This window comes from Streptomyces sp. NPDC033270 (assembly GCF_055576575.1).
Window position 1 is genome coordinate 1 of sequence record NZ_JBVIRA010000039.1, and the last position, 53532, is coordinate 53532.

Genomic DNA, 53532 nt, shown 5'->3' on the forward strand with positions numbered 1-53532 from the left:
TCCCTCCCCCCCCCCTACTGCTTCCCTTCCCCCCCCCCCCCCCCCCCCCCCCCCCCCCCCCCCCCCCCCCCCCCCCCCCCCCCCCCCCCCCCCCCCCCCCGGGCCGCACGTCACCGACCGCCGGGCGCTTCGGTTACTGCCCGACGCCCGGTGTGACCGGCACGCCCATGACCTCGCGGGCATGGCGGTTCGGCACCATGCCCAGTCGCCAGGCCTGCCAGCCCGTCTCCGGCTCCACCCCGCGGTCCAACAGCAGCGTGAACGCCTCCGCGCAGTCCTCCAGCTTCGAATCGCGGAGCGCGTGCTTGTCCCGGATCAGCTGTGCCAGCTCCTCCTGGGCGACGGCCGTGCCCACCACGGAGCCGCCCGGAGAGGCGAACGGCAGCAGCGTGCAGCGCAGGAACCGCGCCCAGTCCTCGCCGCGCCGGTCGCCGTAGTCGGCGAATATGCGCGTCGCCTCGTCGGCCAGCTCCAGTGCCTGCGCGGCCCGGCCGTTGCCGGCGTCGATGATCACCAGCTCCAGGCAGGACCACGCCTCGCCGTGCGGCACCCCGATCCGCTGGAAGTCCTTACGGGCGTCCTGGAGCAGCTGACGGGCGAAGCCGCTGTTGCGCAGCGACCCGGTCTGCTCCGCCCGCAGATCCCGGGTGACCCGCCCCGAGTGGTGCCGGGCGCAGGCCAGGCCGTAGCCGTCCTGCATCCGGCTGAACATCGTCCGCGAGCGCTCCAGCTGCCGCAGCGCCGCGTCGTGCTCGCCGCGCTCCTCCAGCGCCTGGCCCAGGTAGTACATCGTCCAGGCCTCACCGCGGGCGTCCTCGTGCTGATGGTGCAGCGGCAGTGCCTGCCGCAACCGGTCCGCCGCGGGCCCGGGCTCGCCGTCCAGCAGCCGGGCGCGGGCCAGCTGTGTCATCGCCCAGGCCTCGCCCCGCTCGTCGTGCGTCCGGCCGTACAGCTCCAGCGCGGCATGCAGCGCGCTCTCCGCCCGCGACACCTCACCCATCCGCAGATACACCTGGCCGAACTGGAAGTGCGCCCACGCCTGGCCGTGCAGGCTCTCGCTCTCCTCATGCAGCTCCAGCGCCTCGCGGAGCATGGCGATGGCGTCGGCGATCTGCGCCCGGTCCCGCTCCACCGCCGCCAGGGCGTGCAGCGTCCAGGCCCGGTCGCCGTGCATGTCCGGGCCGGACTGCAGCTCCAGCGCCTCGCGGAGCTTGGCCGCGGCCTCGGTGAGATTGCCCTGCTGCTGGAGCGTGATGCCCAGATCGCGCAGCGCACGGGCGGCGCCCGCCGGATGCTGCGCCTCGAAGTAGAGATCGACCACCGACGACAGGGTCGTGCGGGCCTTGTCGAGCTCGCCGAGCTGCCGGGCCGCCACGCCCGTACGCCACTGCACCGAGCGGACCAGCAGCCCCTGGCCGACCGCCCGGGTCAGCTCGCTCAGCTCGCCCAGGCGGTAGAGGTCACCGCGCAGCAGGCAGTAGTCGGCCAGCGCGCCCAGCAGATGCGAGACCGCCGCCTGATCCACGCCCTGATCGGCGTGGCGCAGCGCGGCCGTGATGAAGCTGGTCTCGTCGTCCAGCCACTGCAGGGCGGCGTCCAGGGACGTGAAGCCGTGCGAGCCGAAGCGGTCGGCGCGAGTCGAGGTACGGCCGTCGACCAGCCGGATCACCGAGTCGGCCAGCTCCGCATAGCCGCGGATCAGCCGCTCCTGGGCCGCGCCGCGCTCGTCCGCGTCCTCCTCGTCGACCAGCCGGTCGTGGGCGAAGCTGTGCACCAGGGCGTGCATGCGGTAGCGCTCACCGCGGACGTGCTCGATCAGCCCGGCCCGGACCAGCGTCGTCAGCTGCCGCTCCGCCTCCGCGTTCTCGACGCCCAGCAGCGCCGCCGCGGCCGCCGCCCCCAGACTCGCCCGGCCCACCAGAGCAAGCCGGCGCAGCAGCCGCCGGGCCGTCTCGGGCTGGTCGGCGTAGCGCAGCGACAGCGCACGCTCCACCGGCGGCACCGAGTCGTGGGCCGCCAGGTCCGTGGCCAGTGTGGCGGCCGTGCGCGACCCCAGGGAGGAGCCCACCACCCGCAGCGCCAGCGGCAGCCCCGCGCACAGCGCGGAGATCTCCTCGATCGCCTGGGAGTCGTACGGCCCCGCCTCGTCCGAAGCCTCCTCGCCGACCGCGGCGGAGGCGCGCAGCAGCTCCTCGGTGCCCGCCGCGTCCAGCGGCCCGACGGGCAGTTGATGCACCCACGCCTCCAGGTCTCCGGGCAGCTCCAACGGCTCCCGGGACGTCACCAGCACCAGGCTGTCGGAGCGATCCGGCACCAGCGTCCGCACCTGCTCGGGGTCCGAGGCGTCATCCAGCAGCACCGTCACCGGAAGCCCCGTCAGATGCTGGTGGTACAGCTCGGTGAGCCGCTTGACGTGCTGTTCCTGGGAGGGGCGCTCACGGAACAGGAGCTGTTCGCGCGGTGCGCCCAGGCGGTTGAGCAGATGCAGCAGCGCGTCCCGGGTCGGCAGCGGCGCCTCACCGGGGGTGTCCCCGCGCAGATCCACCACACAGGCGCCACGGAACTGATCGCGCAGCTGGTGTGCGGCCCGCACTGCCAGGGCCGTACGCCCCGAGCCCGGCTCACCGTGCAGCACCACCACCGTCGGCTTGGTCTCCGTGCTCGCCCGGGCCGCGTGCACCCACTGCGCGATCCGGGTCAGCTCGGCCCGCCGCCCGGCGAACGGGCCGTCCGGGCGCGGTAGTTGGGAGAACGAATGCTCCAGTACGGACCGCTGCCGGGCCGCCGCACTGCGGTCCGCGCCGCGCAGCTGCGGTCCTCGGGCGGCCTTCGACGCGGCGGCCGGCTTGGCCGGTTGCCCGCCGCCGCGGGCGGCCGCCGTCAGCATCCGCTGTTGATCCAGGAACGGCCGGATGCCCCGCACCTCCAGCGCCGTCAACCACTGGAGCCGCAGCTGCTCCGGGCCGCCCGGCTGACCGCGCATCCCGGCCTCACGGTGCGCCGCCGGCCAGTGGCCCGCGGTCAGCTTCAGGACCGTGGCCGCCGCGCCCGCCACCACCACGGCAGCCCCCACGCCCAGCGCCGCGCCCGCGCCCGTGCCGTACGCGAGGTCCGTGCCGCACGCCGCCAGCGCCGCCACCGCCGTCACCACCGCGGGGGTGCCCAACTCCTTGCGGGACAGCCGCTGCGCCAGCGTCGGCTGCCCGGCGGCAGCCTCGTCCAGCGCCCGGACGAACGCGCCGTACTCCTCGGCGGCGCTGCCCGCCACCTCCTCCAGCGCCGCCCGCGCTCTGCCGAGCAGCGTGTCGGCGTCGAGCCGTCCGCCCGAGCGCCGCACCTCTTCCTCGACGGCCCGGGTCAACAGCGCTTCCGCTGCCGCCCGGTGGCCCTCGCGCAGCGCGACCGGTGTGCCTGACATGCCTCTCCCCCTTCAGCAGTACCAGCAGTCTCCGGCAGTTCCCGCGCTCCCGGGCGGTGATCTTCGCCGTACGCACAGTGTTCCGCGTCCGCATGAAATCCGGCAGGCCTGTGGATAACCCGACCGGACCGGTCGATCTCTCCCCCTCCGCTCCCGGCCCGCCACGTCACCGTGGGAGAGGACGGAGCCACGCCGAACCGTCTGGCTCAGGAGACTTCCCCGTATCTGCTCCAGCACGCCGACAACCCCGTCGGCTGGTCTCAGCGTCGGCTACAGCTCGTGCCACTGGTGCCACTGGTGCCTCTGGAAGGAAGCGGCGTTGTCGAGTGAGGCAGCAGGACGGGACGGACCTTGGAAGAGGCGGCCAGTTGGCAGCCAGTTTCCGCTGATGCGACCCCTCACAACTCCGGAACCTCCCTAGGCTTTACGGACCGTGGGTTGTCTGGACGCTTTTGTGGGAGGTGGCTCCCGCTGCGGTGAGAAGTTCGGCGGTTTCAGGGTGGGGGCCTTCGTTGGCCCAGTCCAGCGGGGAGCGGCCCGTTCCATGGTCTTCGCGCACGTTCGGATCGGCGCCGTGCGCCAACAGTTCGCGCACTGTTTCGGTGTGTCCCCAGCACGCGGCTCCGCACAGCGGAGTGCCCTCCGAGCCCATTCCGCCGCTGCTCTCGGTGTCGGGGGAGGCGCCGGCCTTGAGGAGAAGACGGGTGATGTCTGCTTCTCCGGTGACGGATGCCAGATACAGATAGGTGGTGCCATCGCTGTACGGCTTGTTGGCGTCGACCCCAGCCCGCAGTACTGCCTTCACGACGGCGGTGTCACCCATCAGAATTGCGCTGAAGAGGCGCCGGGAGAGCTTCTTTTGCTTCCGCTGGTTCATGGCACTGAGGTTAGCGGCCGGGCGTCACGGGGACACCCTGGGGCCTGTCACGTCAGTTGGGGGCGGCGGCCACCTGATGTGCGGAGCGAATCGCAAGTTCGGTGACGCTGCGGATGCCACCTGGCCGCAGTGCACGGGTGCATGACGAAGCGCATCCATTCTGCGGACCCAGGTGAGGACGGCCGCAGACAGCAACTTGGTTGAAGTTAAAAACAGTCACCTTGAAGAATGTCGAGCCGCCGGTCACCGCCAGCTGATTTAGTTGCCCTGGACCGGCAGTGATTGTGCTCACTTTGCCTGATGTTGATCAAAACCGTCTGGTCCCGTAAATTCTGGCGTGCTCATCCGACCGGCTGACCACCGAGGCGGGTGATTCTCAGGGGGGCAAGGATCGACGGCTCTTTCTTGCCTTGGCCTATATGACCAAGGGGGATTGGTGTGCCTTGCGGAAGTGGGTTGGCGAGTGTGGATCGCATCGCCCGGAGGCCTGCCCCCGCTGTATCGGAGCATCGATCCTCTGGAGGATTTTCTCATGCGCAAGTCGCGTACCGTCGGTTCACTCATCACCGGCGCGGCTGCAGTTGTTTTCTCGTTGGGCTTGACCGCTCCTGCGGAAGCGGCGTCAGGGTGGACTGCGCATGTGCAGTGCCCCAAGGAGAAGATCGGCGGTGGGAGTGGGATTCACGGATATGTGCAGGGGCACGGTTGGGCTTCGACGCAGGACGCCGCATGGAAGGCGGCCATCAAGAACGCCAACGACCAGATGCCGCAGGGCTACCGTGCGCATCACTGCGACAAGAAGAGCATCAGGAAGGGTAAGCCCTGACCTGGTGAGGTCGCGCGCTGTGATTTTCGGCCTGTGAGTCATAGGCCGGGGCTCACATCGTTCGGGGGAGTTGCGTTGAGGCAGTTGCGGGTTGCCGTGATCCCAGGCTGCCGGGGAGTTGTCGTGGAAGTGCTCACCAGCACGGGCAGATAGAGGTTGCTGTACGACGGTCCGGCTACTTGATAGGCCGATGGCGTCCCATCCGCAGTGGCCGCGCACGACGGACCGGTTGCGCAGGACGTGTACGTGGCGCGCTCTGCAAGCGCTGCGATGCCCCAGTCCGCCGCCCTCTGCGATCCTCCTCGCGATCCATGCGCTGCAGCTACCGGTTTCGGACTCTGGGCGAGTTCCCTTCACCGAACGGCGGCGGACGAGCGGGCTGGGCAGAGTCGAAGGCGTAGGGGTTCTTGAAACAGGTGCCCGACGTGCCCGATTGCCTCCGCTTGCGCCTTTCCGGTGCGATACCCCTCGATCCCTTCGGGCTGTTCCTCGGTGAAACGGGGCTGGTTGCTGTCGCACGCCAGGGAGCGTTCTTCGGGGGCCCAATCGCCATGCCCATTTGGGGCCATCTGAACTTCACGTGCGGCATTACTACTTCAGACCCTGGCCAGGAAAGCCTCCCTGCCTGCCCGCAGGGCCGGTTCAGAGGCTCACACAAGCCAGCTCGACACCACAGGCCAAGTCGTGTAACAGCGAAGTGATCCGGACTGTGCTGTGTCATCCGATCAACAATCGAGTCGATACTTCTAATGAAGGTGGTTCAATCATGATCAAGAATAGCCTCAAGGCTGTTGCCGCAGCCGGTGCCCTCATCGTGGCCGTTGCCGCTCCTGCAATGGCCGTCTCGGAGGACGCCGAGGGTGGCCGGTGGAGCCACGACGTAGGCGCCAACTACGTCTACTCGAACTACTTCCACAAGAAGGTTTTCCACTCGTCTTCCGTTGAAGGTGCGTACTGGGCCAAGAGTGGCTGCCAGAAGGAAGGCGTGTGGGCCAAGGCCTCCGCGAAGAAGGCGAAGACCATCAGCAAGGCGTACTACAGCGCTTCGTGCTGAGCAGCTTACCTTCGCGGCTCTGATTCTTTAATTGTCGCTCCTGGCTGCGGGGTTTCCATTTCCACCCCGCAGCCAGGTTCTCAATGTCGATTCTTGCGATATGCGCGCTCACGAGTGCCCGAACCTAGGTAACTGATGCTCCACCGAGGTATCAAGTTCGTCCATGCTGCCGTGTTGGCCTTCTCCGCGATGATGTCTTTTCTGTTCGTGCGAGGGCTGGACGAGCAGCTGGTCCTGGGAAGTTCTGCCCAGGTCTGGGTGACGGGATCCGACGATTCGGTGAGCGGCGCTCAGATTGCCCGTGCGATCGCCGCGTTCTCGGGTGATCACAAGGTTGCGGTGGCGCGCGAGCTGCCCGATGTGAAGCATCCCGACAGCCGCCGGCACCTGTATCTCGCCTCGGGTGACCCGAACTCCGACGCGGCATCTTGGCTGAACGACGGCTACCCGGCGTTCAGTTCGCATGTCACCACGGAAGTGCACCCCATCACGGAGATCGGCCAGCGTGATCCGCGGGGCTTCTACTACGTTTTCGGATCGCCTGAGGCCGCTGACGCCCTGGTGGCTGAACTCGCCGGTCTTGGCCTGGGCTCAAGCGTCCAGCACCCCCTCGCCTACAGCGAACTGGCCCAGTATTTCGCGGGTGACGAGCTGTTCTGGTCCTTCTGGGTGATCGCTCTCGCCGCGGTGACGATGACCGGCGCGAGCGTGTTGCTGAACGCGAAGGCCTATGGGGTACTGCGCTTGCAGGGCAAGTCCCTCATGGACCTCCTTGCTCGGGATCTCAAGCAAGTGGCGGCGTTTTGGTCGCTGGCTGCTGGCGCTGTGGCGGCCGCGGTGCTCGTCCTCCTCGGCCTCTACAACGGCCTCGCCTGGCTGGGCCTGTTCGCTGTGGTAGCCGCCTGCCTCGCCGGCCTGCTCATCCTGTTGGTGCTGGCCGCCCATACCGCCGCCCTGGCCCTCACCTTCAGGGTCGAGGTACTGCGAGCCCTCAAGGGTGAGTTGCCGGCCCGGGCAGCATTTGTGTCCACGTACCTGGTGCGGATCCCCGCGGTGCTGCTCGCCCTTGGCTTCGCCATGGATGTCACCCTGGCGAGCCAGCACGTGAGGGCGCGCCAGGGCAACCAGGACACCTATGCCAAGGCGGGAAACGCCGTCACCATCCGTCTCAACGGCAGCTGGGGAGGCGACTCGAAGCAGGTGGTCAAGCAGGTGGGCTCGTGGCTGCGTCAGGCCGACGCGGCAGGCGAGATCATCGTTGCCGGGCGCCACGATCTTCAGAACCTCTCTTCGAACGCGCGCCTGCCGCAGGGCGAGATACTCATCGTCAACGAAACATTCCTGGCCAACCAGCCGGTCAGCGACCCGAAGGGACAGCGGTACTCCCCGGTGCCGCACAACGCGAGGGCGGCGGAACCCCATTCGGTACGGCTGATCATCCCTGAATCCCTCGCCTCCCACGCATCGGACATCCGGGCAACCATCCCTGATGTCTTCGGCAGGCTGGATCCGGATATCCGGCAGCGCCTCAAGATCGAAACATTCCAAGCGAAGAGCGGTCAGCAAGTCTTCGGCTACAACTCCGGTGATCGAAGCCCCAACGCTGCCTACAGTCCGGACGATGACCGGTCCTTGGTGCGCGACCCGGTCATTGTTGTGGTCCCCAATGGTTCACATATCCTCACCAACGACGCCTACACCACGTTCGCGACTCAGGATGGAATCGTCTTTCCTGATCCCGGCGACGTCCTGACCCCTCTTGCCGACAACAAACACGGCCTGCAGGCCTATGTGGCGGCCGTGAATCCCGTGGGACAGAACGCCGCACTGATGCTCAAAGAGGCTGTCAGTAGCTTCCGGCTGCTGCTCTTCAATCTCATTGCATCTGTGGCTGTGCTCCTCATCACCGGAGTCGGCGTCTGTATCATCCACTCACGCAAACATGCCCAGGCTGTTTTCGTCCAGCACATCAGCGGCTGGAGATTCACTGCAACCCATCGCTTTATTCTTGCTGTAGAGGGGATTCTTGCGGCTTTCCTTGCCTGGTGGGTTCCTGCACAGGTGTGGCGACAGAATCAGGACCTTGAGGAGCTGACCTCTCAAGGCATCCCTGCCCCCTTCCCGCCTGTCCAGATCACCGCACTGGACCTCACCGCTATCGCTGTGCTGGTCACCGTTGAATTCGGCGCTGTGCTCCTCGCTCTTGGAGTATTTCACCGGCGCATCGTCAAAGAAGGGGCCGTCAAGGCATGAGCCCTGCGCAGACGACCTTCTTCCCCTCAGCAGGAGCACAGTTGTGATCGATATTGTCAAGCTGTCGAAGACCTTCGGTACCCGGACCCTGTGGTCCGATGTCACCGCCACCGTCAGCCGCGGCGAGATGCTCGCCCTTGTCGGCCCCAGCGGATCGGGCAAGTCCACCCTCCTCAACTGCATCGGCCTCCTCGAAAAGCCCAGCGCCGGGGAGATCCGATATGAGGGAAAGGATATAACTCGGTTCGGGCGACGCGATGTCCGAAATTTCCGCCGCGACGTTCTCGGCTATCTCTTCCAGAACTACGCCCTAATGGAAAACGCCACCGTCGCCGCCAATCTGGAGGTCGCCACCAAACCGCAGCGGAGCAATCGAGGCAAGGCCAGCGTGACGATCGCCGACGCCCTTGACCGCGTTGGTCTGGCAGGGCGGGAAAAAGAGAAGATCCACCACCTCAGCGGCGGAGAGCAGCAGCGCGTGGCGCTCGCCCGACTCATGGTCAAGCAACCGGCTCTGGTGCTCGCCGACGAGCCAACCGGCGCTCTCGACCATGCCAATGCCAAAACAGTCATCGATATTCTCCGTGAGATGAGCGACGCCGGATGTGCCGTTGTCATCGCCACCCACGATGACCGCGTCCGTGACCGATGCGACGCAGCCTTCGCGGTCGATGAGAATCCCCTCGTCGCCTGAATACTGCCCGGGCACGGATGCTCACGGACGAGCAGATAGGCTCCCCCTTCTGAAAAGTGCTTCTGTCCGCGCAGGAACAAGGATTCCAACGAACTTCTTTCCTGCTGGCCTGGGCACTTTCCTCACGATCGGCCAACCGTCGGGACGGCTCTTCGAAAGCCCCATACCCGACTTCGGCCCGCACCGCCATCAAGGATCTGAACGCCTACATGCCTCGTCACATATCCGTCTTCCGGTGCCGCCTTCCCGTATGGCTGATCCCCTTGTTGTGGACTCTTGCCCTCGGCCTATGGGGGCTGTCCCGGCAGCAAAGCGTGTGGCGGGACGAGGCCGCAACCTGGCAGGTGGCCCAACGGTCCGTCACCGACATCTGGCACATGCTGGGACAGGTCGATGTCGTGCACGGCCTTTATTACCTGCTCATGCACGGACTCTTCGAATGCTTCGGGCCCGGCACCACGACCCTGCGGCTGCCATCCGTGCTGGCTACAGCGCTGGCAGCGGCCTGTGTGACGGTCATAGGCCATCGGCTGGCCGGGACCTGGGCAGGCCTGGGAGGAGGGCTGGCGTTCGGACTGCTTCCGGCCGTGCAGTTCTATCTCCAAGAAGGCCGCCCGTACGCGCTCATCGCGGCAGGGGCTGGAATCTCGACTCTGCTGCTGGTGACCCTGCTCCAGGGACGTGGCCGGACAGTGCACTGGGCGGCGTACGGGAGCGCGGTTCTGACGTGCGCGCTCCTCAACTGGCTGTCGCTGCTGATTCTGCCCGCTCACTTCGCGACACTGGCATGGACGAAAGCCGGGCGCGAGACATGGACACGCTGGGCGGCGGCGGCCACGGCCGCCGTAGTAGCGACGCTGCCACTGATCCTGTTCAGTCGAAGCCAGTCCAGCCAAGTGTCTTGGATCCCGCCGCTGACGTGGCACATGATGATCGGCCCAGCAGTCCTTCTGGCAATGGGCGGCCTCGGAGCCGTGCTGGACCGGCCGAGGGCGGCCCGACTGTCGGTGGCGGCTGTCGGCCTGCCGCTGCTGGCGGTGCCGCAGATCAGCCTGATCGGTCTCTCCCTGATCCAGCCGCTGTTCCTGGACCGCTACGTCCTGTTCAGCATGCTGGGTTTGGCACTGCTGATCGGCGCGGCGTCGGGTGCGGCCGTACGGTCAATCCGGCCACGGTTCCCGCGGGCGGCGTCATGGTTCGTTCCGGTGATGGTCGTGGTGGCGGTAGCTGCACTGTTGCCGAAGTCGCTGGCCACGCGGTCTCCGACGAGTCGGGTGGACGACGTCCTGTCGGCGGCGGATGAGGTGCGGCAGCTGAAGCGGGACGGCGATGCGGTGCTTTTCATACCGGCAGCTCGACGCGATACTGCGCTGGTTTCCCCGGGCGACTTCGCTGGGTTGCAGGACATAGCGTTGGCGGACAGCCCTGTGGCGTCCGGGACGTTGAAGGGTGAGGAGAGCGGCCCGGCCCAGATACGGACCGCGATGTTGGCACAACAGCGGATACTGCTGGTCACTGACGTGCCCGAAGTGGCCCGGCCCGTGTCGGCGGAGCGGGACAAGGCGAAGACTGCGGTGCTGGAAGAACACTTCACAGTGGTGGCGGACGAGCAAGTCCGCGGGCGGCGGGTGACGGTGTACGAGCGACGCCGGTAAGGACCCGGCGCGATCGGCGGCGAGCCGGCCCCGTCCGGTTCTGGAGTGTAGGTGAGGAAGATCTTCTTCCCGCGCTTCCGGGCGGTGACCTTCGCCGTACGCACAGTGTTCCGCGTCCGCAGGAAATCCGGCAGGCCTGTGGATACCCCGACCCGACCGGTCAATCTCTCCCCCTCCGCTCCCGCCCCGCCACGTCACCGTGGGAGAGGATGGAGCCATGCCGAACCGCCTGGCTCATGAGACTTCCCCGTATCTGCTCCAGCACGCCGACAACCCCGTCGACTGGTGGCCGTGGTCCGCCGACGCGTTCGAGGAGGCCCGGCGGCGCGGCGTGCCGGTACTGCTCAGCGTCGGCTACAGCTCCTGCCACTGGTGCCACGTCATGGCCCACGAGAGCTTCGAGGACCAGGCCACCGCCGCGCTGCTCAACGAGCACTTCGTGTCGGTCAAGGTCGACCGCGAGGAGCGCCCGGACGTCGACGCCGTGTACATGGAGGCCGTGCAGGCCGCCACCGGCCAGGGTGGCTGGCCAATGACCGTCTTCCTCACCCCCGACGCCGAGCCCTTCTACTTCGGCACGTACTTCCCGCCCGAGCCCCGACACGGAATGCCGTCCTTCGGGCAGGTCCTGGAAGGGGTGCGCAGCGCCTGGGCCGACCGCCGCGACGAGGTCGGCGAGGTCGCCGGGCGGATCGTCGCCGACCTGGCCGGGCGCTCGCTGACCGATTCGCTGCCCGCCGACCGGCGGCCGCCGCGCCCCGAGGAGCTGCACACCGCCCTGATGGGCCTGACCCGTGACTTCGACGCGGTGCGCGGCGGGTTCGGCGGCGCCCCGAAGTTCCCGCCGGCCATGGCGCTGGAGTTCCTGCTGCGCCACCACGCCCGCACCGGCTCCGAGGGAGCCCTGGAGATGGTGCAGGCGACCTGCGAGGCGATGGCCCGCGGCGGCATCTACGACCAGCTCGGCGGCGGTTTCGCGCGCTATGCGGTGGACGCCACGTGGACCGTGCCGCACTTCGAGAAAGTAGCTGTCTAAGGTCCATCAATTCCGTACCATTTCCCCTGAGAACAGAGGGGGTTGTGGTGCGCGAGGATCACGCGACGCTCGTCGGGTTGGGGCTCAGCTCTGAGGAACTGGAAACCCTGGGATTGGACAAGCCTGCGACGGCGGAACCGTCCGGCCTCATGGATGCCTACCTGCGACGCAGTAACAAGAAGGAAGACCTGGCCACGCTGCGGGGGCATCTGCGAGACGTGGTGCGCTGGGCGCAGGCGAACGGGCTTCAGATCCGGCACGTCTGGTTTGAACAACTCTCGGCTTCCAAGACCTACGTACGGCGCAGGGAGTTCGAGAAGGCCACACAAGCGATCATGGACGGCAACTCCAAGACGCTCGGTGTGTGGAAGACGGACCGCTTCGACCGGCGCGGCATGGGGGCGGTGGGCCGGATGCTCGATGAGTTCGACCGCCGGCATTCGCGGCTCGTCTCTGTTTCCGAGGGGCTGGACTCATCACAGGGCGGCCGCATGGTCTTCGCGATCCTGAGCGAACGCGCCAGGGAGGAAGCGAAGGACATAGCGAAGCGCGTGAAGATCGGCCATGACTCGCACAAGGCGGAAGGCCGAAGGGGAACGGGCAGGCCCCCGTTCGGTCTCTACAGCGCCCCCGGAAGCGGCAAGGTCGAACCCCATCCCGACGAGTACGGCACCGCTCGCAGGCTGGCGGATCTCTTGCTCGACAAGAAGACGACGAAGGACACGGCCCACCAACTCAATGAGGAGGGGTACCGGACCCGGAGCGGTGCCACCTGGTCGCCCACGGCGGTGAGCAAGCTGGCTCAGTCCCCGCTCTTCGCGGGCATGGTCCCGGTCCGGCGGCGCAAGACGGACGAGCACGGCAACCCCTTGGACAGTTGGGAGGGATACGGCGAGCCCCTGCGCAACGAGAGGGGCGAAGTCGTCATGTGCGGCAAGGGGGTTGTGACGCCGGGCGAGTGGTTCAAGATCAAGGCCCTCATCGCCGAACGGACCGATGAACGGTGGGCGAAGGGGAAGCCGGAAGCGAAGTACCTGGGGACGGGGAGCTACCGATGCGGGCGGATGCGGGACAAGAAGGGCACGGGCGAGCTTGAACCGTGTGGTGGCTCGATGAGCCACCGTGGCGGACGCTACCGGTGCGAGGTCCGGCAGACGCGGGGCAAGTCGATCTGCGAGGGAGTGGTGACACTCGCCGACCGCATCGACCATGCGGTTGGACAGGCTTGGATCCACCACATCACCGCCCTTGAGCCGGGTGACCCGGTGATCATCGAGATAGCCCGCCGGTGGCTCGCCTTCGCGGACCCCGAAACTCAGGCGCAGAAGGAAGAGGCCCAGAAGGCCCTTGAGGCCGCCCAGCGGCGTGTGAAGAAGCTCGAAGACGACTTCTACGTGTACGGGAAGATGGACGAAGAGCGCTTCGAGGAGCTGAGCGAAGGGCAGCGCGCCGTTATCGAGAGCACCGCCGCGACCCTTGAGGCGTTGGATGCGGAGGCAGACCTATCGCCACTCACCCAGATCGACACCCTGCGTGAGGCATGGGAAGCGGCGGACATGGCGGACAAGCGGATGCTCCTGAAGTGCGCCCTTGGAAAGAAGGGCATCACTGTCAAGCCCGCAGCACGGCAGGGGGATCACACCCCGATCTTGGAACGGCTTGAGTTCGACTGGCTGTCGAAGAAGGAAACAACCACCGAGAAGTGAGTTTGAAGCAAGGCCGGGCCTTCGGGTCCGGCCTTGCTCTCTTTTCCGGTAGGCAATCTGCTCACCAGTCTCCGAGTGAGGGCGTCTACGCCCCGTGTGAGCGTACTCGGACAGCGCGGATGGGCCCGCTGCCTCTCCACAGGTGACGAAGTGACGGAATGAGGGTTTGGTTCTATTCCATGCATAGAACCAAAAAACCAATCTATAAGAGGTAACCCGGATTCAGGGTCACTTCATCACTTCGTCACCGCCCGTGCTTCCCGCTGCTCACTCCGCTGCCCCGGCTGTCTGCCCGGGGCTTCTTCGTGACCCACTGGGAGGCTGCCGTGTACTACCCCTCCATCGGTTCCTTGGAAGACGAGATAGCCGCACTCGTCGGAACCCCGGACGAACTCACAGAGCACATTCCCCGCGCTGTCGCTCAGGCTTTCGCGGACTGGGACGCCGGCCGCTACATGCAGGGGGAAAGCGGCCCTGTCGCTGTGCGGTCCGGTTTCGCCCGTGGCCCGTTCCGGCTCGTAGCTGACCCGTTCCGGCCCCTGTGGGAGTTCCCGCCAGTGCTGCGTAAGGACGTGCTCCGGTCCCGCCTCATCATCCGCCGCCGTGAGGCTCGCCCCATTTCTTGGAAGACGAAGGGCGGGACTATCCGCGTGGTGGACGGGGCGAAGGTGTTCACGGGCGGATGCGAAGTCTGCGGAAAGACGTATGAACAGAAGCGCCCGGAGGGGCAGAAGCGCCGTTGGCCGTTGATGTGCTCGGACGAATGCAAGGCGGAGCGGACCCGGCAGCGAAAGCGCGAGTGGGCGGCGAAGAAGCGTGCTGCAAGTGATGCCGCGTAGACATTTACTAATACAGGTGAGGGGACGTTTCCAAATTCCCCGCTAACCCGCAGCCGGCCGGACCCCACTATTCATGGTTCCGACCTTTTTGCTGCCAACACAAGGGGTGGGTTCTTTGAGTCATGCCGAGATTGCACGGGTCGCGATGGAGAAGCGGGAGGCCGTAGCCAACAAGCTTAAGCAGTTTACGGAGCGAACCGCGAAGCGCACACTTACCGCTCCTGAGCGCAAGGAGGAGGACAGCCTCCTGAGTCAGATCAAGGAGCATGACGACACGGCCAAGCGGCACATTTCCGCATCCGCCGCTGAGGAAATGGCCATGCGGGTGAACTCCCCGCTTCAGCAGATGGGGACCACACGCGGGTTCCCTCTTGGGCAGACTGCGGGAACTGGGGTGATTCCCGGTGAGCTTCTGAAGCGCTCCGTGGAAATCTCCCGTGGCATCACCACGACGGGCACGGGTAAGGCGTTCAGCCCGGAGGAGATGGCGAAGAAGTTCGTTGATCTCCTAGCTCCTCAGTCGGTCGTCATGGCGTCCGGCGTGAACAGGGTGCAGACGAATGCTGAGACCTACTCGTTTCCCGTGATCCGCTCGGACTTCGCGGCCGGTTTCGTGGGTGAGCTTGACGACCTGCCGACTGGTGGTTTCGGTGCTGAGCCGCTGAAGGTGACGCCGAAGAAGATTGCCGCTGCCGACATGCTCGCCAATGAGCTTGTGGAGGACGGGGGTTCGGCGTTCATGGACCCGGTTGCAAAATCATTGATGCGGTCGGTCTCTCTCGGTTTCGACCGCGAAGCACTGATTGGCACGGGAGCCAACAAGGGGTTCGTGGGCCTCATGAACACGCCGGGAATCCAGACTCACGCGGTCACGGGCGGGTTCAAGGACCTTGACGCGTTCGTTGCCGCATTCGGGAAGCTCGAAGCGGTGAACTCGAAGGCCACGGCCGTCGTGATGCACCCGACTACATGGGCGGGGCTTATGGCTCTGCGGGAAACCTCCGGTTCGCTGAAGCCGCTTCTGAGCGAGTCAGCTGGTTCTCCAACTGCGGGTATTCAGCGCGCGATCCTGGGTGTTCCGGTGTGGATCTCTTCGTTCATGCCGGGTACGGATGTTCTCGCCTATGAGGCGGATCAGATCTTTGCCGTGTGGCGCAAGGACGCGGGCTTTCAGGTCTCCGATCAGTTCGGATTCCTCAAGGACGGTACCGCTGTACGTGCTATTGCCCGTGCTGCTATCGCTGTTCCCAATGCTGCTGCCGTCTGCAAGATCACCGCTACCGCCTAAGAGGAGTTTCCCACCATGTCTTTCTTCAACACCGATGAGCCGACCGTGACCCTGCGCATGACCGGTTACATGAGCTACGGCCCGACCACCGATGGCACTCCGTCCCACGTGCTTCAGAACGGTGAGACGTACGACGTTCCGCAGAGCGAGGCTGAGTGGCTTCTCTCCGCTGAGCTTGCCGAACTGGCCTAACGCTCATGTTCGTTGAACTGCTTTCAGGGGTGCGCATTGACCGCGTCCCCCTGGGGGCGGGTATGTGTGTTCAGTGCCCCGACGACATAGGGGGGTACCTCACCGGAAAGGGGTGGGCGCGCAAGAGGGCGGCTGCCCACAAACTGAGTGACGGCCGGACGCTGATCGCGTTCAAGGTCCGTAAGATTCCCGGCACGGCTGAGGAATTGAGCGAGTGGCCTTCGTGGATGCGCCCGGCATGGATGCGCCCCGAAGGTCGGGCAGTGCTCAGCGGAGACGACAGGCCCCGTGTTCCCGTGCGCTGCCGCGCCTGCCACCGAATCGGCTACCGACTCAAAGAGCGATTGCCCGAAGACGCACGGCGAGATGAGCGCTCGGATTGCTGGGCCATCGAATGCAAGCGATGCCGTCCGACGAATCGCACATGAGCGCGCGTATGAGTCCGTCGGTTCTGCGCTGAGCGGTAGGGGATGCCGGTAGAAAGTTCAGGCCGATTGCCGCTCAGCGATCCCGGTCCCAGCTCGAAAGACGCACGCTAGGTGTGACCCCTTTTTTCGGGACCAGATGCGCCAAACCCCTTGGGAACACTGGGTCATGCCCGTTTGATGCCCCGGAGAAGGACACCTTTAAGGGGTGGTTAAGCCCCTTGAACGCACCGTGAAGCATGACCAGAGCCCCCGATGGCTGCCCTTGCTGGGTGGTCGTCGGGGGCTTTCGGCGTTCTGGGGTCCAGCCGGCGAGGAGTGGCCGTATACGTTGAGTTACGAACCTTGCTTTCCGCTCTCCAGTGCCTTGAGCCCTTGGTAAGCCTCGCGAAGGTCCGAGGCTTCCGGCAGTTTCCGGGCTTCCACGGCCTTGACCACTTCCAGCGCACGCCAATGGTTCGATGGGACGATACGGCCGGACAGTATTGCCCGCTGTGCCGCGCTGCACGCTTCGTCTAGCCGGTCGCCACCGAGTAAAGCCAAGGCCAGGTCAATATTCGCTGACGCGACCCGGCGAGGCCATTTATGGATGTCGTCGGCTGGAGCAAGTCGGGCAATGACTTCCCGCGCATAGGTCTCCGCTGCCGGATCTCCGACCCATGCGAGTGTGGTTGCCGTATAGGCCAGCGATTTACCTGGGTCGTACTGGTAGTGGTGCTCAGTGCCCTTTCGTGGCACGAGCGCCGCTGACATCTGCTGTACACGTTCTATGGCCGCATAGGTCTCGACCCTCTCCCCGAGGCGCGCTCTTGCCCTTCCCTCTTGCGCTGTTGCCTGGATAGCGACCGAACTTCCTGCCGGGGCTAGCTGCTGCGCGATTTGGGAGAGTTCCAGCGCACGGGCATATTCGCCGTCTGTGAGAACGCGCCAAGCGTCTGTCTCGTAACACCAAGCCTCAATTTCTCGGTTCTCGGCGTGCTGGGCAAGCGCGGCCGCTGATTGCAAACGAGCCGTAGCAGCGTGCTCCTGGTTAAGGTCGATATGGAGGGTGGCACCCAAGAGCTGAAACCAGCCGCCGACCACGTAAAGGCGTCGCTGTTCGGCAAGCGTCATGCGCGCGTCCATGAGGTGCGCGACATAGGCAGAATGCTTTCGCACCCGGTCCAACAAATCCTGAGGAGGAGACTTCGGGTATTTCATGGCCAACTCATCAAAGGAGTTTTCCAGTCGGCTCAACGTCTCCTTTCCCACGTCGCTTGCTGCGACCCGTCTAGCCAATTCGAGCGCGTCGAATTCGTCGTCACTATTCGGGGCAACGGCAAGCCATTCGCTAGGGGCCTGTCGGGACGGCGCGTAAGCGTCTGGAATCAACAGAGCGTCAAGTTCATTTGCCGTGACTTCCAGAGCCTTAGCAATCTTCGGCCTTTGCCATGGCTGGGGGCCAGTCTTGCCATTTTCCCAACGCTGAACGGTAGACCGGTCTACGCCGACCGCTTCCGCGAATTCCTCTTGGTTGTACCCGCACGCTTTCCGGCGCTCCGCAAACCTCCGCCGTCTGCTGGTCATCGTGGCCGGTCCTCCCTCGCTCGGGTGCGTCTGCCCTGGTCAGGGTATCCAGTGCGGCCAGGGCGCGGCAGGACTGCGGCCTTTCTGCCGTTGTCGGCCCCAACTCGCCCTGGTTGCCTGCCACATGTCGCAGGACAGCCGACGGCAAGGGGTTAGGGAGTGGTGACCATGAACGCCCCTGAGGCAACCCGTGAGCACCCGCAGGACTGGGAGCCGGGCGAGATGGCCAGGGACGACCGTACGGGACGCGTGGGGCGCGTCATGGGGCACGTAGGGCCCCGCTATCAGCTCCGCCCGCTGAACGGGGGCAAGGAGTGGGAAGTCGACCCCGACCACATGCACCCCGCCGCTCAGTCGGACGCGCTCAGCGCTGCCGCAGGTGAGGCGAACTCCCGTACGCGTTGGGGGGTCTGAGGTGAGCGCGAATCTGAACCCACACGGGCTGAAAGTCGGCAGTGTGGTGTACGACCGGCATTACGACATGCCCGCGACGGTCGCTGACTTCCAAGGGTCGTTGATCTGCCTCACTCGCCCAACGGGCATGTCATGGCAGTCACGCTGGATCTCTGTACGACCGGCTACCGAGTACGAGCGGCGACAGCTACGAGCCATAGCCAAACTTCACGCTCAGCGTCAACGGGGCAAAAACCCCACCTAAACTCCGTCCCTGCCGAACGTAACCGAATCTCGTTCCCCCATGCAATTCGGAATCCCGGCAGGGGCGGTGCACCGCAAACCATCAGTCGTAAGGAGTCTCAAGATGAGTGCTGCCCAAAACCGACTGTTATTCGCATGGCTGGAGGTCACGGGATTCTGTAACGAATTCTGCGATCACTGCTATGCGGACTCGTCCCCCAAGGGAACGCACGGCACGATGACCGCGCAGAACTGGAAGCACACCATCGATCAACTCGCCGAAATGGGCGCGCGTGACGTCCAGTTCATCGGCGGGGAACCGACCCTGTACCCGAACCTTCCGGAACTGATCCGGCACGCGCACGGGTCGGGACTCTCGATCGAAGTGTTCTCGAACATGACCCACATTCGAGATGAGTTGTGGGAGACGTTTACTGACTGTGGCGTCAAACTCGCCACGTCGTACTACTCCGACACGGCGCAGGAACACGACAAGGTGACCAACCTTCGGGGCTCCCACAAACGGACTCGGATCAACGTTCAGAAGGCACTCAGCCTGAACATTCCCGTGCGTGGCGGGGTCGTCGCAGTCCAGAAGGAACAGCGCGTTCATGAGGCGCTCCGGGACCTCCAAACCCTTGGCGTGGGGCAAGTCGGCGGAGACCGTACGCGGGCATTCGGGCGAGCGAGCAAGGGAGCCGCACCGACTATCGCTGATCTGTGCGGGCACTGCGGTCACGAGAAATGCGCCATCGGGCCGAACGGTGACGTATGGCCGTGCGTGCTGGGTCGGTTCCTGCACATCGGCAATGTGCTGGAATCCCCGCTCTCTGAAATCTGGGGCGGAGTACGGATGTCCGAAGTGTTAGCCGATATCACGGCGGTGCACGGGGATGGCGCGCAATCGTGCACACCCCCTCAGTTCCTGCCCATGTGCGGCCCGTGCGGGCCGTGTCCCCCGTCGGTGGGTCACTGTGACCCGAAGGAGGCAGGCAGCCCGACTGAGGCCACTACGATCGGTGCGCCCGCGTAACCCTCAGAGATCCGCAGGAGCGCACACATGGACGATCACGGGGACGACTTCGGCACGTGGTTTCAGGAAGGCCACACGGGCGTTCAGCGCACCGAAGAGCAGTGGCTCATGATCGCGCGCTATGTACGGCACGCGGCCCTCAAGCTTCTCGGCCCGGAACAGATTCCGCTATGTCTTCCTGGGGAACCCCAGGAGTGCGGGCGCACGGCACAACAACACGTGTTGGCGTGGTCCGCACTCCTCAAGGCAGCCGCACAGCATCTGATTGAGGAGGCGGCCCCGTCCCCTGCGCGAGCGTCGCACGTCGGCGGATTGATGTACCAAAGGCGGCTGGCTGAGCTGAGGTCACAAGCCGTCGCGCACGTCTCGCAGTGATCCAATAGGCCCCGCCCGTGTGCTGCCCCGTGGCGCATGGGCGGGGCGGAGGCGGGTGCGCAAGGATGGGGGTATGTCCAACCGACTTGCGCAGGCCACGTCCCCGTACCTCCTCCAGCACGCGGACAATCCTGTCGACTGGTGGCCATGGGCGGCCGAGGCGTTCGAGGAAGCCCGGCGGCGTGACGTCCCCGTGTTCCTGAGCGTCGGCTACAGCGCCTGCCACTGGTGCCACGTCATGGCGCACGAGTCCTTCGAGGACGACGACGCCGCTGCGTACATGAACGAGCACTTCGTGTCCGTCAAGGTGGACCGTGAGGAGCGGCCCGACGTGGACGCCGTCTACATGGAGGCCGTGCAAGCCGCCACCGGGCAGGGCGGCTGGCCCATGTCCGTGTTCATGACGCCGGACGGGGAGCCCTTCTACTTCGGCACCTACTTCCCGCCCGAGGCCCGCCATGGCATGCCGTCCTTCCGACAGGTGCTCGAAGGCGTGCACAACGCCTGGACGAGCCGGCGGGACGAGGTGGGAGAAGTCGCGGGGAAGATCACTCGGGACCTTGCCGAGCGGGAGCTGAGCACCGGGGACGCTGGGGCGCCCACCGAGGAGACCCAGGCCCTGGCACTCCTCCAATTGACCCGGGACGTCGATCCCGCCAGCGGCTGGTTCAAGGGAGACACCAAGTTCCCGCCGTCGATGGTGATCGAGTTCCTGTTGCGCCACCACGCGCGGGCCGGTTCCGTGGCGGCGCTGGAGATGGCGGAAGGGCTGTGCGGTGCGATGGCCCGTTCGAGCCTGTACGACCAGGTGGGAGGCGGGTTCCACCGGTACGTGCTTACGCCGCGAGCTGGTGGACCTTTGGTACCCCACTTCGAGAAGATGCTCTACGACAACGCGCTGCTGTGCCGGACCTACGCCCACCTGTGGCGCGCCACCGGCTCGGACCTGGCCCGCCGGATCGCCGTGGAGACCGCCGACTTCATGGTCCGCGAACTCCGCACCGACCAGGGGGGCTTCGCCTCCGCCCTCGACGCGGACAGCGACGACGGCACGGGGCGGCACGTCGAGGGCGCGTTCTACGTGTGGACGCCGGAGCGCTTGCGCACCGTACTGGGGGAGAAGGACGCGGAGTTCGCCGCCACCTATTTCGGCGTCACCGAGGAGGGCACCTTCGAGGAGGGCGCCTCGGTGCTGCAGCTCCCCGACACCGACGGCCTGGTGGACGCCGAACGGCTGGCCGCGGTCAAGGAGCGGCTGCTGGCGGCGCGCGCCGAGCGGCCCCGCCCCGGGCGGGACGACAAGGTCGTCGCCGCCTGGAACGGGCTGGCCATCGCCGCGCTCGCCGAGACCGGCGCCTACTTCGACCGCCCGGACCTGATCCAGGCCGCCACCGACGCCGCCGACCTGCTGGTCCGCGTCCACATGGACTGGCAGGCCCGGCTGCACCGCACCTCCCGCGACGGCGTCCCCGGCGCCAACTCCGGGGTGCTGGAGGACTACGCCGACGTCGCCGAGGGCTTCCTCACCCTGGCCTCGGTCACCGGGGAGGGCGTCTGGGTGGAGTTCGCGGGCTTCTTCCTGGACACCGTGCTGCTGCAGTTCACCACCGAGGACGGCGCGCTGTACGACACCGCGGCCGACGCCGAGGCGCTGATCCGCCGCCCCCAGGACCCGACCGACAACGCCACGCCCTCCGGGTGGACCGCGGCGGCCGGTGCCCTGCTGTCGTACGCGGCGCTGACCGGCAGCGACCTCCACCGGGGCGCCGCGGAGCGGGCTCTGGGCATCGTCACCGCGCTCGGCGGCCGGGCCCCGCGCTTCATCGGCTGGGGACTCGCCGTCGCCGAGGCCGCGCTGGACGGGCCGCGGGAGATCGCGGTCGTCGGCCCGCAGGGCGATCCGGCCACCGCCGCGCTGCACCGTGCCGCGCTGCTCGGCACCGCCCCGGGAGCGGTGGTCGCGCTGGGCGCCCCGGGCTCCGACGACACCGACGAGGTGCCGCTGCTCAAGGACCGCCCCCTGGTGGACGGCGGTCCGGCCGCGTACGTCTGCCGCCACTTCACCTGCGAGCGCCCCACGACGGACCCGGACGAACTGGGCGACCGGCTGCGGGGGTGAGGCCGCCGGCCGGGTGGTGCGGCCGCCAACCGGCCGTTGTCGGTGGGCAGTTGTAGTCTGCCGGAGTGATGACCTTGCTGGGGCGGCGTCCCCTAGTCCACGAGGCCGCGGCGTTGCGGGCCGGCACGGACGACCCGCTCGCCGCGGCGCACCGTACGTGTGACCGCATCGACGCCGTCGATCGGCAGGTGCGGGCGTTCGTGCCGGAGCCCGGCCGGCGCAAGCGGCTGTCGGCGGCCGCGCGGGTGCCGGCGGCGGACGGTGCGCAGGACCCCTCGGGGCGGCCGCCGCTCCACGGCGTCCCCGTGGGCGTCAAGGACATCGTGCGGGTCGACGGCCTGCCGACCCGGGCCGGCTCGGCGCTGCCGCCCGAGGTGCTCGGCGGTCCGCAGGCCGCCGTCGTCGACCGGCTGTGCGCGGCCGGCGCGCTGATCGCCGGCAAGACCGTGACGGCGGAGTTCGCGGTCACGGCGCCCGGACCGACCCGCAATCCGCACCACCCGGCCCACACACCCGGGGGTTCGAGCAGCGGCTCGGCGGCCGCGGTCGCCGCCGGCATGGTGCCGCTGGCCATCGGGACGCAGACCGTCGGCTCGATGATCCGGCCCGCCGCGTACTGCGGCGTGACCGGATTCAAGCCCACCTACGGGCGGATACCGGTCGACGGGGTGATCCCCAACGCCGTCAGCTTCGACACCCTCGGGTGCTACGCCACGGATGTGGCGGGTGTCGCCCTCGCGGCGTCGGTGCTGCTCGACAGGTGGCGCGGGGCGCGGCCGGAGGCGGGCGGGCGGCGTCCGGTGCTGGGCATACCGGCCGGCCCCTATCTGGAGCGGGCCGGCGAGGAGGCGCTGCGCGCCTTCAAGGACCAGCGGGAACTGCTGTGGGCAGCCGGGTACACGGTCCGCGAGGTCCCGGTGATGGACGACTTCGAGCAGGTCGTGGCGCAGCTGTTCACGATGAACCGCTACGAGGTCGCACGGGCCCACGCCGACTGGTTCGCGCGCTTCGGCGACCGCTATCGGGAGCAGACCGCGGTCGCCATCCGGCAGGGCCACACGATCAAGGACGCCGTCTACGAGGCGGCCCGCGCCCGGCGCGCGGAGTTCCGCGAGCGCCTCGCGGCGGAGGGCAGCGCCGCCGGCGTCGATCTGTGGATCGCCCCGGCCGCCACCGGTCCCGCGCCCGCCGACCTCACCACCACCGGCACCTCGATCATGTGTCTGCCCTGGAGCAACGCCGGTCTGCCGGCCCTCAGCCTGCCCGCCGGTCACGCCGCCAACGGGCTGCCGCTCGGCCTGCAGGTCGTCGGCGGCTTCGGAGCGGACGAGGACCTGCTGACGGCGGCGGCCGGGATCGAGGCCGTGCTCAACGGGGCGGCGCCCGAAGTCCCCGGCCGGCCCGGCCTCACGGCGTAAGGCCCCGGGCCAGTACGTCCATCGCCCGGTCGATCAGCGCGATCAGCGCGTCCGGGTCGGCGGTCGGGCTCTGTGCGGCCCAGCTGAGCATCGCCTCCTGGAGCGCGGCCAGGATCGCCGCGCTGACGACCCGCAGTTCCAGATCGTCGGCGGGGCGGCCGGCGCGTTCGGCCAGCACCGCGCTGATCAGCGCGGCGACCCGGGCGGTCTGCTCCGCCGATCGCCCCCGGATGGCGGGCACGTCGCGGATCAGCCGGATGCGCTGGAGGAGTTCGGCGCCTTCCTGCGCGGCGATCTTGCCCAGCGCCTCGACGGTGACCCGCCGTATCGACTCCACCATCGGCTCGTCCGCGGGGCGGGCCCGGATCCCGGCCGCCAGCAGGGTGTCGTACTCGTCCGTCAGCACGAGGTCTTCCTTGGTGGGGAAGTACCGGAAGACCGTGCTCAGCGAGACGTCCGCGGCCTCGGCGATCCGGTCGACGGGGGTCGCCTGGTAGCCCCGCTCGGCGAAGAGGCGGTAGGCGGCCCGCCGGATCGCCTGCCGGGTCTTGGCCTTCTTCCGCTCACGCAGCCCGGTCCGCGGTGTCCGGGGCGGGGCGGTGGCGTTCGTGCGTGCGCAGACCATGCCCGGCATTGTCCGGCATCAGGTGTGCGCCGGGCCATGCCGACGGCCCGACTGTCAGTGGCCCATGTCACGCTGGGGGATGAGGTGATGACTTTGGGTGAAGGGGGGTGTGGTGTCCGGTGCGGTGTGTGCGCCGCGGGCGCGCCTCGGGAGTGCGGCTCAGGCGTGGGTGTAGGCCACCAGGGAGATGCCGACGTAGTGGACGACGAAGGCGGCGAGCGTGAGGGAGTGGAAGACCTCGTGGAAGCCGAACCAGCGCGGTGAGGGGTTGGGGCGCTTGATGCCGTAGATGACGCCGCCGGCGCTGTAGAGCAGGCCGCCGACGACGACGAGGACGAGGACGGCGATACCGCCGGAGCGCAGGAAGTCGGGGAGGAAGAAGACGGCAGCCCAGCCCATGGCGATGTAGCAGGGGGTGTAGAGCCAGCGGGGCGCGCCGACCCAGAAGACCCGGAAGACGATGCCGGCCAGCGCGGCCACCCAGATCGCCCAGAGCAGCACCTGGCCCCGGGACCCGGGCACCAGCAGCACCGTCACTGGCGTGTAGGTGCCGGCGATGATCAGGAAGATGTTGGCGTGGTCGAGGCGGCGCAGCACCCCGTCCATCCGCGGACTCCAATTGCCGCGGTGGTACAGGGCGCTGACGCCGAAGAGCAGGCAGGCGGTCAGCGTGTAGATGGCGCAGGCCAGGCGGCCGCGGGGGCTGTCGGCGAGGGCGGTGAGGATGACGCCGGACAGCAGGGCGGCGGGGAACATTCCGGCGTGCAGCCAGCCCCGCAGCTTCGGCTTGAGGGGCGCGGCCGCGGCGGTGACCGCCGCGATCGCGGGCGGCGCGGAGGGGAGCTTGCTCTCGGCGGCGTCGGGCGCGGAAGTCATGGCGCAATGCTACCTACGCCACCGTAAGTTACCGATTCATACGGAAGTGGTGACGGTCACGAAGGCGCCCTCTGGACAGAACTCTCTTAGGGTCGGATGATCAAATGAGTGCGGTCGGCACCGGATGAGCGGTCGCGAAGCATCCGGGTCGCAGCCCCCAAGGGGCAGACAACCAAAAGAAGCGGATCATCCCGTCACAACGGGCAGGCATCCGTCCACACCCTCATCTAGGAGCGATCGTGGCGCGCGACAACGCGGCTCCCACCATTCCGACCCGTCACCAAGGCCTCATCTCCTGGGTCGACGAGATCGCAGCGCTCACCCAGCCCGACCGGGTCGTCTGGTGTGACGGCTCGGAGGCGGAGTACGAGCGTCTGTGCGAGGAGCTCGTCGACAAGGGCACGTTCAAGAAGCTCGACCCGATCAAGCGCCCCAACTCCTACTACGCGGCCTCCGACCCGACCGACGTCGCACGGGTGGAGGACCGCACGTTCATCTGCTCCGAGAAGGAGGAGGACGCCGGCCCGACCAACCACTGGAAGGCCCCCGCCGAGATGCGGGAGATCTTCACCGGTGAGCAGGGCCAGGGCGGCATCTTCCGCGGCTCGATGAAGGGCCGGACGATGTACGTCGTCCCGTTCTGCATGGGCCCGCTGGGCTCCGAGCTGTCCGCGATCGGCGTCGAGATCACCGACTCCGCGTACGTCGCCGTCTCCATGCGCACCATGACCCGCATGGGCCGGGCCGTCCTGGACGAGCTGGGCGACGACGGCTTCTTCGTCAAGGCCGTGCACACCCTGGGCGCGCCGCTGGCCGAGGGCGAGCAGGACGTTCCGTGGCCGTGCAACTCCACCAAGTACATCTCGCACTTCCCCGAGGCCCGCGAGATCTGGTCCTACGGCTCCGGCTACGGCGGCAACGCGCTGCTGGGCAAGAAGTGCTACGCCCTGCGCATCGCCTCCGTCATGGCCCGCGACGAGGGCTGGCTCGCCGAGCACATGCTGATCCTCAAGCTGACGCCGCCGCAGGGCGAGTCGAAGTACGTGGCCGCCGCCTTCCCGTCCGCCTGCGGCAAGACCAACCTCGCCATGCTGGAGCCCACGATCTCCGGCTGGACCGTCGAGACGATCGGCGACGACATCGCCTGGATGCGGTTCGGTGAGGACGGCCGGCTCTACGCGATCAACCCCGAGGCCGGCTTCTTCGGCGTCGCGCCCGGTACCGGCGAGCACACCAACGCCAACGCCATGAAGACGCTGTGGGGCAACTCCGTCTTCACCAACGTCGCCCTGACCGACGACAACGACATCTGGTGGGAGGGCATGACGGAGGAGACTCCGGCCCACCTCACCGACTGGAAGGGCAACGACTGGACGCCGCAGTCCGCGACCCCGGCCGCCCACCCCAACGCCCGCTTCACCGTGCCCGCCTCGCAGTGCCCGATCATCGCGCCGGAGTGGGAGGACCCCAAGGGCGTGCCGATCTCGGCGATCCTCTTCGGCGGCCGCCGCGCCTCGGCCGTGCCGCTGGTCACCGAGTCCTTCGACTGGAACCACGGCGTCTTCCTCGGCGCGAACGTGGCCTCCGAGAAGACCGCCGCCGCCGAGGGCAAGGTCGGCGAGCTGCGCCGCGACCCGTTCGCCATGCTGCCGTTCTGCGGCTACAACATGGGCGACTACATGGCCCACTGGGTCAAGGTCGGCGCCGGCAAGGACCAGTCGAAGCTGCCGAAGATCTACTACGTGAACTGGTTCCGCAAGAACGACGCGGGCAAGTTCGTCTGGCCGGGCTTCGGCGAGAACAGCCGCGTCCTGAAGTGGATCGTCGACCGGCTCGACGGCCGCGCCGAGGGTGTGGAGACCCCGATCGGCATCCTGCCGGCGAAGGGCTCCCTGGACACCGAGGGCCTCGAACTGGCCGACGCCGATCTGGACTTCCTGCTCACCGTCGACAAGGAGATCTGGCGCGAGGAGGCCGCCCTCATCCCCGACCACCTCAACACCTTCGGCGACCACACGCCCAAGGAGCTGTGGGACGAGTACCGGGCGCTGGTCCAGCGGCTGGAGCAGTAGCCGGCGCCGACCGCACGCCCGGCCGGGCCCCGCACGAACGTGGTGCGGGGCCCCGGCCCGTTCGAGATCTCCGTCCCGGATCGTCCGGTCGGGTGACGCCGCCGCGTCAGCGGGCCGTCAGGCCGAGGCGAGATCCGGCAGCGGCTCGGCGTGCGCCGCCATCCGCTCCGCCGCCAGGGTCATCGCCGCGGCGTCGTCCCGGGACGTGGCGACCGCCAGGGCGTTCCCGGCCAGGGTGCGGGCGCGCTGCTGCAGGGCCTCGACGCGCGGCGCGGCGCCGCCGTCGGTGGGCTCGGCGCGCAGCGGGTAGTGGCCGCCGCTCAGCCGCGCGACCTGCTCGGCGATGCGGTCGGCGGCGGCGGCCAGCGCGGCGGCGTCCAGCTCCCGGGCCCCGGCGGACTCGGCCCGGGCCGCCAGCGCGTGCAGCTCGTCGGTGACGGTGAGCAACGCGGTCAGCTGTCCGGCGAGCCGGATCTGCAGCTCTTCCTCACGGGAGCGGTGCGGGACCTGCGGGGCGGCGGCGGCCATGGTGTGGACCGACTTGGTGCGGATCGGTTCGTACATGGGACAGCCTCCTGAATACGTTCAGGAAGCCATCCTAGCTTAGACGCTGTCTAAAGTTGAGTTCCGTACAGAGGTCGGGTCGGCTCAGTACTGTCCGTAACCGTCGAGGAAGGTGCCGATCCGGGTGACCGCGTCCGCCAGGTCGTCCTTGCTGGGCAGGGTGACCAGCCGGAAGTGGTCCGGCTCCGGCCAGTTGAAGCCGGTGCCGTGCACGATCATGATCTTCTCGGCGCGCAGCAGGTCGAGGACCATCTGCCGGTCGTCCTTGACCTTGTAGACCTTCGGGTCCAGCCGGGGGAAGGCGTACAGCGCGCCCTTCGGCTTGACGCAGCTGACGCCGGGGATCTGGGTCAGCAGCTCGTAGGCCGTGTCCCGCTGCTCCAGCAGGCGGCCGCCGGGCAGCACCAGGTCGTTGATCGACTGCCGGCCGCCGAGGGCGGTGGCCACCGCGTGCTGGGCCGGCATGTTGGCGCACAGCCGCATGTTGGCGAGGATCGTCAGCCCCTCGATGTACGAGGCGGCGTGCGCCTTGGGGCCGCAGACCGCCATCCAGCCGCTGCGGTAGCCCGCGACCCGGTACGCCTTGGACAGTCCGTTGAACGTCAAGGTCAGCAGGTCGGGGGCGAGCGAGGCGAACGGGGTGTGGGTGGCGCCGTCGTAGAGGATCTTGTCGTAGATCTCGTCGGCGCAGACGATCAGGTTGTGCCGGCGGGCGAGCTCCGCGATGCCCCGCAGCAGCTCGTCGTCGTACACCGCCCCCGTGGGGTTGTTGGGGTTGATGACGACGATGGCCTTGGTGCGGTCGGTGACCTTGCGCTCGATGTCGGCGAGGTCCGGCATCCAGTCCGCCTGCTCGTCGCAGCGGTAGTGCACGGCCGTGCCGCCGGAAAGGGAGACCGACGCCGTCCACAGCGGGTAGTCCGGCGCGGGCACCAGCACCTCGTCGCCGTCGTCCAGCAGCGCCTGCATCGACATCTGGATCAGCTCGGAGACGCCGTTGCCGAGGTAGATGTCGTCGACGGAGAGATCGATGCCCTGGGTCTGGTAGTGCTGCATCACCGCGCGGCGGGCGGAGAGCAGGCCCTTGGCATCGCCGTAGCCGTGTGCCGTCCCGACCGTACGGAGGATGTCCTCCAGGATCTCGGGCGGGCACTCGAAGCCGAACGCCGCGGGGTTGCCGGTGTTGAGCTTGAGGATGCGGTGACCCGCCGCCTCCAGCCGCATGGCCTCCTCGAGCACCGGGCCACGGATTTCGTAGCAGACGTTGGCGAGCTTCGTTGACTGGATCACCTGCATGTCCGCCACCTTACGGGCGCGTTTCGGTACCCGCCCGGTGTTTTTCCCCACGTCGATCAGCGGATGGTGTGGGGTTCCTCACGGATGGTGATCAACCGCGGGGCCGCGCCGCGCCGCTGATTCCGCGTGCCCTGGTGATTTCACGGTAGACCGGCGCGCGGGCGCGTACGCCGGTACGCTCCGGGCGCATGGCCACCTCGGCGCCCCTGCCCCCGTCCAGCACACCCGGCTTACCCCTCCCCGCGCCGGCCGCGTCCGCACCTCCGGCGCACGGTCCCTTCGCGCTGCTCAACGACGAACCGGTCGGCGAGCCCGGCGCGGACCTGCTCGGCGCCGGCCGGGCCGCCCGGCAGCTCGCCGGACTGCTGGTCGCCTCCCGCGCCTCCACCCCCTTCACGCTCGCCGTCGACGCCGGCTGGGGCATGGGCAAGAGCAGCCTGATGCGGCTGGTCGACGCGGAGCTGGCGCTCGCCCCCGAGGTGCACACCGTCTGGTACAACGCCTGGACCTCGACCGGCGCCGACGCGCTGGAGGGGCTGATCAAGTCCGTCCTGATGCGCTTCGACCGGCGGGTGCTGCGCCGCGGACTGCAGCGGGTCGGCGAGCGGCGCGCGCTGCTGCGGGCCCTGCGGGCGCTGAGCACCGTCGCCGCCGGGCCGCTGGGGGTGGCCGGCCTGGTCGACGAGCTGTGGAAGAGCCTGTCCGTCGACTCCCAGGCCCGCAACGAGATGCGGGGCGCGATCGGCGACCTGGTCCAGGAGTGGTCCGAGACCGCCGAGTTCCGGCCCCGCCGGCTCCTGGTGGTCTTCATCGACGACCTCGACCGCTGCTCGGAGGAGACGGTGCTGGCCGTCTGCGAGGCGGTGAAGGTCTATCTGGACGTACCGGGGCTGGCGTTCGTGGTCGGCTGCGACCGCTCGGCGCTCGGGCCGAACGGGCTGCTGCGCGATCTGTCGCCGGCCGGCTCGGCGTTCATGGAGAAGATCTTCCAGACCAGCTACCGGATCCCGACCGCCGACAACCATGGCGTCAAGGACTACATCCGCTGGTGCGCACGGACCGCCGGCATCGAGCCGCTGCTCGACGACGCCCTGGTCGACCTGCTGGTCCAGCGCTCGGACCGCAACCCGCGCCGCATCAAGCGCCTGGTCAACGGCTTCGTCCTGGAGGCCACGCTCAACCCCGTCTGGCGCGACTTCGGGCCGGACGCGGTGATCAGGACGCTGCTGCTGCAGTACTTCTATCCCGACTTCTACCGCATGATGACCGGCCCGTCGGGCACCGTCGACGGCGATGTGGTGGCCGAGTTCCGGACCTACCGGGAGGTGCGGCGGACGCTGCTGGCGCCCGCGGGCACGCCCGGGGAGGAGGCCCCCGTACGGGACTTCCTCGCGCGCTACGACCTGGTGCTGCCGCAGCCGCTGGGCGCGGGCGGCGACGAGGTGCTGGCCGTCCTGGAGCGCCAACTGCCCAACGAGTTCCCGGACCTGGTGGTCAATCCGGCCTTCACCTCCCTGGTGGACGAGCTGACCGCCCGCCCGGACGCCGCGCAGCTGCTGCTGCGGCTGCGCGAGGGCCCGCTGGGCCCGGGTGCGGAGCCGACCCGGATGTCCCAGGAGTGGGCCCCGGTGTGGCAGGGGCTGGGGGCGCGCGCGGACGGCTACGCCACCGGGTTCGGCCCGCCGCTGGCGTGGCCGGGCGACGAGCCGTACGGCGGTTACGGGGCGCCGCCGCAGCAGATGCCGCCACAGATACCGCAGCAGGGCCGGCCTCCGGCGCAGCCGTCCCCGGTGCCGCAGGGGGCCTACCCGCAGGGGGTCTACCCGCAGGGCGGGTATCCGCAGCAGGCCCCGTACCCGGCCGCGTATCCGGCCCCGTATCCGGCCGTGCCGGCCTTCGACGTCCTGTGGGTCGACGACCAGCCGGACCGCAAGGCCGTGGTGCGCGAGGTGCTGGAGGGCCTGGGGGCGCAGGTCAGCCATGTGCCCAAGAGCGCCGCCGCCGTGCAGGCCCTCCGCAACCGCGCGCCCGACCTGCTGGTCTCCGACATCAGCCGGGGCACGGACCACTCCGCGGGCTTCGAGATGGTGCGGCGGCTCAAGGAGGACGGCCACTACGACGGCCCGGTGGTCTTCTTCACCATCCGGCGGTCCGCCGAACGCGAGGAGCGGGCCGCCGCGCTGGGCGCCTCGCTCACCAACAACGAGCAGGAGCTGCGCGAACTGGTGCTGCTGGCCCTGCAGGGCCGGGCCGAGGAGCGGACCCCGCCGGGTGACCGGAAGCCGCCCCGGCGGGGGTCACTGTCGCAAACCGGGTGGTTCCCCTCGCTGTGACCGTCAGCGCCGGCCGGCCGTCCGCCGTACCGTCCGCCCCGCGAGCACATCCGTGCGCCGCCCGTCCTCGATCACGAACCGGCCGTCGATCAGGACGTGCGGGATACCGGTCGGCAGCGTGCGGGGGGCGTCGAAGGTCGCCCCCGCCGCGACCGTGTCCGGGTCGAAGAGGACCAGGTCGGCGCGGTGGCCCTCGCGCACCAGGCCCCGGTCGGGCAGCCGCAGCCGGGCGGCCGGGCGGCCCGTCAGATGGGCGACGCACTCCTCCAGCGACAGCACGCCCGACTCGCGGACGTAACGGCCGAGGTAGTGCGGGAAGGTGCCGTACGCCCGCGGATGCGGCTTGTCGCCCTGGAGGATGCCGTCGCTGCCGCCGGTGTGCACCCGGTGGCGCATGATCCGGCGGACGTTGTCCTCATGGCCGACGTGCTGGAGGATCGTCGAACCGAGGCGGTCGTCGATGAGCAGGCGGCGGGCGGTCGCCCAGGGCTCCTCGCCGCGTTCGGCGGCGGTGTGCGCGACGGTCCGGCCGACATGGCCGGCCAGGGCCGGGTCCGCGACACCCGAGATCTCGATGGTGTCCCAGTCGATGGGCACGCCGTGGCAGCCGTCCGCGCCCTCCACCTCCATGACGTGCCGGATCCGCGCGGCCGTCGCCTCGTCGCGCAGCCGGGCCAGCACCGCCTCCGGGCCGCCCTCGCCGGCCCAGCTCGGCAGCATCGCGACCAGCGTCGTGCAGCCGGGGGTGTAGGGGTAGGTGTCGAGGGTGATGTCCGCGCCGGCGTCCAGCGCGGCGTCCAGGAGGGACAGCAGGTCGGGCGCGCGGCCCTCGTTGACGCCGAAGTTCATGGTGGCGTGGGCCAGATGCAGCGCGCAGCCCGCCTCGCGGGTGAGGGCGATCATCTCCTGGTACGCCTCCAGGGCGCCCGCCCCGTAGGAGCGGTGGTGCGGGCAGTAGTAGCCGCCGTACTCCGCCACCACCCGGCACAGCTCGGTGAGTTCGGCGTCGTCGGCGTACATGCCGGGCGTGTAGGTGAGCCCGGAGGACATGCCGACCGCGCCCTGCGCCATGCCCTCGGCGACCAACTGCCGCATCCGCGCCAGCTCTTCGGGCGTCGCCGCGCGGTCCTCCCAGCCGACGGCGAGCATCCGGACCGTGCCCTGCGGGATCAGGTACGCGGCGTTCACCGCGATGCCGCGGCCGTCGAAGCCGTGGTCCAGCCGGTCCAGGTACTCGCCGACCGACCGCCAGGTGAAGTCGATGTCGCCCTCGCCGTAGCCGTTCCAGCCGGTGATCGCGCGGCGCACCTCGGCGAGCGTGCGGTCGTCGACCGGCGCGTACGACAGCCCGTCCTGGCCGATGACTTCGAGGGTCACGCCCTGTGCGGCCTTCGCGCTGTGGTCGGGGTCGCGCAGCAGCGCGAGGTCGCTGTGGGCGTGCATGTCGATGAAGCCGGGGGAGAGGACCAGGCCCTCGGCGTCGACTTCCCGCCGGGCGGTGGGGCGCTGGCAGCCCGCCGCCGCGGCCTCCTTGACGATCGAGACGATCCGGCCGCCGTCGACCACCACGTCGGCGCGGTAGGAGGGCGCGCCGCTGCCGTCCACCACCTCCGCGTCCCGGATGACGAGGTCTTCCACCACCGGCTCCCTAGAAGAACGTGCGGATGAAGTCCGTGACCGTTCCGTCCCGTTCGACCAGCGGGATGAGCTGCCACTTGTCGAAGGAGGTGCAGGGGTGCGACAGCCCCAGTCCGACCCAGTCGCCGACCTCCACATCGCCGGAGCGCTCGGTGGCCAGCCAGGCGTGCTGGTCGGACAGCTTGGTGACGGTGAGCCCGTCGGCCGGCCGCTCGGTGCCGTCCCGGCCGGACCGTACGACCTGGGCCCGCGGCAGGTCCAGGTCGTACGCCGCGTCCCGCTTGCCCGCGTTGAGGAACGCCTGCTCGGGCGTGGGACGGGAGACGACCTGCGCCCACAGCCGGAAGGCGGGCTGCAGGGCGCCCTCCCGGGGGACGCGGTTGAAGGGCGTGAGCTTGCGGTAGTGGCCGTCGTCGTGGCTGACGTACGCGCCCGAGCGCAGCAGCTTCAAGGTCGGCGCGGACAGCTCGGGGAGGGCCGCGAAGACCTCGGCGACCGCGTCGAACCAGGCGCTGCCGCCGGCGCTGACCACGATCTGGTCCAGGTCGGCGAACCGGCCCGCCTTGTCGAGCTCCACGGCCAGCGCCACCAGCCGGCGCAGCCAGGCGGTCACCCGCTCGGAGTCGGCGTCGGGCACCTCGCCCTCGTAGCCCGCGACGCCCACCAGGCGCAGGGTGTCCACGCCCGCGATGGCGTCGGCGAGTTCCAGGCACTCGGCCTCCGTGCGGACACCGGTCCGTGCGCCCTCGCCGGCGCCCAGCTCGACGACCACGTCCACCGGGCGGACGGCCCCGGCCTCCCGCAGCGCCACGTCCATCAGCTCGATACCGCGCAGCGAGTCGACGTAGCAGACGAAGCGGAAGTCCGGGTCGGCGGCCAGCTCACCGGCCAGCCAGCGCAGCGCGGCCGGGTCCACGACCTGGTTGGCCAGGAAGATCCGCTGGATGCCGAAGGTGCGGTAGACCCGGGCCTGGTGGGGGACGGCCGCGGTGATGCCCCAGGCGCTGTGCTCCAGCTGGCGGGCGAAGAGCTGCGGGGCCATGCAGGTCTTGCCGTGCGGGGCGAAGGCCAACCCGTGCCGGGTGGCGTACGTCTCCATCAGCGCCAGGTTGTGCTCGACCGAGTCGGCGGCCAGGGCCAGCACGGGGGTGGTGAACCCGCCGGTGAACAGGTTGCGGCGCTCGGCGGCCAGCTCGCCGACGGTCAGTCCCTCGGCGTCCGGGGGGAGGCCCTTGAAGCGGTGGTCGACCCGTTCGTCCGCGAGTTCCCCGAGTCCCTGCGTGAGCCGCTCGCCGGCCATGGGGCCTCCTCAAAGTTCTTGTTGCACGCTCTGCAACACTCATTGCGCATATCGCTTACAGCTGTCTAACATCCGAGCCATCGCCCGGTCAATGGTGCGGAACACGGCCCGAAAGCGGCCGGACACACGGCGGCACACCGCCCCGGACACCGCCCGAACGAGCCGCCCAGCGAAGGAGCGCAACCGATCGTGACCAGGTCCTCGAACGCCGGCAGCCACACCGCCCCGGACGGCGCCCCCGCCCCGGACGCCGACGTCGTCTGCCTGGGCGAGTCCATGGTCACCTTCCTGCCCAGCCGCCCCGGGCGGCTCGCCGACGTGCCGTCCTTCGACCGCGCCATCGGCGGCGCCGAATCCAACGTCGCCTGTACCCTCGCCCGCGCCGGCCACACCGCCCGCTGGATCTCCCGCGTCGGCGCCGACGGCTTCGGCGACCACCTGCTCACCGCCATCGCCGACTGCGGCGTCGACGTCTCCTTCACCCGGCGCGACCCGCTGCGCCCCACCGGCGTCTACTTCCGCACCGCCGGCGACCGCGCCACCGACGCCCACGAGGTCGCCTACTACCGGGCGGGCTCCGCCGCCTCCGCCATGTCCGCCGCCACCATGGACCTGGCCGCGATCCGCGCCGGCCGGGTGCTGCATCTGTCGGGCATCACGGCCGCGCTCTCCGCCGACTGCCTGGGCCTGCTGCGCGAACTCACCGCCCCCCGCCCCGCCGGCGGCCGCCCGCTCATCTCCTTCGACGTCAACCACCGGCCCGGCCTGTGGCAGAGCGCCGACGACGCCCGCGTCCTGCTCGACCTCGCCCGCGGCGCCGACCTGGTCTTCGTCGGCGAGGACGAGGCGGCCGCGGCCTGGGGCGTCACCGGCGGCCCGGACGCCCTGCGCGAGGCGCTGCCCGAGCCCGCCACCCTCATCGTCAAGCGCGGCGCCGCGGGCGCGGTCGCCTACGAGCGCCGGGGCGGCCGGCACACCGTGCCCGCCCCGCGCGTCGACGTGGTCGCCGCCGTCGGCGCGGGCGACGCCTTCGCCGCCGGATACCTCTCCGCCACCCTCCGCGGCCTGCCCGTCCCCGCCCGCGTCCGCCACGGCCACCTGTGGGCCGCCGCGGTCCTCACCGTCCCCGGTGACCTCACACCACCCCCCTCCCGCGCGCACGCCGACCGCCTCGCCGCCCTCGGCACCAAGGCCTGGGAGACACTGCACCTCGGCCCCGGCTGGACGAAAGCCACGACAGCCGACGAGCGGGCCGCCCAGGAGGTATCCACGCCATGAGTCAGACCGTCGACCGCGCGCTGAGCATCCTGCCGCTGCTCGCCGAGGGACCCGCCGACCTGGGGCAGGTCGCCGACCGACTCGGCGTCCACAAGTCCACCGCGCTGCGCCTGCTGCGCACCCTGCACGAGCACGGGCTCGTCCACCGCCAGCCCGACCAGCGCTACCGCCTCGGCGCCCGGCTCTTCGCGCTGGCCCAGCAGGCCGTCGAGAACCTCGACGTACGCGATATCGCCCACCCCCACCTGGTCGAACTCAACGAGAAGTGCGGACACACCGTCCACCTCGCCGTCCACGAGGAGAACGAGGTCCTCTACATCGACAAGGTCGAGAGCCGCTACCCGGTCCGGATGTACTCCCGGATCGGCAAGCCCGTGGCGATAACGGTCGCCGCCGTGGCCAAACTGCTCCTCGCCGACCTGCCCGGGCCCGAGCGCCGCGCCCTCGCGGAGAAGCTCGACTACCCCCGCTACACGTCCCGTTCGACCCCCGACGCCACGGCCTTCCTCGCCGAACTGGCCAAGGTCCGCGAACAGGGCTGGGCCACCGACCTCGGTGGCCACGAGGAGTCCATCAACTGCGTCGCGGCGCCCATCCGCGGCGCGGACGGGCGGGCCGTCGCCGCCATGTCGGTCTCCGCACCGAACGTCGTCGTCAGCGCCGACGAACTCCTCGCACTGCTCCCGCTGGTACGCCGCACCGCCGAGGCGATCAGCCGGGAGTACTCCGGCAAGACCCCAGTAAAGGAGACCGAATGACGGACAAGACCGCGATCACCCCGGCCACCCACACCGCCCCGCCCGCGGCGTTCTCCCACGGCGTCAAGAAGGGCAACATCCTGCAGGTCGCCGGCCAGGTCGGCTTCCTGCCCGCCGTCGAGGGCCAGCCCCCGACGCCCGCCGGCCCCACCCTGCGCGAGCAGACCCTGCAGACCCTCGCCAACGTCCACGCCGTCCTCGAAGCGGGCGGTGCCACCTGGGACGACGTGATGATGATCCGCGTCTACCTCACCGACGTGGACCACTTCGCCGAGATGAACGCGCTCTACAACGCCTACTTCGAGGAGCAGGGCCTGACCGCGGCCCCCGCCGCCCGCACCACCGTCTACGTCGGTCTCCCCGAGGGCCTGCTCATCGAGATCGACGCCCTCGCGGTCCTGGGCTGACGCCCTGGCCACAGCACCGCTGAACACCCCGCAAGTCGTACGTCCTCACGGCACGGCACCCTTTGCCACGCTCTCCCGGGTGCCGTGCCGCGCTCCCTCCTGCCCCGAAAGACACATGGAATTACGAGGTCCCCCCTCATGTCCCTGTTCGTCGCGGCCGCGCCCGCCCCCACGCCGGCCACCCCGCCGCACACCGGCGGCCTGCTCGCCCTGATACCCGGCACCGCGGGCCTGCTGACGGTCGCCGCCCTCGGCGTCGCCCTCCTGCTCGTCCTGATCATCAAGGTCCGGCTGCAGCCCTTCGTCGCCCTGCTCGGCGTCTCCCTCGCCGTCGGCCTGGCCGCCGGCCTCTCCGTCACCGAACTCTTCGGCACGGTGCAGAAGTCCGACGCCGTCTCGATGATCGAGACCGGCATGGGCGGCATCCTCGGCCACGTCGCCATCATCATCGGCCTGGGCACCATGCTCGGCGCGATCCTCGAAGTCTCCGGCGGCGCCGAGGTGTTGAGCACCCGCCTGCTCCGCCTCTTCGGCGCGAAGCGCGCCCCGCTGGCCATGGGGATGACGGGCCTGATCTTCGGCATCCCCGTCTTCTTCGACGTCGGCATCTTCGTCCTGGCGCCGATCGTGTACGCCGTCGCCAAGCTCCCCCGGCCATCCGGCGAGCCCGGCGCGGGCCGGACCCCCGCCGGCAGGTCGGTCCTCCTGTACTGCCTGCCGCTGCTGGCCGGCCTGTCGGTGACCCACGCCTTCCTGCCGCCGCACCCGGGACCGGTCGCCGCGGCCGGCCTGTTCAAGGTCGACCTGGGCTGGGTCATCCTCATGGGCGTGATCTGCGGCATCCCCGCCGTGCTCGCGGCCTGGGCGTACGCCGCCTGGATCGGCAGGCGCCTGTTCGTCGAGGTCCCGCAGGACATGGTGGAGGCCGCGGCCGAGGCCAGGGCGGCCGTCGCCGCCGAGCAGCGGGCCGCGGGCGCCACCGGACGCGAGAGGCCCGTCGCGCTCGGCGCGGTCCTCGCCATCATCGGCACGCCCCTGCTGCTCATCCTCCTGGCGACCTTCTCCTCCATCGCCCTGGCCCCCTCGACCGGCCGCTCGGTCGTCGAGTTCTTCGGCCACCCCTTCGTCGCGCTGACCCTCGCCCTGCTGCTGGCGTACTACCTGCTGGGCATCCGCCGCGGCTGGTCGCGCACGTCGCTGGAGCGGGTCTCGACCGCGTCGTTGAAGCCGGTCGGCAACATCATCCTGGTGGTCGGCGCCGGCGGCGTCTTCGGCGCCGTGCTCAAGGGCAGCCAGGTGGCCACCGCCCTCTCCGACACCTTCCACGACCTGGGCCTGCCCGTGATCGTCCTGGCCTACCTGCTCTCGCTGGTCCTGCGGGTGGCCCAGGGGTCGGCGACGGTCGCCATCGTCACGACGGCCGGCATCGTGGTCCCGCTGGTCGAGGGCCAGGGCCTGTCGCAGGCCCACCTGGCGCTGATCATCATGGCGATCTCGGCGGGGTCGATCTTCGCCTCGCATGTGAACGACGGCGGCTTCTGGATGGTCAGCAAGTACTTCGGGATCACCGAGCGCGACACGCTCAAGTCCTGGACGGTGCTGGAGTCCGTACTGTCGGTCGCGGGCTTCGCGGTGGCCGCGCTGGTGAGCCTGGTCGTCTAGGGCCTGTCCGATGGATCAGGGTCGGAAAGGCCCTAGGCCGTGTCCGACGGGTCGGGTGACGGGACCACTAGCGGATCGTTCCGTTGGGCGTGGGGCGGGGCGACCTTACAGATGCTGAGTGGGCTCGGTTGGAGCCGCACCTTCCGACGAACGTGGGACGGGGCGGGCGGTGGAGGAACCACCGCACGGTCATCAACGGGATTCTCTTCCGGCAGCGGACCGGCATCCCATGGAGGGACCTGCCCACGGGGTTCGGAAAGTGGAAGACAGTACACGATCGCCATCGGCGATGGTCAGCAGACGGCACCTGGGAGAAGATCCTGCGGGCTGTCCAGGCGGACGCCGACGCGGAGGGCCGGGTCGACTGGAGTGTGGTGAGCGTGGATTCCACGGTATGCCGTGCTCACCAGCATTCGTCCGGAGCTCACCATCGGCCGGCACGGATATCGGGACGACGTAGCCGCCCTGCCCAGCATCGGACCGACGAGGCGTTGGGCCGCTCGCGCGGCGGGTTCACCACCAAAATCCACCTGGCAAGCGAGGGCGGCTGCCGCCCGCTGGCCATCCTGATTACCCCCGGACAGTGGGGCGATGCCCCACAGCTGATCCCGGTACTGGACCGCATCCGTGTCCCGCGCCCGACGGGAGGCCACCCGCGGACCCGCCCCGACCACCTGTGCGGCGACAAAGCGTATAGCTCACGCCGAAACCGCAACTACCTACGACGGCGGCAGATCCGGCACACAATCCCCGAGCGCCGGGACCAGCGGGCCAACCGCCAGCGGCGCGGCAGCCAAGGCGGTCGCCCGGCCGGCTTCGACCGGGCAAGGTACGCCCGCAGGAACGAAGTCGAGCGGACCATCAACGCGCTCAAGGGCTTCCGCGCCGTGGCGACCCGGTATGACAAGAGGGCGTACGTCTTTCACGGAACGGTCACCCTCGCCGCGATCTGGCATGGCTCCGTTGATGGCCCGCCACCCGGCCATTACACCACCTCGACCACTTTGACCTTGTTTGGGAAAAAGTGGGAAATATCGAGGTAATCCGCGGCGGCTTTGCTGAGCGCAATGTCTCGGTCCCGCCGATCGATGACGGTCGCGACGAGCGACCTGCGGTTTTTCAGGTTGGTCACCCTGATCTTCGTGTGACAGGGGAACAGGGTGGTGCTTACGGCGAAAAGGTTGGGGTCGTAGTGGTATCCGCACAGGGTCATGTTGTTGGGGGGTGCCTTGTAGAACACTGCCCTAGCCGTCAGCTCCTTCGTTGGCTGACTGCGGGTCGAGGCCCCGCCTGCGCCACGAGCGGTCACATCCGACTTTGGCAGGCTCGCTTGCTTGGCCACGCTTTTTCCGCAGGCAGATGATCGGCTGCTGTGGGTCTCTACTGGGCTGGCGCTGGCTGGCCCGGCCACCGCTGGTGCGGCCAAGAGGACCGCTAGGGCTGTCATGGTGATACCGCGCATCCGTGTGACCTCCAAGGCACCTGCCTACGAACTGGACACGAACCATCCTCGTCCGGGGCCAGGTCACCCAAACTCTGCACTGGTGTCTGAAATGCGAAATCAGCCAGGCCCCGCAGCAGCCCCAACTCCCGTCCCTGGCGGACGACTCCAGCACAGGACCCGTCACCCGACCCGTCGGACACGGCCTAGACGCGGCGGCGCTTCACCGGTGGTGCCCGGTCCGTCCACGACGGACCGGGCGGCTGCTCAACCGGCCTTGCAGTACTGCTCCTCCTTGCCGATCGCGCGGTACGGGCAGTCGGAGGTCTCCAGCAACTGGAGCACCGCCTCCCGGTTGCGGGCCGTCTCCTTCGCGATCACCGAGTCCCGGGGGTAGAAGCCGCCGGAGCCGGAGGAGGAGGGGAACATCTCGAAGGTGTACGCGAACACCTTCTGATCCCCCCACAGCCAGTCGTCGATCGAGCCGTCGGTGATGTAGAGCTCGCTGGACTGCTCGGGGGTGTAGCCGTTGGAGCCGGCCATCTTCTTTCCGATGGCGGCGAAGGCGTCGTGGTCGTCCTGGGTCATGCCGGGGCCGGTCTCGTCGTGGGTGAAGCCGAAGGGCCACAGGACGAGTTCGCTGTAGGTGTGGAAGTCGATGGCGGTCTTGATCTGCTGGGCACCGCCGACGACGCGGCTGCGGACGAAGTCCGAGACGACCTTCACCTCGGGGGCGGAGGCGGCGGAGGGGCCGCGGTAGGTCTCGTCGCCCGGGTCGCCGGAGGAGCCGTCGCAGCAGCCCCACTTGAAGTCCCAGTTGCGGTTGAGGTCGGTGCCGACCTCGTTGGACCCGGAGTTGGGCTGGCGGTTCTTGCGCCACATGGCGAAGTCGCCGGAGGCGATGTCGAACTCGCCGCCGTCGGGGTTGAGGTCCGGGATGATCCAGATCTCACGGGAGTCGAGCATCTTGGTCACGCGGTCGTCGGAGCCGTACTTCGAGGTGAACTCGCCCAGGAGGTAGAGGGCCATCTCGACGGTGAGGTGCTCGCGGGCGTGCTGGTGGGCGGTGAAGAGGACCTCGGGTTCCTTCTCGTCCTTGGCGACGTTCTTGCTGAGCTTGAGGGCGAGGATGTCCCGGCCCTCGTGGGAGGTGCCGATCTTCTGCTTGCTGAGGATCTCCGGGTACTTGGCGACCAGGCCGTCGATCTCCTTCGTGGCCTCGTCGTAGGTGTGGTAGCCGGTGTAGCCCTGCGGGAAGTCCTTGACGCGGGTCGGCGGCGTGCCCTTGGCGGCGCCCGGCGGGTCGGGCAACTGGCGCACCCGGTGGCCGAGGCTGCGGACCAGGTCGGCCTGGGCCCGGTCGGCGGTGACGACGACGGACCGGGCGTGCACCTCGTCGATGCTGACGCCGGTCGCGGCGAGCGCGGCGCGGGCCACGGCGGTGGCGGGGCCGGTCACCTCGTACTGGTGGGGGCGTTCGGCGGCGCGGGCGGCGCCCGTGGCGGACTGGCCGGGTGGAGGGTTCTGCGCCTGGGCGGCCGCGGCGATCGGGCCGGCGAGCGCGAGGGAGAGGAGTGCGGCGAGGACAGTGGTGCGTCCGCCGCGTATTCGTGGTCGCATGCGGTCTCCTGTGGGGGGTGTGAGTCGAAGCGACGGCGTCAGTGTTGAGGCTTGGCATGGCTGGGTCAAGGTGCCGGCTGGCCATATCTGCGGCGGCCCGGGCGAGCGGGGTCGCCGCCGAATCCGTCAACTTGCCGTCGTTTTGGGGAGATTGATTGCCTCGCGGGGCGGTGGAGCTCACAATGCGCACGACAAACGCTGCCGAAGCCGGCGGCGACCGCAGGTGAACCGACGCGGGGACGTGACATGCGAGCAGCCAGGCCCCGGGCACACGGTGCGCGGGACCTGGCTGTGGGGGGTGGCGCTCTACGGGAGGCCGTGGACGTGGCCGCCCACCTGGCCGGCGAACTCACCGCCGTTCGCGGCGTCCCAGTTGGTCGACCAGGTCATCGCGCCGCGCAGCCCCGGGTAGGTCTTCGACGGTTTGAAGGAGCCGCAGCCGCTGCCCTTGGTGAGGCAGTCCAGCGCGGCGTTGACGACGCCCGGTGCCACATATCCGCTGCCCGCCGCCTTCGAGGACGCCGGGACGCCGATGCCTACCTGGGAGGGGTCCAGGCCGCCCTCCAGCTGGATGCAGGCGAGCGAGGTCAGGAAGTCGACCGTGCCCTGTGCGTAGACCTTGCCGTCACAGCCGTTCATCGAACCGCTGTTGTAGTACTGCATGTTGACGACGGTCAGGAAGTCCTTGACGGCCAGCGCCGTCTTGAAGTACTCGTTCTGCGGTGACTGCATGTCGATGGTCTGCGGTGCCATGGTCACCACGACGTCGCCGTGCGCGGCGTGCACGGCCTTGAGCGCCTTGGTCATATAGGTCGAGTCGAGGCCGTTCTCCAGGTCGATGTCGACGCCGTCGAAGCCGTACTCGTCCATCAGCGTGCCGACGGAGTCGGCGAAGTTCTTCGCCGAGGCGTCGTCGTTGACGGACACCGCGCCCTTCTCGCCGCCGACGGAGACGATCACCGACTTGCCGGCGGCCTGCTTGGCCTTGATGTCCGCCTTGAAGTCGTCGACCGAGCCGTAGCCGACGGCCGGGTCCAGGTGGAAGGTGACGGCGCCCGGCTGGCCGGCCGCGTCGGCGAAGGAGACCGCGATGATGTCGTAGGCGTCGTCGACGTCCTTGAGCTTGTGCACCGTGGCGCCGTTGTCGAAGTTCTGCCAGTAGCCGGTGAGGGCGTGCGCGGGGACGGCGGCGGCGTGTGCCGCGGGGGAGGCCGGGGCGGGGTGGTCCTCGGCGGCGTGGGCGGTGCCGGCCACGAGGGCGCCGGCCGCGGCCAGTACGGCGGCGGCCAGCCCGGCCGGCAGCCGCTTGGGGAGTCTTCCTGATCGTGCGCGAACCACGACTGCCTCCGAGTGGGGGGAAGTTGGGGGGAGTGGTGCGGATGCGCATTCAGGGGCCCCTGCGCTTGCCGTACAAGGTGGTCCAGACCATTGAGCCTGTCAAGGGCCCGGACACGGGCCGGTGTTCGCGTAGTCGTCGCTCGGGGGGTATGCGCTATTTCCCTAGGGGGTGCTCGTGATGACGAGTAGCCCAGAACGTGTTCTCTGGGGCGTATGTCTGTGGATAAAGTGCTGAGCGTATGGCGCCTATGGCGCAGAGCTGTGCCGATCCGCGGTCCCGGGACCCCCGGAGGCCGAAGGGAGTGGGGGAGCGACGTGCCGACCGCGATTGCAGTCACCAGCCCTGACCTCGCGCTGCCGGCGACCGACCGGCAGACCCCCGCCGCCGTCGTCCTCCAGGCGCCGCGGCTGCAGCCGCTGGACGACGCGCTGACGGAACTCGCCGCGGTGCTGGAGCACCACGGCCACCTCGTCGCGCTGTACTCCTCCGCCTGCCCGCCGGAGCACGTCCGTCGGCTGCACACCCTGCGCGCCGTCCTGGAGAGCGACCGGGTCGCCATCGTGCCGGTGTCCCTGCCGCCGCTGGGCGTGGCGCTGCTCGCCCGGCAGCTGCGGCAGCTGTCGCTGTGCGGCTTCAGCCCCGGTGTGCTGGCCAGTTCGGCGCGGCTGCTGAGCCACTACATCCACGCGGGCGCGTTGCTGGGCAGCGTCAGCGGCCTGGACCGGGTCGAGGTCGATCTGCGCTCCCACATGAAGTCCTGGCTGCCCGGCGCGCACTTCGCGGTGCTGGCCAACCCCGAGCCGCGGCTGCTGCACCTGGACCGGCACAGCACCGAGGCCGGGCTGCCGGCCCCCGGATTCGCCACCCACCTCGCGGTCGCCCGCGGCCAGCTCACCGCGGAGTGGGTGACCGCGTCGCTCGCCCCGGCCTGGCAGGTGCGGGCGGCCTACGAGGAGCGGCTGCCCGCGGAGTCCGCCCGGTGGTGGGGGACCCAGAAGCTGATCGAGTTCGCCGCGGCCATCCCCGACCCGTCGGTGCTCCGCCAGCTGGTGGCGTCGGTACGGCGGGCGGAGTGCGGCTGGTGCGGCCTGGAGGTCCTCGGCGACCACTGCGCGTTCTGCGCGGCGCCGCTGGCGCGCAACCGGGCCGCACGGGGCGGCTCCTCCGGCCGCCACCCCGCGGCCATAGCGGCGCCGGATCCGGCCGCCGCGCCGGATCCGGCCACGCCCGCACAGCCTGAGTCCGCCCAGGAGCCGGCCGCGGAATCCGGGCAGCCGCTCGCGCCGTGGACGCAGCGCGGACTGTCCCCGGTCGCCCCGTCGGGGGTGCCCGGCGTCACGGGCGTACGGAGCGGTGCGCCCGGCGGCGGCACCGCACCCGGCCAGCTGGACGTCCGCGGGCCGGGTGCCGCAACGGGTGGCCCGGAAGGCGGAGTTCCGGGGAACCCCTACGGGTCCGGGCGCCCTGTGCCGGGGAACCCCTACGGGTCCGGGCGCCCCGTGCCGGGGAACCCCTACGCGTGCGACGGCCCCGGTGCCCCCGGCCGCTGGGACCTGCCCGGTCACCCCGACTTCGCCGGCCATCCCGACCTGCCCGGCCACCCCGATCTGTCCGCCCACCACGAAGTCCCCGGTGCCCCGCGGACGGTGGCCCGCGTGCGCTGATCCCCGCCGCCGCGAGCCCGACCGCCCCCACCCACGACGACCGCCCGCCCCGTCCCCGCCCCGATCGAGGTCCCTGCCCCATGAACTCACGTCAGCGCCGCGGAGTGATCCTGCTGCTCCTGTCGCTCCTGTGCGCGGTCGGCGCGTTCGTCGGCGTACTGTCGGTGATCAAGAACGTCGAGTCCAAGGTCGGCCCCGAAAAGACCGCGTACCGGCTCAGGACGGATGTCGCGGCCTATAAACCGCTGGATCCCGGGCAGTTCGAGAAGGTGAAGATGCCGCAGCGCTGGCTGCCGCCGACCGCCGTGACCGACCTGGACAAGGTCAGCGGCAAGATCGCGGTGACCCCGCTCAAGAAGGGTTCGCTGCTCCAGGTCGACATGATCGTCGAGCGGCCCGCGCTGAAGCCCGGACAGCAGGAGATCGCCATCATGATCGACGCCGCCACCGGAGTGGCCGGCAAGATCAACCCCGGTGCCCGGGTGAACATCTACGCCACCTTCGAGGGCAAGCGCCCCGAGGACAAGCCGGTCTCCAAGGTCATCGTCGCCGGCGCCCAGGTCATCGACGTCGGCAAGCTGACGCCCCTGGAGGCCAAGGACCCCGGGGACACCACCACCGGACGGCAGGCCGGCGAGGCCGTCCCGATCACCTTCGCGCTGGACACCAAGGACGCCCAGCGGGTCGCGTACGCCGAGTCCTTCGCCTCCCACGTACGGCTTGCCCTGCTCGCCCCGGGCAACGAGGCCGCCATCCCGCCCGGCCAGCGCACCTACACCCTCGACGGCGACAAGTGACCGGGAGGCTCAGGTGACCATCCGCATCCTCGCCGCGATCGGCGACCCGGACGCCGCACGTGCGGTGTCCTCGCTGCTCGACCAGCTGCCGGACGCCGAACCCGCGCCCGCCGTCGCCGACTCCGCGGCGCTGATCGACGCCCTGGCCGGCGCCGCCGCCGGAAGCGGTGCGGCCCCGCCGGCGGGCCAGGCCACCTCCGCCGCCGGCGCGCCCTCGGCCGTCGAGGCGCTCCCCGAGGTCGTGCTGGTCCACGAACGGATCGGCCCGACACCGGCGCTGGAGGTGATCCGCGAGGTGGCGCTGCGCTTCCCCGCGGTCGGCGTCGTGCTGATCACCACGGACGCCGGGCCCGCGCTGTTCTCCGCGGCGATGGACGCCGGCGCCCGCGGCATCGTCGGACTGCCGCTCGGCTACGAGGAGTTGGCCGCCCGGGTGCAGGCCGCCGCCCAGTGGTCGGCGGGCGTACGGGTCCACCTGGGGGCCGGCCCGGAGGCCGCACCCGGGCCGGCCGGGACGCTGGTGACCGTCACCGGTGCCAAGGGCGGGGTCGGCACGACGGTCACCGCGGTGCAGCTGGCGCTGGCCGCGCGGGCCGCGGGCCGCAGCGTCGCGCTGGTCGACCTCGACCTGCAGTCCGGCGACGTCGCCTCCTACCTGGACGTCCAGTTCCGCCGCTCGGTCGTCGACCTGGCGGGCATCCAGGACATCTCCGTACGGGTGCTCCAGGACGCGGTGCACGACCACCACACGGGGCTGGGACTGCTGCTGGCGCCGGAGGAGGGCGAGCGCGGCGAGGAGGTCGACGACCGCGCGGCCCGCCAGATCATCGGCGCACTGCGCTCCCGCTACGAGGTGGTGCTGGTCGACTGCGGCTCCCAGATGCAGTCCGCGAACGCCGCCGCCGTCGAACTCGCCGACGCCGCCCTGCTGGTGACCACCCCGGACGTGGTGGCCGTACGCGCCGCCAAGCGGCAGGTGCGGCTGTGGGACCGGCTGCAGATCCGCAAGGCGGAGGACACCACGACGGTGGTCAACCGCCTCACCCGCGGCACCGAGATCCAGCCGCCGCTGGTCGCCAAGGCCACCGGCACCCACGTAGCCCGCACCCATGTCCCGGCCGCCTTCAAGGAGTTGCAGCCCTGCGTCGACGCCGGGCGGATGCAGGACCTGGACGGCCGGTCGACGGTCAAGCAGGCGCTGTGGGCGCTGGCGGGCGAGCTGGGGCTGGTGGAGTCACCGGCCGCGCGGCAGGGGCGGGGCAGCCATCGGGCGCGTCCGTCGCTGACGGGGCGCAAGCGCAAGGCCCTCACGGCGGGGGCGGCTCCCGGTTCCGGGACGGGTCCGGGCCCGGCATCGGGGTCCGCGTCCGGGGCCGGGTCGGGGTCCGGCACCCGGTTCGGGGCGCGGCGGGGGCCGGCCGCGGCGGCCGGCGGCCCCGGGCCGTTCGATCCGGCCGGTCCCTACGAGGAGGGCTGAGCGGTGCGGCGCCCCCTGGGTGGCAACGACCGCGGGCAGGTCTCCGTGGAGTTCCTGGGGCTGCTCCCGCTGATCCTGCTGGTACTCGTCCTGCTGTGGCAGTTCGTGCTGGTCGGGTACACCTACTCGCTCGCCGCGCACTCCGCCGACCGGGGCGCGCGGGCCGCCACCGCCACGGAGGGCGGCGGCGCGGGCGCCTGCCGCACCGCCGCCGAGGACCAGCTCCCGTCCGCCTGGCGGGCCGGCGCCTCGACCTCCTGCGGCACCGGGTCCGGCCTGTGGAAGGCCACGGTGAAGATCAAGGTCCCGGTGCTCTTCCCCGGCGCGGGCGACTTCCCGTGGACGGTCACCGGCACGGCCGGCGCCGCGAAGGAGGACCGAGGATGACCGCCGCACGCACCCCCGTCACCCCCGGCCGCCGCCCGCGCGTCCCGGCCCGCCCGCGCCGTGCCGCCCGGCTGCGCGGCCACGGCCGCGACCGGGGCCAGGTGTCCATCGAGTTCCTCGGCTTCCTGCCGATCCTGCTGCTGGTCGCGCTGGCCGTGGTCCAGCTGGGCCTGGCGGCGTACGCCGTCCAACAGGCCGGCACCGGAGCGCGCGCCGCGGCCCGTACCGCCTCGATGGACCGGGCCGACCGGGAGAGCGATCCGCAGACCGCAGGCCGGGCCGCGATGTCCGGCTGGGTCGCCGACGACGCGTCGATCACCGTGGGCGGCTCGGGCGGCGCGGTCCGGGCGACCGCGACCGTGCGGATCCCCTCCCTCATCCCCGGCGTCGACTTCGGCTCCGCCAGCCGCAGCGCCACCATGCCCCGCCCCGAGACACCCAGCGCAGCGCGTATGCGCGAAGGAGCACCAGGAGTGCCAGTGGCACGAAACGCACCAGGAGCACCCCGGCGATGAGCCTCAAGAGCAGGATCGTCGCCCCCGAACCGGCCGGCGAGGCGCGCCAGGACAGCCATATGGTCGCCGTCTACCGCGCCAAGCTGCTGGAGGAGATCGACCTCGCCGAGATGTCCTCGCTGGCCGCGGCCGAGCGCCGCTCGCGGCTGGAGCGGGTACTGGGCCACATCATCAGCCGCGAGGGCCCGGTGCTGTCGACGGCCGAACGCGCCCAGCTCATCCGCCGGGTGGTCGACGAGGCGCTCGGCCTCGGGGTCCTGGAGCCGCTGCTGGAGGACGCCTCGATCACCGAGATCATGGTCAACGGCCCGGACCAGGTCTACGTCGAGCGCTCCGGCCGGGTCGAGCTGGTCCCCGTGCGGTTCGCCTCCCACGAGCAGCTGATGCAGACCATCGAGCGGATCGTCTCCACCGTCAACCGCCGCGTGGACGAGTCCAATCCGATGGTCGACGCCCGGCTGCCGTCCGGCGAGCGGGTCAACGTCATCATCCCGCCGCTCGCCCTGAACGGCGCCACGCTCACCATCCGCCGCTTCCCGCGCGCCTACACCCTGTCCGAGCTCATCGGCATGGGCACGCTCGACGAACAGATGCTGATGCTGCTGGCCGGGCTGGTCCGCGCCAAGTTCAACGTGGTGGTCTCCGGCGCGACCGGCGCCGGCAAGACCACCCTGCTCAACGCGCTCTCCGGACTGATCCCCGACGGGGAGCGGATCATCACCGTCGAGGACGCCGCCGAACTCCAGCTCCAGCAGTCCCACGTCATCCGGCTGGAGTCCCGGCCCCCCAACGTGGAGGGCAAGGGCCGCATCACCATCCGCGACCTGGTGCGCAACTCCCTGCGCATGCGCCCCGACCGCATCATCGTCGGCGAGGTGCGCGGCGGCGAGACCCTCGACATGCTCCAGGCCATGTCCACCGGCCACGACGGCTCGCTCGCCACCGTCCACGCCAACAGCGCCGAGGACGCCCTGATGCGGCTGCAGACACTGGCCTCCATGTCGGACGTCAAGATCCCCTTCGAGGCGCTGCGGGACCAGATCAACAGCGCCGTCGACTGCCTGGTCCAGCTCACCCGGCACGCCGACGGCTCCCGCCGGATCAGCGAGATCGCCATCCTCGGCTCACGCGGCCACGAGGACTACCGGATCACCACGGTCTGCCGCTTCGAGGCCGAACCGATGGGCGCCGACCGCATCGTGCACGGCCGCTTCCGCTACTTCCCGCTGCCCCGCCGGGTCGCCGAACGCCTCTTCATGGCGAGCGAGCCCACCCCGCCAGCCTTCGGCGTCGCGGCCACCGACGACCAACTCGCCACCCGGAGGGCCACCTCATGACCGGCTGGGCCCTGACCACCGCCGCCGGGGGGCCGATCGCGGCCACCGGGACGCACCTCGTCCAGCTCACCATCGGGGCCACGCTGCTGTGCGGGGTGCTGGCGATCGCCGGCGTACGCACTTACGCGGCCGGCCGCGCCCAGCGGCAGGCCGTCGTCGACCGGCTCGACGACGACCACGGGCTGCCGGTGGCCGGACGGCGGCGCCGCTTCCCGTCCGTGGACCGCACCCTGCGCGGCACCCGCTTCGGCCGCCGCCTCGAACTGCGGCTGGCCGCCACCGGCCTGGACGTCACCCCCGGTGAGTTCTTCGTCGGCATGCTCGCCGCCGTCCTCGCCCTGTGGCTGATCGCCCAGGCCGTCCTCGCCCCGTTCTTCGGTCCGATCGCCGCACTCGTCGCGATCTGGGCGGCGTTCGCGTTCCTCAACTGGCAGCGCCAGAAGCGCATCGAGAAGTTCATCAACCAGCTGCCCGAGCTCTCCCGGATCCTCGCCAACGCCACCCAGGCCGGGCTGGCGCTGCGCACGGCACTGGGCATGGCGGCCGAGGAGCTGGAGGCACCGGCCGGCGAGGAGCTGGCGAAGGTCTCCGACAAGCTCTCCGTCGGCCACTCCATCGACGAGGCGCTCGGCGAGCTGGCCGAACGCCTCCCGTCCCGCGAACTGGTCGTCCTGGTCACCACCTTGGTGCTCGCCAACCGCGCCGGCGGCACCGTCGTCGGCTCGCTGCGCAACCTCACCAAGACCCTGGAGGAGCGCAAGGAGACCCGTCGCGAGGTCCGCACCCAGCTCTCCCAGGTGGTGGTCACCGCCTATGTGGTCCCGCTGCTGGGCATCGGCACCCTGCTGCTGATGAACCGCATCGCCCCCGGCGCCATCGACCGGATGACCTCCTCGTTCCTCGGCCAGCTCGCGGTCGTGGTGGCCTTCGCCCTCTACGGGCTCGGCTTCTTCTTCATCCGCCGCCTGTCCAAGATCGACGTCTGAGGGGAACGGAAGACGGTATGGGAATCGCAATGGTGCTGGCCGCGGCCCTGGCGCTCTCGGTCGTCGGCATCTGCTGCGGCATCGCCCTCTACCGCCGCGAGGCCCGGCTGCCGCCCGACCTGGCGCTGTCGCTGGAGGTCGGCTCGACCCGTACGACGGCCGTCGGCTCCGCCGTGGACCGGGCCGGCATGCGCTACGCACCGCTCGTGCTGCGCCTGATGGGCGACAGGCGCACTGCCCGCATCCGCCGCCGCATCGACCTGGCCGGCAACCCCGGCGGGCTGACCGTCGACCGCTACGCCGCCCGTCGCGCGGTCTACGGCGCCCTCGGATTCTTCGGCGCGCTGGTGATGTTCCTGCGCGGCCAGCCGGTTCTCGGCGTCCTGATGGTGCTCTTCGGCCTCTTTTGGACCGAGGTCGGCATCTGGGCCGCCATCCGCCAGCGCAAGGACACCATCGAGCGCACTCTTCCGGACTTTCTGGACGTGCTCGCCGTCGTGGTCAGCGCCGGTCTGAGCTTCCGCCAGGCACTGGACCGCGTCGCGGAGAAGTACGAGGGCCCCTGGGCCGATGAACTCCGCATCACGCTCCGGCAGATGGACATGGGCGTCAGCCGCCGCGCCGCCTTCGAAGAACTGCGCAAACGCAACGACTCGGAACAGGTCGCCCAGTTCGTCACCGCCCTGCAGCAGGGCGAGGAGCTGGGCTCGCCCATCGTCGAGACCCTGATCCAGATCGCGAACGACATGCGGCGCACCGACGCCCAGAACGCCCGGCGGCGGGCCGCCCGCGCGGTCCCCAAGGCCACCATGGTCGTCACCACCTTCATGGTCCCGGCCACGATGATCCTGCTCATCGCCGGTTTCTTCCTCGGCTCGGGCACCAACTTCGGCTCCCTGATGGGCGACTGACCGTGCCGCACCCGCCACGGACCCAAGGCGGCGGGTGCGCCCGGCGGCAGCGCCCCGTGCCCGGCCGGATGCGTACGGTTCACCGTGCGCTTCGCGACAACGCCTTCGCAGGAGCAACGAGTTGTGCCACAGTGGGTGGGCCGGCGGACGGGTCCGCGCCGCGGTGCGCCGCGGCCCGCCGGCCCGTATGGGCATCGGAGCGGGGCAGTGTCCCGAAGGGGGAACGGGGGTGGACAGGGTGTGGCTGAGTGGCCGAATCGCGCCGTTGTGTCCGTTGCCCGTGCCCCTTCTAAAGGAAGGGGTTCGGAATCCCTGTTCCGGGAACGCTGTTCCGGCGTACTTTTCTCGTGTCATGAGCGCGGACGAACGCGCCGACACCACGGGGGCAGACCAGCCGGACCAGAGCGGTACGGCCGCCCATGGAGGGGAATTCGATGGCGAAGCGGGTTTTGGGGAACGACCGGGGACAGACCTCGATCGAGTACCTCGGCATCATCGCGGTGGTCGTGGCGATCGTCCTGGTCCTGTCGACCACGGACTTCGGCAGTCAGATCGCCAACGCCATCGCCAACAAGATCTCCGACGTCGTCGGTATCTAGGCACCACCACCGCCGCCGTGACGGCCACGATCACGCGCCGCAGCCGGCGCGACGCCGGGCAGGCCTTTCCGCTCTACATCGTTGCGGTCGGGGGCCTGCTCTTTCTCGCGCTCGCGTTCTTCGCCGTGGGCCAGGCGGCGGCCACCCGCAACGGCGCGCAGACCGCCGCCGACGCGGCCGCGCTCGCCGCCGGCCAGAAGTACCGCGAACTGCTGGCCAAGGGCGTGCTCGACGGCCTCCGCGACGGGCGGTACGAGAGCGACCGGGCCGCCTGGGAGGATCTGCTGAACGGGCGCGGCGCCCCGTCCGACGGGGCCTGCGCGAGCGCGGACTGGTTCGCCGGCCGCAACGACGCCGAGGTCGCCTCCTGCACCCCGGACTCCTGGCCCACCTCGTTCGCCGTCACCATCAAGACCAGCGACACCGTGGGCCGTTCGGTCATCCCCGGCACCGAGAGCAAGCACGCGTCGGCCGGGGCGACCTCCGTCGTCAGACCGCGCTGCACCCTCGACCCGGCCGAGGACGACGGCGGCCCGCCCGACAAGCCCGACAAGGGCAAGGACGGCAAGGACGCCCCCGAGCCCGCCGCAATCAAGATCACCTGCGACGGCAAGGGATGGACGCTCGACCCCGCAAACCTCCAGGATCCCCCCGACGCCGCCGACCTGTTCTCCGTACGCCTGGCCCGCTGAGGCCGGACCCGCACCACCCCGACCGCCACCGCACCGACCCGACCGACCACACGACGATCGAAGGAATCGCATCCATGAGGATTCGGCGCACCACGAAGGCCGCCAGGGGAGCGGTCGCCATGGCGAGCGCTGCCGGCCTGGCTCTCGTCGTGGCCGGCTGTGGTGGCGGCGGTGACGGCGGTTCGCAGGCGACCGACGACAAGAAGCCGCCGGCCCGCAGCACCGCCCCCAAGGACAGCGGCCCCGGCACGCCCGCGGCCGACTCCGCCAAGGTGATCGGCGAGATGAAGGGCCCCGACGGCGTGGTGGTCACCCTCAACTCCGTCGTCCGGGACTCCGGCGGCTTCGTCACCGTCAACGGCACGGTGACCAACCACGGCAGCCGCGCCTTCAACGCCATCGACTGGCGCTCCAACGAGACCGAGCTGCGCTCCCGCTCCTCCATCTCCGGAGCCACCCTGGTCGACAAGGCGGGCAAGAAGCGGTATCTCGTGCTGCGCGACACCAACGGCGAGTGCCTGTGCACGACCGGGCTGAGCGGCCTGATGCCGGGGGCCAGCCGTCCGATATTCGCGCAGTTCCCGGCGCCGCCGGCCAAGGTGACCGAGGTCGACTTCCAGCTGCCGACCATGCCGCCGGCCAGCGTGCAGATCACGGACTGAGCGGGCCGCCCCGATGACCGTGACCCCGCTGCCCTGGACCCCGCGTGCACCCCGCGCCCGTACCGCCGTGACCGCTGCCGTCGCCCTGCTGCTGACCGTGGTGCTCACGGCCCCCGCCGCCCATGCCGACCCGCCGGGCGTGACCGAGGACTCCAGCCCCCCGGTCCGCATCGACCCCGGCGACCCCGACCTGCGGATGGTCCAGGGGGCCAAGCTCGCCCCGTCCAAGGTCCTCAACATCAAGTCCATCGTCGAGACGGACGACGGCTCCGAGCGCCGCCAGGACACCAACGACAACGTGACCTTCGCGCTCCAGGCCGAGGTCCTCTTCGGCAAGGACAGCGCCGAGCTGTCGCCGGACGCGCTGTCGCGGATCGCCACCATCGCCGCCGAGATCAAGCGGCAGCACGCCACCAGCCTGCGGGTCTTCGGTTTCACCGACAACCTCGGCTCGGCGGGCCACGGCCTGACGCTGTCCCGCAAGCGCGCCAACGCCGTCCAGCAGGAGCTGGCCAAGGACCTCGGCTCGTCCGTCGCCTTCCAGATCCGCGGCTACGGCGAGCAGTACCCGATCGCGGACAACAGCACGGAGGAAGGCCGCACGAAGAACCGGCGGGTAGAAGTCAGCTTTCCTCGGGCCGGTGGGCCCAGCTAATCCCACGTCTTTGTCTGCGGCGCCGTGCTGGTTTCTCGCCGTGTCGCCTGCGGCGGGCCCCTCCGCTGCGCTTTGCTGCGGCCGACTTGTCTGGCTTTCGCGCCGTTGCGCCTGCGGCGGGCGGTTGTTTGTCGGCTGCGGCCCCGTGGTGGTTGTTCGCCGTTGCGCCTGCGGCGGGCGTGGGTTGTCGGGTGCGGTGACAGCCCTACGGACTTCGTCCTACGGTCTGTC

General features: G+C 69.7%; 45 protein-coding genes and 2 pseudogenes. 35 read left to right on the top strand and 12 right to left on the bottom strand.

Going from position 1 to position 53532, the window contains the following annotated elements; translation table 11 throughout:
- Positions 1-133: 133 nt before the first annotated feature.
- Entirely contained in the window at positions 134-3418 is a 3285-nt protein-coding gene (locus ACZ5XZ_RS35880; RefSeq protein ID WP_468986086.1) for a tetratricopeptide repeat protein, read from the bottom strand.
- A gap of 171 nt (positions 3419-3589) precedes the next feature.
- Here ACZ5XZ_RS35880 and ACZ5XZ_RS35885 point away from each other — a divergent pair.
- Positions 3590-3713 (top strand): annotated as a pseudogene (locus ACZ5XZ_RS35885) (DUF255 domain-containing protein); the annotation flags it as partial.
- A gap of 129 nt (positions 3714-3842) precedes the next feature.
- Here ACZ5XZ_RS35885 and ACZ5XZ_RS35890 read toward each other — a convergent pair.
- Complete coding sequence (locus tag ACZ5XZ_RS35890) at positions 3843-4295, bottom strand: ankyrin repeat domain-containing protein (RefSeq protein ID WP_468986088.1); 453 nt, start codon at positions 4293-4295, stop codon at positions 3843-3845.
- A 532-nt stretch (positions 4296-4827) separates the two neighbouring features.
- Between ACZ5XZ_RS35890 and ACZ5XZ_RS35895 the strand changes: the two genes are divergently transcribed.
- The 10 genes and pseudogenes from ACZ5XZ_RS35895 (at position 4828) to ACZ5XZ_RS35940 (ending at position 15838) form a co-directional block, all read left to right on the top strand.
- The gene (locus tag ACZ5XZ_RS35895) at positions 4828-5121 is read left to right on the top strand and encodes a hypothetical protein (RefSeq protein WP_468986090.1); all 294 of its coding nucleotides are present in this window, start codon (positions 4828-4830) and stop codon (positions 5119-5121) included.
- A 766-nt stretch (positions 5122-5887) separates the two neighbouring features.
- Positions 5888-6175 carry a lactococcin 972 family bacteriocin gene (locus tag ACZ5XZ_RS35900; protein ID WP_468986091.1) on the top strand — a complete coding sequence of 96 codons (288 nt, stop codon included), beginning with the start codon at positions 5888-5890 and terminating at the stop codon, positions 6173-6175.
- A gap of 174 nt (positions 6176-6349) precedes the next feature.
- Entirely contained in the window at positions 6350-8428 is a 2079-nt protein-coding gene (locus tag ACZ5XZ_RS35905; RefSeq protein ID WP_468986094.1) for a hypothetical protein, read from the top strand.
- 43 nt (positions 8429-8471) lie between these two features.
- A complete protein-coding gene (locus tag ACZ5XZ_RS35910; RefSeq protein ID WP_468986095.1) occupies positions 8472-9122 on the top strand; it encodes an ABC transporter ATP-binding protein in 651 nt (216 codons plus the stop codon).
- A gap of 209 nt (positions 9123-9331) precedes the next feature.
- On the top strand, positions 9332-10777 hold the full coding sequence (locus ACZ5XZ_RS35915) for a glycosyltransferase family 39 protein (RefSeq protein ID WP_468986163.1): 1446 nt from the start codon (positions 9332-9334) through the stop codon (positions 10775-10777).
- 217 nt (positions 10778-10994) lie between these two features.
- Positions 10995-11804, top strand: a pseudogene (locus ACZ5XZ_RS35920) (thioredoxin domain-containing protein); the annotation flags it as partial.
- Positions 11805-11860: 56 nt separating this feature from the next.
- Positions 11861-13519 carry a recombinase family protein gene (locus ACZ5XZ_RS35925; RefSeq protein WP_468986097.1) on the top strand — a complete coding sequence of 553 codons (1659 nt, stop codon included), beginning with the start codon at positions 11861-11863 and terminating at the stop codon, positions 13517-13519.
- Positions 13520-13845: 326 nt separating this feature from the next.
- Positions 13846-14358, top strand: a complete 513-nt coding sequence (locus tag ACZ5XZ_RS35930) for a hypothetical protein (RefSeq protein WP_468986099.1) — start codon at positions 13846-13848, stop codon at positions 14356-14358.
- 73 nt (positions 14359-14431) lie between these two features.
- Positions 14432-15646 carry a phage major capsid protein gene (locus ACZ5XZ_RS35935; RefSeq protein WP_468986102.1) on the top strand — a complete coding sequence of 405 codons (1215 nt, stop codon included), beginning with the start codon at positions 14432-14434 and terminating at the stop codon, positions 15644-15646.
- Between the two features lie 15 nt (positions 15647-15661).
- Positions 15662-15838 (top strand): hypothetical protein, encoded by a 177-nt coding sequence (locus ACZ5XZ_RS35940; protein ID WP_468986103.1) that lies wholly within the window; start codon positions 15662-15664, stop codon positions 15836-15838.
- A 761-nt stretch (positions 15839-16599) separates the two neighbouring features.
- Here the strand turns inward: ACZ5XZ_RS35940 and ACZ5XZ_RS35945 are convergent.
- Positions 16600-17829, bottom strand: coding sequence for a helix-turn-helix transcriptional regulator (locus ACZ5XZ_RS35945; protein WP_468986104.1), 1230 nt, complete (start codon positions 17827-17829; stop codon positions 16600-16602).
- A gap of 168 nt (positions 17830-17997) precedes the next feature.
- Between ACZ5XZ_RS35945 and ACZ5XZ_RS35950 the strand changes: the two genes are divergently transcribed.
- The 5 genes from ACZ5XZ_RS35950 (at position 17998) to ACZ5XZ_RS35970 (ending at position 23410) form a co-directional block, all read left to right on the top strand.
- Complete coding sequence (locus ACZ5XZ_RS35950) at positions 17998-18243, top strand: hypothetical protein (protein ID WP_468986106.1); 246 nt, start codon at positions 17998-18000, stop codon at positions 18241-18243.
- 346 nt (positions 18244-18589) lie between these two features.
- Positions 18590-19498 carry a radical SAM/SPASM domain-containing protein gene (locus ACZ5XZ_RS35955; RefSeq protein WP_468986108.1) on the top strand — a complete coding sequence of 303 codons (909 nt, stop codon included), beginning with the start codon at positions 18590-18592 and terminating at the stop codon, positions 19496-19498.
- Positions 19499-19525: 27 nt separating this feature from the next.
- Positions 19526-19873 carry a hypothetical protein gene (locus ACZ5XZ_RS35960; protein WP_468986109.1) on the top strand — a complete coding sequence of 116 codons (348 nt, stop codon included), beginning with the start codon at positions 19526-19528 and terminating at the stop codon, positions 19871-19873.
- 73 nt (positions 19874-19946) lie between these two features.
- Entirely contained in the window at positions 19947-21992 is a 2046-nt protein-coding gene (locus tag ACZ5XZ_RS35965; protein ID WP_468986111.1) for a thioredoxin domain-containing protein, read from the top strand.
- Between the two features lie 68 nt (positions 21993-22060).
- Positions 22061-23410: an amidase gene (locus ACZ5XZ_RS35970; protein WP_468986164.1), complete on the top strand. Its 1350-nt coding sequence runs from the start codon at positions 22061-22063 to the stop codon at positions 23408-23410.
- Here ACZ5XZ_RS35970 and ACZ5XZ_RS35975 read toward each other — a convergent pair.
- Positions 23400-24035 carry a TetR/AcrR family transcriptional regulator gene (locus tag ACZ5XZ_RS35975; protein ID WP_468986113.1) on the bottom strand — a complete coding sequence of 212 codons (636 nt, stop codon included), beginning with the start codon at positions 24033-24035 and terminating at the stop codon, positions 23400-23402. The two genes, ACZ5XZ_RS35970 and ACZ5XZ_RS35975, sit on opposite strands and share 11 nt — an antisense overlap.
- A 159-nt stretch (positions 24036-24194) precedes the next feature.
- Positions 24195-24911, bottom strand: a complete 717-nt coding sequence (trhA, locus tag ACZ5XZ_RS35980; RefSeq protein ID WP_468986114.1) for a PAQR family membrane homeostasis protein TrhA — start codon at positions 24909-24911, stop codon at positions 24195-24197.
- Positions 24912-25150: 239 nt separating this feature from the next.
- Here trhA and ACZ5XZ_RS35985 point away from each other — a divergent pair, with 239 nt between their 5' ends.
- On the top strand, positions 25151-26983 hold the full coding sequence (locus ACZ5XZ_RS35985; protein WP_468986117.1) for a phosphoenolpyruvate carboxykinase (GTP): 1833 nt from the start codon (positions 25151-25153) through the stop codon (positions 26981-26983).
- A gap of 117 nt (positions 26984-27100) precedes the next feature.
- On the opposite strand, the gene ACZ5XZ_RS35990 is transcribed toward ACZ5XZ_RS35985, so the two are convergent.
- Together ACZ5XZ_RS35990 and ACZ5XZ_RS35995 are read right to left on the bottom strand one after the other, a co-directional pair.
- On the bottom strand, positions 27101-27547 hold the full coding sequence (locus ACZ5XZ_RS35990; RefSeq protein WP_468986119.1) for an SCO4983 family protein: 447 nt from the start codon (positions 27545-27547) through the stop codon (positions 27101-27103).
- 84 nt (positions 27548-27631) lie between these two features.
- Positions 27632-28843, bottom strand: coding sequence for a pyridoxal phosphate-dependent aminotransferase (locus ACZ5XZ_RS35995; RefSeq protein WP_384432481.1), 1212 nt, complete (start codon positions 28841-28843; stop codon positions 27632-27634).
- A 188-nt stretch (positions 28844-29031) separates the two neighbouring features.
- Between ACZ5XZ_RS35995 and ACZ5XZ_RS36000 the strand changes: the two genes are divergently transcribed.
- Positions 29032-31176 (top strand): P-loop NTPase fold protein, encoded by a 2145-nt coding sequence (locus ACZ5XZ_RS36000; RefSeq protein WP_468986121.1) that lies wholly within the window; start codon positions 29032-29034, stop codon positions 31174-31176.
- A gap of 3 nt (positions 31177-31179) precedes the next feature.
- On the opposite strand, the gene ACZ5XZ_RS36005 is transcribed toward ACZ5XZ_RS36000, so the two are convergent.
- Together ACZ5XZ_RS36005 and ACZ5XZ_RS36010 are read right to left on the bottom strand one after the other, a co-directional pair.
- On the bottom strand, positions 31180-32814 hold the full coding sequence (locus tag ACZ5XZ_RS36005; RefSeq protein ID WP_468986123.1) for an N-acyl-D-amino-acid deacylase family protein: 1635 nt from the start codon (positions 32812-32814) through the stop codon (positions 31180-31182).
- A gap of 10 nt (positions 32815-32824) precedes the next feature.
- Positions 32825-34114, bottom strand: coding sequence for an amino acid deaminase (locus ACZ5XZ_RS36010; protein ID WP_468986126.1), 1290 nt, complete (start codon positions 34112-34114; stop codon positions 32825-32827).
- A gap of 189 nt (positions 34115-34303) precedes the next feature.
- Here ACZ5XZ_RS36010 and ACZ5XZ_RS36015 point away from each other — a divergent pair, with 189 nt between their 5' ends.
- From ACZ5XZ_RS36015 to ACZ5XZ_RS36035, 5 genes are all read left to right on the top strand, one after another.
- Positions 34304-35392, top strand: coding sequence for a sugar kinase (locus tag ACZ5XZ_RS36015; RefSeq protein WP_468986129.1), 1089 nt, complete (start codon positions 34304-34306; stop codon positions 35390-35392).
- Positions 35389-36150, top strand: a complete 762-nt coding sequence (locus tag ACZ5XZ_RS36020) for an IclR family transcriptional regulator (RefSeq protein ID WP_468986131.1) — start codon at positions 35389-35391, stop codon at positions 36148-36150. Before ACZ5XZ_RS36015 ends, ACZ5XZ_RS36020 begins: the two co-directional genes overlap by 4 nt.
- Entirely contained in the window at positions 36147-36557 is a 411-nt protein-coding gene (locus ACZ5XZ_RS36025) for a RidA family protein (protein ID WP_468986134.1), read from the top strand. The genes ACZ5XZ_RS36020 and ACZ5XZ_RS36025 overlap by 4 nt, the downstream gene beginning before the upstream one ends.
- A gap of 138 nt (positions 36558-36695) precedes the next feature.
- A complete protein-coding gene (locus ACZ5XZ_RS36030) occupies positions 36696-38219 on the top strand; it encodes a GntP family permease (protein ID WP_468986135.1) in 1524 nt (507 codons plus the stop codon).
- A gap of 89 nt (positions 38220-38308) precedes the next feature.
- A complete protein-coding gene (locus ACZ5XZ_RS36035) occupies positions 38309-39262 on the top strand; it encodes an IS5 family transposase (RefSeq protein ID WP_468986137.1) in 954 nt (317 codons plus the stop codon).
- Here ACZ5XZ_RS36035 and ACZ5XZ_RS36040 read toward each other — a convergent pair.
- The 3 genes from ACZ5XZ_RS36040 to ACZ5XZ_RS36050 all read right to left on the bottom strand — a co-directional run bounded on the left by ACZ5XZ_RS36040 (position 39205) and on the right by ACZ5XZ_RS36050 (position 42618).
- Positions 39205-39561, bottom strand: a complete 357-nt coding sequence (locus ACZ5XZ_RS36040) for a hypothetical protein (protein ID WP_468986139.1) — start codon at positions 39559-39561, stop codon at positions 39205-39207. The genes ACZ5XZ_RS36035 and ACZ5XZ_RS36040 overlap by 58 nt on opposite strands.
- Before the next feature lie 366 nt (positions 39562-39927).
- Positions 39928-41280, bottom strand: coding sequence for a M14 family metallopeptidase (locus ACZ5XZ_RS36045; RefSeq protein WP_468986141.1), 1353 nt, complete (start codon positions 41278-41280; stop codon positions 39928-39930).
- 306 nt (positions 41281-41586) lie between these two features.
- Positions 41587-42618, bottom strand: a complete 1032-nt coding sequence (locus ACZ5XZ_RS36050) for a chitinase (protein WP_468986142.1) — start codon at positions 42616-42618, stop codon at positions 41587-41589.
- A 315-nt stretch (positions 42619-42933) separates the two neighbouring features.
- On the opposite strand from ACZ5XZ_RS36050, the gene ACZ5XZ_RS36055 reads away from it, so the two are divergent.
- The 12 genes from ACZ5XZ_RS36055 (at position 42934) to ACZ5XZ_RS36110 (ending at position 53301) form a co-directional block, all read left to right on the top strand.
- Positions 42934-44283: a hypothetical protein gene (locus ACZ5XZ_RS36055; RefSeq protein WP_468986145.1), complete on the top strand. Its 1350-nt coding sequence runs from the start codon at positions 42934-42936 to the stop codon at positions 44281-44283.
- Positions 44284-44363: 80 nt separating this feature from the next.
- Positions 44364-45080, top strand: a complete 717-nt coding sequence (gene cpaB, locus ACZ5XZ_RS36060) for a Flp pilus assembly protein CpaB (RefSeq protein ID WP_468986146.1) — start codon at positions 44364-44366, stop codon at positions 45078-45080.
- A gap of 13 nt (positions 45081-45093) precedes the next feature.
- A complete protein-coding gene (locus tag ACZ5XZ_RS36065) occupies positions 45094-46557 on the top strand; it encodes an AAA family ATPase (RefSeq protein ID WP_468986148.1) in 1464 nt (487 codons plus the stop codon).
- Between the two features lie 3 nt (positions 46558-46560).
- Positions 46561-46944: a TadE/TadG family type IV pilus assembly protein gene (locus ACZ5XZ_RS36070; protein WP_468986149.1), complete on the top strand. Its 384-nt coding sequence runs from the start codon at positions 46561-46563 to the stop codon at positions 46942-46944.
- Complete coding sequence (locus tag ACZ5XZ_RS36075) at positions 46941-47459, top strand: TadE family protein (RefSeq protein WP_468986151.1); 519 nt, start codon at positions 46941-46943, stop codon at positions 47457-47459. Before ACZ5XZ_RS36070 ends, ACZ5XZ_RS36075 begins: the two co-directional genes overlap by 4 nt.
- Positions 47456-48796 carry a CpaF family protein gene (locus tag ACZ5XZ_RS36080; RefSeq protein WP_468986152.1) on the top strand — a complete coding sequence of 447 codons (1341 nt, stop codon included), beginning with the start codon at positions 47456-47458 and terminating at the stop codon, positions 48794-48796. The genes ACZ5XZ_RS36075 and ACZ5XZ_RS36080 overlap by 4 nt, the downstream gene beginning before the upstream one ends.
- Positions 48793-49782: a type II secretion system F family protein gene (locus ACZ5XZ_RS36085; protein WP_468986154.1), complete on the top strand. Its 990-nt coding sequence runs from the start codon at positions 48793-48795 to the stop codon at positions 49780-49782. Before ACZ5XZ_RS36080 ends, ACZ5XZ_RS36085 begins: the two co-directional genes overlap by 4 nt.
- 17 nt (positions 49783-49799) lie before the next feature.
- A complete protein-coding gene (locus tag ACZ5XZ_RS36090; RefSeq protein ID WP_468986156.1) occupies positions 49800-50693 on the top strand; it encodes a DUF5936 domain-containing protein in 894 nt (297 codons plus the stop codon).
- A 434-nt stretch (positions 50694-51127) separates the two neighbouring features.
- Positions 51128-51292: a membrane protein gene (locus ACZ5XZ_RS36095; RefSeq protein ID WP_033266190.1), complete on the top strand. Its 165-nt coding sequence runs from the start codon at positions 51128-51130 to the stop codon at positions 51290-51292.
- Positions 51293-51309: 17 nt separating this feature from the next.
- On the top strand, positions 51310-51984 hold the full coding sequence (locus ACZ5XZ_RS36100) for a pilus assembly protein TadG-related protein (protein WP_468986158.1): 675 nt from the start codon (positions 51310-51312) through the stop codon (positions 51982-51984).
- Positions 51985-52058: 74 nt separating this feature from the next.
- Positions 52059-52646, top strand: a complete 588-nt coding sequence (locus ACZ5XZ_RS36105; RefSeq protein WP_468986159.1) for a hypothetical protein — start codon at positions 52059-52061, stop codon at positions 52644-52646.
- Between the two features lie 13 nt (positions 52647-52659).
- On the top strand, positions 52660-53301 hold the full coding sequence (locus tag ACZ5XZ_RS36110; RefSeq protein WP_468986161.1) for an OmpA family protein: 642 nt from the start codon (positions 52660-52662) through the stop codon (positions 53299-53301).
- The last annotated feature ends 231 nt before the right edge of the window (positions 53302-53532 follow it).

Excerpts from the sequence above, each read along its gene's own strand:
- ACZ5XZ_RS35890 (WP_468986088.1), bottom strand. The coding sequence starts at position 4,295 with ATGAACCAGCGGAAGCAAAAGAAGCTCTCCCGGCGCCTCTTCAGCGCA.
- ACZ5XZ_RS35895 (WP_468986090.1), top strand. The coding sequence starts at position 4,828 with ATGCGCAAGTCGCGTACCGTCGGTTCACTCATCACCGGCGCGGCTGCA.
- ACZ5XZ_RS36105 (WP_468986159.1), top strand. The coding sequence starts at position 52,059 with ATGAGGATTCGGCGCACCACGAAGGCCGCCAGGGGAGCGGTCGCCATG.
- ACZ5XZ_RS36090 (WP_468986156.1), top strand. The coding sequence starts at position 49,800 with ATGGGAATCGCAATGGTGCTGGCCGCGGCCCTGGCGCTCTCGGTCGTC.
- ACZ5XZ_RS35880 (WP_468986086.1), bottom strand. The coding sequence starts at position 3,418 with ATGTCAGGCACACCGGTCGCGCTGCGCGAGGGCCACCGGGCGGCAGCG.
- ACZ5XZ_RS36030 (WP_468986135.1), top strand. The coding sequence starts at position 36,696 with ATGTCCCTGTTCGTCGCGGCCGCGCCCGCCCCCACGCCGGCCACCCCG.
- ACZ5XZ_RS35900 (WP_468986091.1), top strand. The coding sequence starts at position 5,888 with ATGATCAAGAATAGCCTCAAGGCTGTTGCCGCAGCCGGTGCCCTCATC.
- ACZ5XZ_RS36085 (WP_468986154.1), top strand. The coding sequence starts at position 48,793 with ATGACCGGCTGGGCCCTGACCACCGCCGCCGGGGGGCCGATCGCGGCC.
- ACZ5XZ_RS35960 (WP_468986109.1), top strand. The coding sequence starts at position 19,526 with ATGGACGATCACGGGGACGACTTCGGCACGTGGTTTCAGGAAGGCCAC.
- ACZ5XZ_RS35970 (WP_468986164.1), top strand. The coding sequence starts at position 22,061 with ATGACCTTGCTGGGGCGGCGTCCCCTAGTCCACGAGGCCGCGGCGTTG.
- ACZ5XZ_RS36080 (WP_468986152.1), top strand. The coding sequence starts at position 47,456 with ATGAGCCTCAAGAGCAGGATCGTCGCCCCCGAACCGGCCGGCGAGGCG.
- ACZ5XZ_RS36045 (WP_468986141.1), bottom strand. The coding sequence starts at position 41,280 with ATGCGACCACGAATACGCGGCGGACGCACCACTGTCCTCGCCGCACTC.
- ACZ5XZ_RS35940 (WP_468986103.1), top strand. The coding sequence starts at position 15,662 with ATGTCTTTCTTCAACACCGATGAGCCGACCGTGACCCTGCGCATGACC.
- ACZ5XZ_RS35995 (WP_384432481.1), bottom strand. The coding sequence starts at position 28,843 with ATGCAGGTGATCCAGTCAACGAAGCTCGCCAACGTCTGCTACGAAATC.
- ACZ5XZ_RS36010 (WP_468986126.1), bottom strand. The coding sequence starts at position 34,114 with ATGGCCGGCGAGCGGCTCACGCAGGGACTCGGGGAACTCGCGGACGAA.
- cpaB (WP_468986146.1), top strand. The coding sequence starts at position 44,364 with ATGAACTCACGTCAGCGCCGCGGAGTGATCCTGCTGCTCCTGTCGCTC.
- ACZ5XZ_RS35990 (WP_468986119.1), bottom strand. The coding sequence starts at position 27,547 with ATGTACGAACCGATCCGCACCAAGTCGGTCCACACCATGGCCGCCGCC.
- ACZ5XZ_RS36110 (WP_468986161.1), top strand. The coding sequence starts at position 52,660 with ATGACCGTGACCCCGCTGCCCTGGACCCCGCGTGCACCCCGCGCCCGT.
- ACZ5XZ_RS35945 (WP_468986104.1), bottom strand. The coding sequence starts at position 17,829 with ATGACCAGCAGACGGCGGAGGTTTGCGGAGCGCCGGAAAGCGTGCGGG.
- ACZ5XZ_RS36075 (WP_468986151.1), top strand. The coding sequence starts at position 46,941 with ATGACCGCCGCACGCACCCCCGTCACCCCCGGCCGCCGCCCGCGCGTC.
- ACZ5XZ_RS36025 (WP_468986134.1), top strand. The coding sequence starts at position 36,147 with ATGACGGACAAGACCGCGATCACCCCGGCCACCCACACCGCCCCGCCC.
- ACZ5XZ_RS35965 (WP_468986111.1), top strand. The coding sequence starts at position 19,947 with ATGTCCAACCGACTTGCGCAGGCCACGTCCCCGTACCTCCTCCAGCAC.
- ACZ5XZ_RS36020 (WP_468986131.1), top strand. The coding sequence starts at position 35,389 with ATGAGTCAGACCGTCGACCGCGCGCTGAGCATCCTGCCGCTGCTCGCC.
- ACZ5XZ_RS35950 (WP_468986106.1), top strand. The coding sequence starts at position 17,998 with ATGAACGCCCCTGAGGCAACCCGTGAGCACCCGCAGGACTGGGAGCCG.
- ACZ5XZ_RS35915 (WP_468986163.1), top strand. The coding sequence starts at position 9,332 with ATGCCTCGTCACATATCCGTCTTCCGGTGCCGCCTTCCCGTATGGCTG.
- ACZ5XZ_RS35955 (WP_468986108.1), top strand. The coding sequence starts at position 18,590 with ATGAGTGCTGCCCAAAACCGACTGTTATTCGCATGGCTGGAGGTCACG.
- ACZ5XZ_RS36000 (WP_468986121.1), top strand. The coding sequence starts at position 29,032 with ATGGCCACCTCGGCGCCCCTGCCCCCGTCCAGCACACCCGGCTTACCC.
- ACZ5XZ_RS35935 (WP_468986102.1), top strand. The coding sequence starts at position 14,432 with ATGGTTCCGACCTTTTTGCTGCCAACACAAGGGGTGGGTTCTTTGAGT.
- ACZ5XZ_RS36095 (WP_033266190.1), top strand. The coding sequence starts at position 51,128 with ATGGCGAAGCGGGTTTTGGGGAACGACCGGGGACAGACCTCGATCGAG.
- ACZ5XZ_RS35975 (WP_468986113.1), bottom strand. The coding sequence starts at position 24,035 with ATGGTCTGCGCACGCACGAACGCCACCGCCCCGCCCCGGACACCGCGG.
- trhA (WP_468986114.1), bottom strand. The coding sequence starts at position 24,911 with ATGACTTCCGCGCCCGACGCCGCCGAGAGCAAGCTCCCCTCCGCGCCG.